Here is a 57,671-nt window from a genome sequence, read left to right on the forward strand (position 1 = left end):
CCGTCCCGGCTGACGTCAGACCTGTCGGGGGGGGGGGGGGGGGGGGGCCGCCGGGGGGGGGGGGGCGGGGGCCCCCCCCCCGCGACGACGGTGCGGCAGGAGGCCGTCCGGCTCCCGCCGCCGAACCCGTCAGACCAGCGAGGTGTCCAGGTCCTCGGCCTTGAGGATCGTCAGGTCGTCGTCGATCGCCGACACGTCGGCCGCGAGCCGGGACGCCTGCCGGTCGGTCATCGCCTCGAAGACCCGGCGCGCGGTGCGGCCGTTGCCGAAGGTGCCGTCCTTCGGGATGGCCTCGAAGTACTCCAGCAGCACGGTGACGGCGTCGTCCTCGAGCTTGTAGTCGTGCTTGCGGCACTGCGATTCGACGATGGTGACGAGCTCTTCCGGCGAGTAGTTCGCGAACTCGATGGTGCGGCTGAACCGGGATTCCATGCCGGGGTTGGCGCTGAGGAATTCGCGCATCTCGTTGGAGTACCCGGCGGCGATCACCACGACGTCGTCGCGGTGGTCCTCCATCAGCTTCACCAGGGTGTCGATGGCTTCGCGGCCGAAGTCGGGTCCGCTGCCGCCCCGGCCGGAGCTGAGCGTGTAGGCCTCGTCGATGAACAGCACGCCGCCGAGCGCGGTGTTGAACGCCTCGGTGGTCTTGATCGCGGTACCGCCGATGATCTGCGCGACGAGGTCGGCCCGCGCCACCTCGATGAGGTGCCCGGAGCGCAGCACGCCGAGTTCGGCGAGGACCTGGCCGTAGAGCCGGGCGACGGTGGTCTTGCCGGTGCCGGGGGCGCCGGCGAAGACGAGGTGGCGGGCCATCGGCGGCGCGGACAGCCCGGCGTCGACGCGGCGCTGCGCCATCTTGTTCAGGTTGACCAGCGAGGTCACTTCCCGCTTCACGCCGTCGAGGCCGACGAGCCGGTTGAGCTCGCCGAGCGGGTCGGAGCCGCTGGGCGCGCGGTCCCGCGCGGGCTGAGCCTGCTGGTCGGCGGACTGCTGGTCGGTGGTGGCCGCCGCGGAGCTGCCGTAGGCGTCCTGCGCACCGTTGCCGCCGCTGATCAGGTTCTCGACGGTGATCTTCGCACTGGGCTTGAGCTGCCGGACGCCGCTGCCGCGGTTGTCGCGGACGGTGCAGCCGGACAGCGCCACGGTCTCCTCGGTTTCGAGGTGGACGCCGTCGGAGGCGCTGCCGGTGAACTCGGAGTCGGTGACGGATCCGGAGGCGCCGTCGGCGAAGTGGCAGCCGACCTTGCCGCTGCCGTGCACCCGGCACTTGGTCAGCGACAGGTCCGCGCCCGGGCCGGCGTGCACGCCGTACCCGGCGGATTCGGTGATGTCGCAGTTGGACAGCGACAGCGCGGCGCCCTTCACCTCGACGCCGGAGCCGCCCGCGCGGCGGATGCTGAGGCCGCTGATGGCGGGCCGCGCCTCGCCGGTGACCTCCAGGCCGGAGCCGCCGGTCTGGTCGACCTCGATGTTCTCCAGCCGGCCGCGCGCCCCGGTGTCCACGGCGATCGCGGCGCCGTCGCTGCCGACGACGCGGAGCCTGCGGAAGAACGGGTCGGAGCCGTCGTCGACGCGGACGCCGCCGGTGCAGGCGGAGACGTCGGTCTGGTCGAACTCGGGGACGCTGCGCTCGGTCACGCCGATGCCGATTCCGTCCACATCGGACACCTCGCAGCGGCTGATCTCGCCGGAGGCCCGGCCCGCGAAGTGCAGGCCGCGGCCGCGGGCGCCCTGGACGCGGCAGCCGCGCATGATCGGCGAGCAGGATTCGGCGACGTAGATGCCCTCGGCGCCGGCGCGCTCCACCCGGCACTCCTCCAGCTGCACGGACTCGGAGCTGGCGAGGTAGAAGCCGATCCCCTTGCTGTCCACCACGTTCAGCCGGGTCGCGGTGAGCTGCGCGTGCTGCTCCACGGCGATCGCGGGCTTCGACGTGCCCGCGACGGTGGTGTCCTCGACGGTGATCCGGCCCCGGCCGTTGAGGCAGATCCCGTTGCCCGCGGCTTCGCGCACCGCGCAGGCGCGCACCGTCAGCCCACCGCCGTCGGCGACGACGACCGCGGAAGTGCCCAGTTCCAGCAGTTCGCAGGAGTCCAGCACACCGCCCTGCTTGGAGGTGACCACGACTCCGGCGCCGACCTGGTTGCGCACCTTGCACTCGCGCATGAGCACGCTGCCGGTGTCCCGCGCGTAGATGGCGGCCCAGCCGCTGGCGCGGACCTCGCACTCGGTGAGGGTGAGCTGACCGGCGGTCGCGAGCACGGCCGGGTTCTCCCCGTCGATGGCGTCCACGGTGACGCCGGACAGCGCGGCGGAGTCGGCGGCCAGCGCGACCGCGACCCCCTTGTGCGCCACGATCCGGACGGTCCCGGGACCATCCTCGGCGGTGATGGTGATGGCCTTGGTCAGCACCAGGTTCTCGGTGTAGCGCCCCGGACCCACCACGATCACCGCACCCTCGGACGCGCTGTCGACGGCGTCTCCGATGCTCCGGTGCCCCTGGCCGGTGCCCTGGGTGACCATGATGACGTTCTGGCTCACGTTCCCGGTTCCTCCGTACTCACCGTGCGTGCGACCGATGCGTCCCCGCCGAGCAGCGGCTCCTGGCCGCTCCTGCGGCGTGGCGGCACCCGAGGCGATCCGGATCGCGGTGCGCTGCGAGCGCGTCCGCGATGACCGCGCGCCGGGTGGACCGGCGGTTCCGCGGCCCGCTGCGGCGATCCGATTCAGTCATAACCGCCGACCCGGTCGCCACGGCGGCTCTGGAGCCGGTGGGCCGCTGTTCCTGGGGACATCCTTCATGGGTGATCGCGGTGGGCGACACCCTGGTCACACGCTATCCGATCTCGGTTCGCAGCGGTCCGCGGGCGGCCTCGTCATCGTCGGCCGCGAGGTGCGCGCGGAGGGCGTCGGCGGACAGCCGCATCGACGCGGGCGAGTTCGGGTTCAGCAGCAGGTCGACGCCGCTCTCCGGCAGCGCTCCGGCGATCTCGGCGGCGTTCGTGCCGCGCCAGTCGGCGGCGTCGACCCGGTCGCGGTGGACCGGGGCGGTGACCACGAGCACCGAGGGCACGCCGTCCGGGGACCGGTCGAGGACGGCGACGCCGTCCTCGTCGAGCGCGATCTCCAGCGCGGTGTCCACCAGCACCGACAGCAGGGCATCCGCGCCGTAGTCCTCGCGGACCATGATGCGCAGCACCGCGTCCACCGGGTCGCTCGGCGATTCCGGGGTCAGCGGCTGGTAGGCGGGGTTCGCCTGGAAGCGTCCCCAGGAGCCGTCGATCCACATCGGCCAGCCGCCGAGCAGCACTTCCCGGGGCGGTTCGGCGTCCTCCTCCGCGGGCACCCACGCCGGGTCGGTGAGCATCATCCAGTCGGTCGGCGCGGTCTCCCGGTCCGGCACCGCCGCCGCACCGGCGGTGAGGTCCTGCTCCGGGGTCGGCTCGCTCATCTGGACTCCTCGGCGGGGTCGATCGGCCAGGCCAGCAGGCGCAGCTGCTCCCCGGCGGCGGTGGGCAGGCCGGCGCGCGCGGAGGCGCGCTGCTCGGCGGACGGTTCCCGGGCGGAGCGCACGAATCCGGCCACCAGGCGCAGCGAACCCGGGCTGCCCGGGTTGAACAGCACGTCGGTGCCCTCGGGGATCAGGTCCGCGAGGCCGTCCACCCCGGTCCGCCACCAGGAGCCGATCTGCTCCGAGCCGAGCCGGTAGTGCGGCGAGGTCGCCACCAGCAGGCAGGGCACGTCGTCGGGCGAGCGCACCACGAGCGGCCCGCCGCCGCGGCCCAGCGCCACCTCCAGCTCGCTGTCGTGCAGCAGCAGCCGCAGCTGGTCCGGTTCGGCCCGGCGCGCGGTGAGCATCCGGAACAGCCCGTCGAGCGGATCGGCGGGCGCGTCGGGATCGGTGGGCGCGTAGCCCGGGTTGGGCCGGAACCTGCCGAGCCCGCCGTCCTCGGCCGCCGGCCACAGGCCCATGATCGCTTCGACCGGAGGTTCGGTCTCCGCCGCCGACGGCGCCCAGCCCGGGTCCATCAGCAGGTAGAAGCGGGACTCGCCGGTGTCCGGCATGCCGCGGTCTCCTCACTCCCCGCCGGGGGTGCGTTCTGCGGGTTGATCAGGATTCGAAGAGGTGCCGCAGCGCGCGGTGAGTGCGCACCGCGTCCAGCGGCTCGGGCAGACCGCCCGCGCGGCGGATGTGCTCCAGGAAGCGCTCGTCGGGGGCGAGCCCGTGCTCCTCCAGGTAGTAGGTGACCGCCTCCGGCCACAGCCAGACGCCGTCGCCGCGGTAGCTGGTCGGCACGACCTGCCCGCGGTCCGGGTCGACCACGTCGTCCATCGCGGCGCCGGTGCTCAGCAGCAGTTCCCCCGCGCGCAGGTAGGCCAGCGCCTCTTCGCGGTCCTCGGCTTCGAGCACCGGGTGGTCGCGGTCGAACTCGGGGCCGCGGTCGGGGTCGACGCGGTCGAAGACCCGCGCTATCCGGAGCTCCACCGGTTCGTCCACGGCCCAGGACAGGGTGCCGCGCCCGCGGGCGGCGCGCTGGTAGGCGGGCACGTCCCGCGGGCCCACGACCTCGATCCGCGGCACGTCGGGGTGGTCGGCGAGCGCGCGGTGCAGTTCGCCGCTGAGCCGCGGCAGGTCGCCGTCCTCGTCGGTGGTGACCACGTGCACCGGCAGCGGCGAGCCCTCGCCGCGGAACGGACGGCGCCACGCGGTCCAGAGGCCGCGGGCGGACGGGTTCCGGGACAGCACCGCGCTGAGCGCGGCGGTCGCGTCCGCGGTCCGCTCCGGCGCCTCGTCGGCGTCGAACAGCCACACCGCGGGCGGGGTCTCGTCGGCGATGGGGATGCCGGTGAACACGGCGGAAGCGGCGTCGTCGACGAGCTCGCTGAGCAGACCGGCCTGGGCGATCGTCACCGAGACCTTGTCCTCCGCGAGCCGTTCGCACACCGATCCGGCGACCCGGCCGACGACTCCGGTGGACAGCACTTCCCGCATCGATGCGAGGAAGTCGTCCGGCACCCGTCCCGCCAAGTGCAGCAACAGGTCGTGCATCCGATCGGCAGTGGACACCCCGCGCACCTCCCTCTCCCTCGGACGATCGTCCCACGACCGCGCCCGACGCCGGCCCTCGACCCGGCCGGGGTTTCCGGGGTGCGGTCAAACCCTCACGAACCGGCGGTGCCCGGTTCCTCCGGTTCCGCGGCCAGCGCCCGGCGGAGCTCGTCGGCGCCGAGCCGCACCGAGGCCTCCCCGCCCGGGTTGAACAGCACGTCGACGCCTTCCGCCGGCAGCAGCGCGGCGAGCCGCTCCACGTCCATCTCCTGCCAGGACTCGACGGTGAGCCGGTGCGACTGCGCCAGCGAGGTCACCACCAGCACCGACGGCACGCCGTCGGGGGCGCGGGTGACGATCGCCGAACCGTCCTCGTCCAGCGCGAGGCAGATCAGCGCGCCGGGCAGCGAGGCGACGAAGTCGTCCGCGGTGCCCTCCCCGCGGGCGGCGAGGCGCAGCTGCGCGTCCAGCGGGTCGGTCGGCAGCTCCGGGCTCGACGGGCGGTAGGCGTGGTTCGGGGCGAACCGCTCGGTGACGCCGCCGTCGCTGACGTACCAGGCGCCGACGATCGCCTCCTCCGGCACCGGGTCATCCGGGTTCTCGGGGGCGTAGTTCGGGTCGACGAGCATCGCCCAGTGCTCGCCGGTGTCCTCCCGCGCGGCCTCGGCGCTGTCGGTGTCCGCCACGGCGGGGTCCTCTCGGTTCGTGGTCACGGTCGGGTCGTCAGGGCCGGTCGGCTCGTCACGGGCGGTCGGCTCGGCGCGGCCGGGCGGCCCGTCACGGGCGGGCGAACGGGGACCGCGCGGTCGGCGCGGGTTCGGCGACGACCTCCTTGAGCGCGGCCGCGACCACCCGCATCGACGCCGGGGCGCCCGGGTTCAGCAGCACGTCCACGCCCTCCGCGGGCAACGAGGCGGCCAGGTCGGCGGCGCTGATCTCCTGCCAGCTCGGCACGTCCAGCGGCCGGGCGTGCACCGGGGACGTCGCCACCAGCACCGAGGGCACGCCGTCCGGCGACGGCGCCACGATCGCGGCGCCCCGGCCGTCGAGGGCGATGCCGAACATCGCGTCCCGCATCGTCTCGATCGCGGCCCGTTCCGACTGCTCCCCGCGCACCACCAGTTGCACGGCGGCGTCGACCGGATCGGTCGGCGAGTCCTCGCGCGAGGGCAGGTAGTCCGGGTTCGGCTGGAACGGGCCGACGGAGCCGTCGGCCTCGAGCACCCAGGCGCCCACCACGGCTTCCGCCGGGGCCGGTTCGTCCTCCGGCTCGGGCTGCCAGGCCGGGTCGACCAGCAGCACCCACTGGCGGTCCGCGTCGTCCCGCGGGGTCTCGTCGCGCATCAGGAGTCCTTCGATCGGGGCCGCCCCGCGACCCACCCTATCCGTGCCGTTCCCGGTCGGGCCCGCGCCGGGCCCGCTCCCCTAGCTCCCGGCACCGCGCTTCTTCGCGATGTTCTGCATCCGGCTCTTGAAGGTGTTCTCCGGCATGAGCAGGAACTGCGCGACCGAGTTGGCGGAGATCTTCTTCTCGCCCTCGTTGACCATGGCGTGCAGCACGTCCTCGAACGCCTCGGTGAACTTCACCTTCTTCGAGTCCAGCTTCTTCGGGTCGCGGCCTTCGTTCGCCGCGGCCCGCTTCTCGGCTTCCCACATGGCGCGGAACTCGGCGGGCATGGCGGCCGCCAGCCGGGCCTCCGCGCCCTCGATGTTCTCGACGCGGTAGGCCAGCTTGCGGGTGGAGCCGCCGATCTTGCCCAGCTGCTTGTCCATCGCGATCGTGGTCATCCGGAGGCGTTCGGAGATGCGCGGCTTGAGTTCCGGGGTCGCGTCGATCAGCTCCTTGATCTTGTGGCGCAGCTCGTCGGGGAACTCCAGGGTGAACTTGCCACCGCGCGGTGGGCGGGCCTCGACCTCGCGCCAGAACGCCTCGCCCGCCGCGGCCTGCAGCTGGGGGGCCACGACGGCGTCGAAGTGCGCCTGCTCGCGCTGCTTGCGGACCGCGCCGGGCTCCTTCACCTCGGGTGCTTCGGCCCCCGGCCGGTTGCCGATCCGCAGGTGCCGGGTGTGCGCGACCAGGTCGGTGATCGGCGCGTCGTCCTCCGCCTCGCTGTTGGAGGCGGTGTCGACCATGCCCTGGATGTCGGAGTCCGGCGGGAACTCCAGCACCGGTTCGCCCTGGGCGTCCCGGGTCTTCTCCGGCACCGTGTAGCGCTGCTGCTCGCCGCCCTCCGCGCCCAGCTCGACGCCCCGCAGGCCGGGCGCGGATCCGGCCGGCGCGGGCCTGGTGTGCTTCGGCGCGGACATGTACATGACGCGGTTCGGATCGCCCAGGTCGTCCCGCAGGTGCTCGCCCAGCTCCGGCCCCTTCGACTCGTCGTACCCGGCGAGGTGGCGCACCCCGGTCTCCAGGGACTCCCGGTAGTAGTGGTTGCCGCGGTCGTTGAACCGCAGGTCCAGCCCGACCTTGTCCCGGAAGTAGCGCAGCAGCGACAGGCACGGGTCGCACGGGCGCTTCGTGCCGCGGAGGTGGGTGGGGCCGCCCTGGGTCTCCGCGGTGATCCCCGCGTTCTGCAACAGCTGGAGCAGCTTCTGCTCGGCGTGCATCTTGCCCGCGCCGTCGCCGTCGTACACCAGGTACGCGTAGCCGGCGTACTCGGCGTCGTCGGAGAGCAGCTTCGCCAGGTATTCGCGGTAGGCCGGATCGTTCGCCTTGTCGTTGGAGATGTCGACCAGGCGGATGTGCGAGGCCTGGCGCAGCGCCTGCAGCGTCTCGTTGTCCCGCTTGAACACCTCATTCCCGGAGCCGTCCACGTCCATCGCCTGCTCGTCCGGGGTGAGACCCTCCCGCACCTTCAGCATGGCCTGCCGGTCGCGGCGCCGGCGCTCGATCTCGCGCATCGCCTTGCCGCCGGGCTGCTGCTCGGAGTCGTCCACCCCGTCGAGGGTCCGGCGGCGCTTGCCGCCGCCGTCGGGGACGCCGGAGGCGCGCTTGCCGGGGCCCTTCTTCGGCGGCACGGCCGGGGGTGCCTCGCCGTCGCTGTCGGCACCGGCGCGGCCGGGTTCGCCGAAGTCCTGCTGCACCAGCCGTTGCAGGGCGTCGCTGTCACCCAGGTCCGAGGCGCGGTCGGTGCCGCTGAGCTCGCTCAGCACGTCGTGCAGCCGGAACACGGACCGGTTGTAGTTGCTGGCGAAGACCAGGTGCCCGTTGTGCAGCATCGTCTGGAGCTCCTGCTCGGCGACCGCCGCCGGGACCTTCTGCCCGTCCGCGACCGGCTCGGCGTCGCCCGTCCGCTCGCGGCGCTCCGCGGCGACGACCGCGTTGTACATCTGGCGGTCGAGGTGCCGCAGGCTCTGCCCGGTGCGGTCCCCCTCGTAGCTGCGGGCGTAGCGGACCACCACGTCGTGGGTGACGCGGCCCCACTGCTTCTTGTTCTGCTTGCAGGTGCACTTCTTGGCCAGCCGGTCGACCTCCGCGATGATCGCCTCCCGGCTCGGCCGCGGGCCGCGGGACGGGCCGGGGCCGCCGTCCTCGCCGAAGGACGTCGAGTGCTCGGCGGCGGGACCGCGGGCGTCGCCCGGGCGGTAGCCGATCATGGTCGCCAGCTCGGCCGCGGTGTAGCGGGTGCCCTCGTGCAGCACCGGGGTCTCGGCGCCGTCCTCGATCCGGCTGCTGACCCAGCCCTGGTTGTCGACGACCGACACGATCGGCTTGTTCCCGGTGACCGTCAGGTCCAGCACGTCGCGGGCTGCGATGACCTCGTTGCGCACCGACATCGAACGCAGCTCCCGCACCGCGGAGGAGAAGGTGCTGCCGCCGTCGCCGCCCGCCTTGCACACGGTCAGCAGGTACGGGCTGTGCGGGTTCGCCCGGCGCATGTCCCGGAACTCGGGCGTCTGCGCGAGGGTGCGGATGTAGTCCGCACCGCTGACCCGGACCTTGTGCTCGACGCCGTTCCGGTGCACCAGCACGCCGACGTGGTGCTCGCTGCCGTGCCCGCCGAGCATGTTCGGGCCCGCGTCCACGACCTTCCGCTGACCGGTCGCCGGGTCGGTGACCTCGATCTTCGTCGGGGTCCACGGGGAGTCGACGAGCCGCTGCAGCGGATCGGAGGTGCCGAGCCTGCGCCGCCCGGACGCGGAGGTCTTGGCGAACTCCTCGCCCGGCCGGGTGCGGGCGACCTGCCGCGTCGAGTCGGCCTGCTCGGCGAGCAGCTTGAACGGGTTCACCCCGTGCCTCGCGGAGCGGTCCGCGCCGGTGAAGTCGACCGCGGTGGTGCGGGCGCCGCCGTCGTCGCCGGTGCGGTAGCCGGCGCGGTGCACCTCGTGCGGGAGGAATTCGAACGGCTCGCCGTTCAGGTCCACGCCGCGGATCGGGGCGTCGGCGTCCGGGATGTGCTCGCTGCGCGGCAGTTCCGACTCGAAGAACGCGATGTTCTCCACGTTGCCCGCCGAGAACCGGCCGTGGGTGCTGCTGGTGCCGTCAGCCCGCGTCGTGGTGAACCCGGCGTTGCCGGCGGCGCCGAGCCGCCCGTCCGGCAGCTGCCCCAGCTTGCCCCCGGTGGAGATGACGGAGCTCTCGAAGCCCTGCCGGGAGAGCCCCGCGACGACCTCGGCCGGGGCCACGTCGTCGGCGAGCAGCGCGAGGTGCGCGCCCCGGTTCAGGAACTCGTTCGCGGCGGGGATCTGCCCGATCACCGCGGCCAGCGCGTCCCCGCGCAGGAACGCGTGCCTGCCGCCGACCAGCGGGACCCGGAAGCCGCGGTCGGTGTTCGCGGCCTCGGCGTAGAACTTCGCGCCCTTCGGCAGCGCGCTCTCGTGGCCGGGCCGCTTCTCGTGCCCGGCGGCCTGCTCGACGGTCTCGCCCGGCATGGTGGCCACGACCCGGTCCGCGTCGCCGTCGAGCCGGAACTCCGGCCGCCCGAACGCGACGCCGAGCCCGGAGTCGCCGGCGGTGCGGTGGTAGCCGATCTGGTCGATCGGCAGCGTCAACGGTCTGCCCTGCTCGTCCTGCGCCCGCACCGACACATTCGGGTTCAGGTACTCGGTGCTCAGCGGCACCGGCCCGGTGCCGCGGTGGTTGTGCCCGCCGCTGGAGATCTTCGAGCGGAACGGCAGCGTCTCCAGCTCTTCGTCGGAGTACCGGGTGTGCGGGTAGGAGTTGTGCACGACCTGGCCGTCGGAGGCGACGTAGGCGGACACCCAGCCCTTGTTGTTATCGACGCCGATGGTGGCGCCTTTTCGGTCACCGTCCTCCAGCTTGATCATGCTGATGGTGTCGGCGCCGGTGAAGAAGCGGTTCGGCATGGTGAACCGCCTCGCCATCTCCATCATCTTCGGCAGTACCTTGGCGCCCTCGGCCCCGGCCTCGCAGACGGTTACCGCGAACTCCACGCCGGGGTTGGCGGCGTAGAGGTCTTGGAACTCCTTCTGCTGCACCAGCATGTAGATGAACGAGCTGCCGGGCAGCCACATCTCCAGCTGCTGGTCGCCCCGCTTGATGTGCATGGTCATCTCTTCGGCGTTGCCGTGCGAGCTCAGCAGCGCCGGGCCGGTCCGGATGCTCTTGGCCTTGCCGGTGGTCACGTCCAGGACGTTCTGGCGCTCCAGCTTCCACGGCAGCGCCGCGAGCCGAGCCGTCGGGTCGTGCTCCGGGGACAGCTTCGGCAGCCGGCGCACGAGCTTATCGGTGATGCCCTCACCGGGGCGGGTGCGCACGACGCGGGTGAAGCCGTCGAGGGCGTCGGCGATCGCCGCGTCTGTCCGGACGTCGTGCTTCTTGCCGACGAACGACAGGCCGTTGACGCGCCACACACCGCCGGCCCGCGTGGTGAACGCCTTCGGCCGCGCCTCGCTCGGCGTGATCCAGTACTCCTTCCAGTTCTTGTCCGTGACCTTGATGGCCTTGTCGTGATCCGGGATGAACTCCGCGTTCGGCAGGTAGCGCTCGAAGAACTCGATGTTGCGGACGTTGCCCTTCGAGTACACGAACTTCGAGCTGCCGCTGCCTGCGCCGTAGCGGCTCCAGCCCTCGTTGCCCGCGACGCCGAACCGACCGTCGGCGAGCTGGGTGACGTCGCCGCGCGGGCGCAGCACCTCGCCGTGGAAGCCCTCCTCCCGCAGCTGGTCCAGCACGCCGCTCACCTTGGCCCGCGGCGAGCTCAGCAGCACCACCGACATCGGGACCGGGTCGCCCGCCGAGTTCTGCTCCCGCTGCAACGTGCGGAACGAGTTGACCCGGGCCACGATCGCGCCCAGCGTCTCAGGGCTGACCGTCACCGCCCGGCCGTCGCGGAGCCGGATCCGGTAGCCGTCGCCGTCGCGCGCGACGTCCACGAAGAACGCGTTGCCGTCCAGCTGGGCGTCCCCGGGCCGCTTGGTGCGCGCCGCCGCGCTGACCACGCTCTCCCCCGGCAGGGTCTGCACGAACTTGTCGGAGGACTCGGTGAGCGCGTATCCGGTGCGGCGGAACGAGATGCCTTCGCTGTAGTCGCCGGTCGACGGCATGATCTCGTAGTCGATCTGGCTCAGCGGGATGCCGAGCTTACGGCCGCGGTCGTCCCGGCCGAAGATCTTCGACCGTGGACTGCTGAAGTCCGAGGCGATCGGGACGGTGGTGCCCGGCGTGGCGTCGTGGTCGTAGCCGCTGGACTCCGGGTAGTACGTGCCGCTGCCGTAGCCCTGCGGGTACTGGTAGTGGCTGCCCGGCCCGTAGCCCTGCGGGTAGGAGTTGTCCGCGAAGCGCATCGAGACGTCGAGGTCGGCGTCGGACGCGCGCCGCTCGCCCGGGAGGTGCTCCTCGGCGTCGAAGAACTCCTCGGAGTCGGAGTCGCGGCCCGCGCGCTCGTCGGTGTCGCGCCCTGCGGACTCGTCGGCGTCGCGATCCGCGGGCCGGTCGGCGTCCAGCCGCGCAGCGTCCTCGGACGCGGGGCGGCGCGGGGCGGGCTCGTCGGAGCCGCGCGGTGCCGGACCGTCCTCGGCGTCGAAGAACTCGTCCGCGTCGGAGGTCGATCCGTCGTCGTCCTTCTTCGGCGGTTCCAGGCCCATCGCGCGCAGGCCGTTCTCGTCGGTGCGCACGTAGACGGTGTCGTGCGCGGTGCGCGGCGTCGTCCACTCCGCGGGCGCCTCGCCGCGGTACTCGGGGGCGAGGGTCCACTTCGTGCGGGCCTCGACCAGGTACACCTCGCCGTCGGAGAGCGTGATGTCCTCGGTCTTCTTCCCGCTGAGGTTCGCGGCGTCGGTGCGCTGCCAGCTCATGGCGGGCCCGCGGCCGAACACCTCGCCCATCTCGGTGAGCGCGGTGCCCGGTTCCCAGGTCGACCCCGGGTTCGGCCGCGGGAACAGGGTGAGTGGTGCCGAGACCATTGCGGTGTTCCACATCGGCCCCGCGGTGCGCTCGTCGCCCGCCGAACCGCGGGTCACCTCGGTCTTGTTGATCTCCAGGCCTTCCAGCGGGGTGTAGCCGGCGCGCGTGACCCGCGCCTGCTGCAGCTCGGCGTGGAAGGTCAGCGCGCTCAGCGGGTGCCGCTGGCCGACGGCGGTCCAGTGCCGCGCGTCGTGGTCGAGGCCCTCGATCCGGTAGCCCGCTTCCCCCAGCGCCGCGGGCAGGTGCGCCGACAGCGCCGACGCGTTCGCCCCGCTGTTGATGGCCTGCCGAGCCGAGGTGGCCTCCGCGGGCACGGCGGGCGGAGTGCTCACGTGCTCACCCACCGGGACGCCGTCCACCACGTCGCGGACCAGCCCGGCGACATGACGCGCGCCGACTCGCGAGTAGTGCGCGTCCGGGAAGCCCGTCACCGGCTGGGATTCGCGCTCGCCCGGCTTGCTCTCGCCCTCCGGGTGGTAGCTGGACACCGCGTCCGGGATCGGGTCGAGCCGCACGGTCGTGGTCTGCACGCCCGGCAGCGCCCAGTCCACCAGGCCGCCGGTGAGCGAGCGGGCCGCGTGGTTGGCGTGCGAGGTCTTGCGCACCTCCAGCTCCAGCTCGATCGGGTGGCTGAACCGGGCGATGTCGCCGTTGGTGAACTGCGAGGTGGTGCGCTCGCTCACCGACTCCTCGGTGCGCTGCACCGTCGTCGCCAGCGAACCCGTGGTCTGCGCGCCGGTGCCGACCGACCGCGCGATCTGCTGGTTCGTGTAGATCGGGCTGCGCAGCGAGAAGTTCGCGTTGTGCGAGCGGCTGGACGAGGAGCTGGAGCCGGTCGTCGTGGTGACCTTCGTCTGGTGGTTGTCCGACCAGCCCTCGTCGGTGCCGTCGAAGCGGCCCTCGCCGATCCGGGCGCGCAGCGCCAGCGTCACCCGGGACGACCCCAGCGGGCCGTCCACCGAGGTGGACCACTCCTTGCCGAGGCCCACCAGGTCCGGCAGCAGCTGCGCCACGCCGCGCGGAGAGACCTCGCCGAGCACCTGCTGGGCCAGCTCCTCCGCCGCGACCCGGTGCCCGGCGCCGTAGACGACGTGCCGCACGCCGTCGGCGATGCCCGAGGTGAGGAAGCGGGTGAAGCGGGCCAGGTCGGTCCGCGGCACCACGTCCGGGTCGACCTTGAGCAGCGCGTCCTTGATCTGGGCGACGAGGCGTTCGGTGACCTCGGGGCGCACGCTCGGGGAGGCGTGGCCGTCGAGGGTGATCGCGGGGGCCGTGCGGGGCTCGGCGGCGGCCTCGGAGTTCTCCTCGGCGTTCTCCTCGGTGCGCGCCTGCTCGCCCTCGGTCCGGGCCGGGTCGCCCTCCGTGCGGGCCTGGTCGTCCTCGGTCCGGGCGGCGGTGCCGTCCTCGGCGGTCGTGCCGTCCGCCGCGTCCTCGCGGGTCGCGTCCCCGTCCTCGCGGGTCGCGTCCCCGTCCCGGCGGGACGCGGCGTTCGCGCGGGCGTCGGCCTTCGCCTGCTCGTGCCCGGCGTCCCAGCCCTCCGGCAGCCCGATCTGGTCGATCTCCGCCGCGGGCACCCACACCTGCACCGCGTTCCGCCGGTGCGCCTCGTAGTGCTGCCACTCGCCGACGCCGCGACCGTCGTACGGGCCGACACCGGTGTGGTCGACGTTCCGGGCCGACAGCAGCGTCGTCGCGTCGTAGGTGACCAGGTACGCCGGTCCGACGTAGGTGGTCGTGGTGGTGTGCTCGTGCTCCTGCTTGAACGACTCGCCCTCGACGTCGTAGCGCGAGTAGCCGTAGCCGGGCTGCGGCAGCAGGTAGAACTTCTTGATCGGCGCCACGCTGATCCGGCCGTTGCCGAACGTGTAGTCGTTGCGGGTGCGGTCCGCGCCGTGCCCGGTGGAGCCGGTGGTGTTGGTGATGAACGTCAACGTCATCTTCGTCGGCGGACCGGACACCGTCGGATTGCTCAGCTCCGAATGCATCGCGACGTCGCCGATCCGGTCGCGGAAGCCGAAGAACTCGCCTTCGGCGTGGCGGTGCACCGGCGTGCGGTAGGTCCCGGTCGTGACCCGGTCCAGGTTCACCGCGATCGCGTCCTCGCCGACGAACGCGTGCACCTGCTGCTCGGCCACCCGCGCGCCGGACGGGCTCTCGCCGAGCAGGTCGCCGTTGATGCGGTCGGCGCGACCGCCGGGCAGGTCCAGCCCGTGCAGCGCGTGGTGGTCCGGCAGCGCGGCGGGCGTCCAGCCCACGGGCCGCTGCGGGCGGTCGTGCTCGACCCGGCGGAACCCGCCGCCGCCCTCGGTGCTCGTGCGGGGCTCGGTGCCGGCCCCCGGCTCGGTGGTGCCGCCGGGCTCGGTGATCGCGCCGGACTCGCGGTCGGGGCCGGGATCGGTGAGCCGGGTGCGGCCGCTGCGATAGGTGGTGGCTTCGCCGCCGCGGACGGTGAAGGTCTCCGACACGCCCTTGCCGTGCAGGGACACCAGGTAGTCGACCTCGCGCGGGTGCGAGCTGAACTTCTCGCCCGCCCAGCCGAAGCCGCGCCCCTGCCCGCTGGAGGAGGTCAGGGTGCGCTGCTCGCCGCCGAAGGAGCGGTTGTAGCCGCCGGTGAACTCGACGGTCCGGTTGATCCGCGAGGAGCCGATCCCCGCGCGCACCCCGGAGCTGCCGCCCGCGGTCGTGGCGCCGCGCACCGTCTCCGAGTGGTCGATGCGGCCCTTCTCCTGGAGCTCGCCGCGCAGCGTGGCGTCGCCCCAGCCGGAACCGTCGGCGGCCCGGTCGGTGTCGGGGGTGTAGCGGCGGGCCGCGCTGCTGCCGTCCGCGTCCTCGCTCGCGCGCCCGGCGGGGGCGTCCACGTCGGTGACGGTGATCGTCGGGATCTCCGGGGCACCGTCCCGCTCGGCCGGGTCCGCGGTCGTCCCGTCCCGGTCCGCGGGCCCGTCGAGCTCGGAGCCGGTCTCCGCGACCTCGGCGGCGGGGTCGACGGCGCGGACCACGACGCGGACGAAGTCCTCCGGGATCCCGGTGCGCGCGCCGTCGCCGCGACCGAGCAGGAAGGACATCCCGTCGCCGTTGAGCTGCGGTGAGTGCGCCAGCAGCCCGCGCGGCGACAGGAAGTACGACAGCGCCACCTCGTTGCCGGACACGCGCACGTTCCGGCTCGTGCCCGCGAAGTCGCGCACCACGTCCGCCGGGAGCCGGTCCCGGACGGACTCGCGCAGCCGGTCGGCGTGCGGGAAGTGCGTCTCGGCTGCTCCGAGCACCTTGTGCGGGGAGAACGCCGCCGCGTTCGCGTCGTCGGGGTGCCCGGCGTCCTCCTCGGCGTCCTTCGCGGTCGCCGGGTCGTCGGCGAGCGTCCACGTCGTCGCGCCCTCCGGCACGTGGTGGGTGGCCGCCAGCACCTGTCCGTCGTCGAACCGGACGGTGATGTCGTAGTCGAGGTCGCTGGCGACGCCGTGCAGCCTGCCGCTGCCGAACCAGGTGGTCGCCGCGGTGTTCTCCACGGTCCGCACCGACGAGCGGTCCAGCCCGCTGGAGCGGAACGCGCGCCCGTCGAAGCGCAGGTCCAGCCGGTCCCCGTGCACGTAGCTCGGCTGGTGCGTGCTCGGGTTGTCGAACAGGCTCCAGCTGAAGCCGAGGCCGAGACCGGCGTTCACGTTGAACGGCTGGGTGGAGGCGGTGGTCTGCGTGGCCTCGTGCTTGTAGCCGCGGCCCTGCTCGGTGAGCATCGTCCCGGTGGGCTCCGCGGGCGCCTCCTCCGGCGCGGTGCGGAAGGAGTCCGCGGAACCGGTGCTGTGCTGGGACGCGGTCTCCGGGGCCGGCTGCAGCGGGGCGGCGAACCCGCGCCCGGCGCCTTGGCGCATCCGGATCTCCACCTGCGCGGTGCGGCGGCGACCGGCGCTGTTGTGCGTCTCCAGCGCCTTCGTCAGCGTCGTGCCGTCCAGCACGTCGTTGCCCAGGTGCGAGAGGTTCTTGCCGCCGCTGAGCTCCAGCAGGTCGTTGCGCACCGGCGAGTTGATCGTGCCCGGCGCGTCCCGCCAGTCCGGGTGCCCGCCCACCAGCTCGCCGAGCACGTCGAACAGCGCCGGGTCGCCGCGCACGAAGGTGGCGCGCGGGCCGCCGTTCGCCTTCGCCTCCGCCGGGTCCAGCTCGGTGAAGATCTCCGGCATGCTCAGCTTCGCGCCGCCGGGCCGGCTGCCGGTCAGCTCCGAGATCTCGTCCGGGTACCGCACCACGACGTCGTGGAAGAGGTCGTGGGTGCTGCCGGACCAGGTGTTCGGCGGGGTGTAGCTGGTGCTGTGCTCCAGCTCGGTGGTGTCGGCGTGCTGCCAGGAGGACGTCGGGGTCGCGCCGCGGAAGCCGACCGTCGGGTCGAGGGAGCGGACCGGGTGCTCGGTGCCCAGCGGCACGGACAGGAAGTGGGTGAACCCGCCGTCGCGGGGCGGCGCCGAGGCCCCGCTGCCGGAGGTCTTCCCGTAGGCGCCGCCCGCGACGACGTCGGTGCCGTGCGCGAAGTCCTGCTTGCCCTCGGTCGGCACGCCCGTCGCGTCCGGCGCGGTGTCGTCGCCCGCCCGGAGCCGCACGTGGACCTCGACGGCGTCCGCGCCGTGCCCGGAGCGCAGCCGCACGCCCTCGTGGGTGAGCGTCTTGAAGTCGTCCTTCAGCGCGATGTCGGAGAGCCCGTCGAGCAGCCGCTCGACGCGGTCCGCGGGCACGCCCGAGCCCACCAGCTCGGCCCGCACGTCGCGGCGCACCGCGGTGCCGTCGATCGAGTCGGCGATGACCGCGTTGTGCCGCAGCAGGTCCGCCACCAGCTGGGTGCGCTCGGTGCGCGGGCCCTGCACCGGGGCGGTGCCGTCCACGTCGATCACGGCGTCGCCGGTGCGACCGGCGCCGGTCGCCGCGTCGCGCGCGGGCGCGGCCGGGCGCTCGGTCCCGCCGAGGTCGCGCGGCAGCTCGCCGATCGGCGCCGGGTCGGATTCCGCGGCGGCGCGCAGGTGCGCCCGCGCGGGCGGGGTGAGCGGGGCCGCGTCGGCCGGGTCGGTGCGCGGCGTGCTCCGCGCGGTCTCCCCCGTGAGCTCCGCGGTCGGGCGCGCGGATTCTTCGGCGGAGGCCCGGATCGGGCCCCGCTCGGCGCTGGTGGTCGTCGCGGGGGCCGGCTCGGCCGGGGTGTTCTCCGGCTCGGTCCGCGCGTTCACCGGCTCCGTCCGAGCGTTCTCCGCGTCGGGACGAGCGTTCTCGGACTCGACGCGGGTGGTCTCCGCCTCGGGACGCGCCGTTCCCGGCTCGACGCGGGCGTTCTCCGGCTCCGGCCGGGGCGGGTCCGCGTCGGTGCCGGTGGCCGCGTCGGCCGGTTCGGTGCGGGACTCCTGCGCGGGATCGGTGCGCGTCGAACCGGTGTCGTCCCGGTCGGAGCGCGCGGCCTCCGGCTCCGGACCGGCGGGCCGGTCCGGCTCGGACCCGGTCTCGTCCCGCTCCGCCGCGGGCGGGCCGTCGGCGTCGTCGGAGTCCTCCGGGTCCCGGGCCGGCGGTTCGCCGTCGGTGCCCTCGTCGGGCCCGTCGTCGTCGCGCGGCGTGCCGCCGTCGTCGGTGGACGTGCCGTCGTCCTCGTCGGGCAGCAGGCGCGGGGACACCGAGATCGAACGGCGGTCGGCCAGCTCGGCGAACTCGTCCACCCGCATGGTCGTCGAGCTGTCGTACTTCGGGTCGTGGACCACGAAGACCGGGGCACCGTCCTGGTCGGCGGCGCGGAGGAACAGCGCGTGCCCCGGGGTGTAGACCACGACGCCCGCGCGCTCGGCGACGCGCTGCCAGAGGGCGTGCCCGCCCTCCGGCGTCGCGAACACCTCGGGCAGCGGCACGAGCCGGTCCGGCCGCACCGACTGCGCGCCGTTCCCGCCGAACGGCGACGCGTCCGGTTCGAGGCCGAACCGGGTGCGCAGCGCCTCGGTGTAGACCAGCCCGTCGACGCCCTGCATCCGGCGGAACGGCCGGTCGAAACCGCGCGGGAGGGCGAGCAGCGTGCTCAGCGCCCAGCGTCCCGGGAGGATCTGGTCGGTGAGCACCGGCGGCTTCTCCCGCAGCGAAGCCCCGGAGAGCTTCTGCATCGTCCGCGACCAGCGCTCGGTCAGCGCCGTCCACTCCGCGCGGCCACCGCCCTCGCGCACCAGCTTGAGGCCGTCGGCGCGCAGTTCGTCGAAGACCGCCTGGGACTGCTCGACCCGGCTGCGCACCATGTCCTCGTAGGTGCGGCCGAACGCGTTCTCCCAGCTCTCGCGCCGCGCCTTCGGCACTCGGCCGAGGTTGTGCAGCACGACGTCCGCGGCACCCCTACCGACCTGGAGCAACCCGGCCAGCGTCGGCACCGAGGCCCGCACCTCGGAGTTGATCGCCGCGCTCATGCAGGTGTTCAGGAACAGCTGCCGCTCGTTGCCGGTGGCGCCGAACCAGGAGTTCAGCAGCGCCTCCGGGTTCGCCAGCAGCACGCTGAACAACGGCTCGGCCAGCGTCGCCTGCCGCGCGGGCGAGTTCAGCGCGAGCAGGCCGAGCCGGGCCAGCCGGGCGGGCATCGGCTCGTCGGCGCGGTAGCCGATCTCGGTGAGCTCCTGGCCCGCGGTGCGCAGCGGGTCGAGGCGGAAGCGCAGCGCCTGCTCGGCGTCGACGAGCAGCTGGTCCAGCCGGGACGGGGTGATCGCGCGCAGCGGGAACCGCTCGGTCCCGCCGCGGGGGAGCTCGGCGGTGCGCACCGGCACGGTCGTGGCGGCCAGCACCGCGTCCGCGACCAGCGAGCGCAGCTCCTGGCGGCGGGCCTCGTCGGGCAGCGCGTCGATCCGGGCGCCGAGCCTGCCCAGCAGGTCCGGGGTGCCGGGGTTGAGCGCGTGCCGCTCCAGCGCGGCGGGATCGCCGAACGAGGTCAGTTCGGCGGTCCGATCCCGCAGCTGCTGCTCGGGCAGCGCGAGCTCCGGCGGCACCGCCCGCTGGTAGCCGTCGCGGACGTCCTCCTCCGCGGTGCGGGCGGGTTCGGCGTCCGGTTCGGTGCGCGCGACGTCCCCGTCGAGGCGGGTGAACGGCGAGACCTCGCGGGACTGCGGGTCGCCGAGGTCCCGGGCCCGCCCGCGGTTCTCGTCGAAGAGGTTCTCGGCGGCGGCCTCCAGGTCGGCGCGCACCTGCGCGTCGGTCCACGCCCGCGGCGACTCGGCGGACGGCCCCCAGGCCGACACGGGGTCGGAGCTGAAGGTCCGCCCGGACCGCGCCGCGTCGTCCTCCGGGCCGAGGTAGCGCTCGGCGAGCGCGGCCATGTCGGCGGCGAAGTCGGCGCCCGCCTGCGGGATGTCCGGCAGGTCGGCGTGCACCTCGGCGGGCGGTTCGCCGGGGGCGAACCGGATCAGCGGCTCGTGGCCCGGGTCGTGGCCCCGGTTGATCGTGTCGAAGATCGTCGCTTCGTAAGTGGCGCGGCGCGGGTTCCAGTAGCGGTGCGCCCCGTGCTGCACACCCATGTTGCGGGCGACCAGCTCGCGCACCATCTCGTGGTAGCGGCCCTCCGGCAGCACCCGCCCGTCCTCGGCGGAGCGGATGTTGAACACGTCGTGGTCGCCGGCCACCGGCACGCTCCGGCCGCTGGACGCGCCGCCCTCGTCCAGGCCGGAGTTGGTGCGCACCACGCCGTCCTCGACCCAGTACTGCTTGGCGAGGTCCTTCATGGTGGAGAACAGCTCGCGGTACTCGGTGAGGCGCTGCCGCGCGCGCTCCCGCAGGCCCGGGGCCTCCGCCTCGGTCAGGTCCTCGGGCAGCTTCGGTTCGAAGAAGCCGACGGCGCCCAGGCCGTGCTCGGGGGCGCCGAGCCGGACGTCCTGGCGGTTGATCGTCTTCGCCTTGATCTCCAGCGGCTTCGGGTAGGCGCCCTCCTTGAGCAGCCGCACCGAATCCGGGTTCGTCGGGCGCACGTCGACGACCAGCCCGTGCTCCTCGACGAACTCCTGGAACAGGCGCTGGTTCTCGGTGGTGATGCCGTAGGCCCGCTCGATCGCCGCGTCGGTGAGGTCGGGCGTCGGGTGCGACGGGCGGGACCAGTCCTGGCTGATGCTGCGCGGCACCGTGGACCGCGAGCGCGCCGACGGTGCCAGCCGCTCGCGGTCGCGGCCCCGCGGCTCGTCATCGGGGCGGGAACCGTCGCGGGAGCTCTCGTCACCGCGGGAGAGCGCGTCGCCGTCGTCCCGCGAGCTCTCGCCGTTCCGCGAGCTTTCGGTGTCCTCGACCTCCACGCGCGGCACGCCGACCGGCTCGGCATCGCCGTCCACCAGGCGGGCCGCCGGGTCCGGTTCGAGCCAGATCTCGACCCGGGTCGGGCCGTCACCGTTCACGAAGTGCGGGGTGTCGCCCATCCCCAGCGCGCCCCGGCGCAGCCGCTCCGCGCCCGGCCGCCCGTACTGCGCCAGCCGCAGCGAACGGTCCACTTCGGACATCATCGCGGAGAAGTCCTGCGCGGAGCGGAGGCCGAGCTCACCGGTCACGCGGTAGCGAGCGACCACCGGGGTACCCGCGTCGTGCGCCCGCACGACCTCCCTGGCCAGCGAGTACAGCTTCGCGCGCTGCGCGGGCGGCAGCTGCTCGCCGGCGCGGGGCAGCTCCAGCCGCTGGTCCGGGGCGGTGCCGCTGAGGCCGGGGTCGTGGCGGGCGGCGGCCAGCTCGGCGTCGTAGTGCTGCTTCGCCTGCCACCACGCGGCTTCCGCGGCCTGCTCGGCCTCGGTGGCGGTGCGGAAGGCGAACTCCTCCTCGGCGCGGGCGCCCAAGTCGCCGTCCCGCACGTCCGGGCCGAACGGGTCGGCGGCACGGCGGGCGGCGCGGGCCTCGGCCCACTCGCGGTCGCGGGCGGCGAAGTCCTCCGCGGCGCGCACCAGCGACTCGGGCAGCCGGTCGGTGCGGTCCGCGCGGCGCAGCACGTAGCCGTCGCCCGGGGCGAACTCGGCGTCGACGACGGCGGTCCGCTTGGTGGTGAGCGCGGAGGTCGGTTCGGCGACGAAGCGGAACTCGGCACCGTGCGCCCAGGTGCTGGTGAGCGCGCTCCGGTCCGGGCGCGCGCCGGGCGCGGGCAGCTCGGCGCCACCGGTCGACCCGGCGCCCTGCTGCTCGTGCTCCGCACCGGCGGCCCCCAGCGGCTCCATCGCCAGCGCCCAGTCGCCGGTGGCGCCGAACGGGGTGCGGCCGTCGGCGTAGGTCGCCGAGTGCGGGGCCTGCGGCACGCCGGCCGCCACGATCGGCACCGCCGCGACCACGTTGCCGTTGCCGGTGGCCACCTCGGTGTGCGTGGAGCCGGTGGAGGTCGTGCTGCCGCCCAGCTGGATGCGGCCGCTGGCGCCGACCAGCTCGCCATCGCCCGGCACCTTCGGGTGCACGGTGAGCCGCACGCCCAGCTCCGGCGGCAGGTCCAGCGGCACGCCCTCCGCGGAATCCCGGTGGGCGTCCAGCAGAGCGGCGAGCCTGCTCGGGGTGAGCTCGGCGCGCAGCAGCGTCCGGACGTGCGGGTCCACGTCGGCGCGGGCGCCCGCCAGCGCCTGCTCGGCGGCGTCGACCAGGCCCGCGGTGTCGCCGTCGAAGTCGATCACGCGGTACTGCGCGGGGTCGGTGGGCAGCGCCTCCGGGTTCCCGGCGTCGCGCCACTCGGACAGCGCCTCCGGGGTGGCGTCGGCGGCGGTGCGCGCGGTGACCTCCGGCTTGCGGGGACCGCCCGCGGGGGCGACCCGGGCGTCCTCGACGGCGCTGTGCGTGGTGATGGTGCGGGTGTCCGGCGCGGCGGCGACGCGCTCGCCGTGCCGCTCGATGCGCACGTCGAACAGCACCTCCGCCCGGTGCTCGGCCAGCGCGCCGCGCACCGACTCGCTGTGCTGGTGCTGAGTGACCTCGTCCTGCTTGGAGTCCCGGGTCTGCTTGAGCCACTCCAGGACGTGGATGCCGCCGAAGCCGAAGTTGCCGTACGGCGCGCCGTGCTTCGCGTTCGGGTCCGCCTCGGCCGAGTGCAGCGCCGACTCGTTCTGGAACATGCCCGCGGGCGCCATCATCGTCATCGCTTCGACGAGGACCCGGCTGAACTTGCGGGCGACGCTGGTGGTGAACGAGGACGAGGTGGCCTTGGACAGCTCGCCGTGCTTGATGCCGGTCAGCTCCGGCTCGCCGAGCAGCGAGGCGTCCACCCGCAGCTCGTAGGTCTCGCCGCTGACCCGGAACTCCCGCCGGATCAGCGAGGTCACACCGCCGTTGGCCAGGTCCTCCAGCGAGGCCTGCAGCTGCGAGAGCGCCCGCTCCACTTCGCGGTGGTTGTCGTGCGGCGTCTCCACCGAGGAGGCGGGCAGCAACCGGTCCGCGTTCTCCTGGCCGATGGTGCGCACCAGCTGCTCGTACAACGGATCGATGCGGTCGACGAGGTCGATCGCCTCGGTGACGCCGCCCGCCCAGCGGGGCGCACCGACCCGCGCGCCGTCCGGCACGGCGCTGGTGCGGCCCGGGTCGGCGGAGCGGTCCGGCGGCGGGAGCTCCGGCGGGTCCTGCTCGGCCTGTTCGGCGGCGCGGCGCGCGTCCTCCTCGGCCTGCTTAATCCGGATCTCGTGCAGCTGCTCGTCGGTGACCAGCACCCGCACCGCGCCGGGCAGCTCGAAGCGCTCGGCGGCCGTGCCCACCGGCTTCGGCTTCCGGAGGCGCCAGCGGTCCAGGTTGCCGCGCCGGATGGCCTCGGCGGCGACCGTCGTCTCGATCTTCGCGTTGATCAGGTGCATCCGGCGCGGTTCCTGCGCCAGCGCGCGCTCCGCGGAGACCTCGGTGCGGTGGCCGGTCTTCTTGCTGAAGCTGCCCATCCACAGGCTCAGCTCGTGCATGAACAGGCCGACGCCGTGCGCGGACGTGCCCGGCGTGTGGTTCGAGGTCTCGCTGAACGTGATCATCGCGGGCTCGACGGCGTTGCCACCGGACCAGGTGCCGGTGACGTCCTGGCCGGAGGTGGTCGCCCCCGTCGTGGACTGCTTCGGCTGCTGCCACTGGGTTTCCACGACCTCGGGGTCGCGCAGCATGTAGGACACGGCCGCGGCGGCCTCGACGTCGGAGCGCCTGCGGTGCCAGCGGAATCCGGTCAGCTTGGTGCGGCGGCTGAACGCGCGCGGGTCGCCGCGCAGCGCCTCCACCGAGATCGCCTGGTCGATCAGGCCCGAGTTGTCGCCGTCGGCGAAGTGCCAGATCGGGTCGTTGGACGCCTTCGCCAGCATCGACCGCACCGAGTCGCGCACGTGCTCCAGGCCGTGGAACGCCACGACCTGCAGCCCGTCCAGCTTGCGGGAGGCGCCGCGGCGCAGCTCCGCGCTGCGGTTGATCGAGACGTCGGCCAGCTCGGTCCGGTTCTCCGGGGCGACCTCCAGCCGCAGCGGACCGTGCGAGGCGGGCAGCTCCACCACCACGTCCACCGTCACGGTGCCGGGCTCGCGGCCCTCGGCCGCCGCCGACTCGTCGACGATCCGCAGGTCGTGCAGCTCGGGGGTGTCCAGGCCGCGGGAGCCGAAGGTCACGCCGCGCACCAGCTCGTTCGCCCGGGACCAGTGCTGGCCGGTGGTGGTCAGCTTCACCGTCGCCGCGTAGCGCTGCATCGGCTCCGGACGCACGTTGCCCGACCCGTCGAGGGTGCCGCCGCGGACGCCGCCGGTAGAGCTGTCGGCGCGCTGCCCCAGCTCGGTGCCCGTGGTGCGGGAGTAGCCGCCCTTGTGCTGGGTCGTGATCATCCCCGTGCCGTGCAGCGCCGTGTACAGCCGGGCGACGACGCCGCCGCCGAGCGACCAGCTGCGCGACTTGGCGTGCGAACCGGACTCGGACTCGGTGAGCGCCACCGAGGTGGGCGTGCCCTCGGCGGGCCCGAGCGGGCGGAGTTCGCCCTGCAGCTCCGCCTTCACCTGGAACGAGGCGCGGTAGTCGTTGCCGCGGCCCGGTTCCGGCTGCAGGTCCAGGTGCAGCGGGCGGTCGGCGACCATGTCCGGCGCCCGGCGCACCAGCTGCTCCGGCGAGACGGCCTCGTGGATCTGCTCGCCGCGGGCCAGCTTGCGCTCGCCCTTGCCGTCGATGCCGTGCGAGAGCTTCGGGTCGTCGAACTCGGTGACGAAGGACGTGTCCCGCCACTTCCACCGGTGGTGGCCGGGCAGCTCCGCCGCCGAGTCCCGCATGATCCTGCTGAGCAGTTCGCTCGCGGCGTTGTGGTCCAGCGCGGCGGACGCCGCCGCGTCGGCGACCTCCTGCCTGCCGACCGGTGCGGTCGTGGTGCCGTCCGCGGTGATGCCCGCCGCGCCCGCGTCCTCCGGGCGGGCCAGCTGGTGGGCCTCGACGGCCTCGGCGAACGTGATCGGCGAGTCGCCGGGCTTGCGGACCTGCAGGTCGTAGACGGTGCGGTAGCGCACCACGTCGCCGGTGTGCGAGCTGCCCTGCTCGGATCCGGTGCTGCGGCCGTACTCCTGGGTGCGGCCGTGCCCGCCGCCGAGCGCCACGTTGACGCCGGCCGCGGCCGAGACCACGCCGACGTCGTAGCCGGGGCCCGCGGTGAGCGAACCGCTGCCGTCCCGGGCGGTGGCGTTGGCGCTGCTGGTGCTGGAGCCCTCGGTGCGGACCTCCGCGTAGTGCGCGCCCTCGATGGTCTGCTCGTAGGCGACCTTGCGGGCGACCAATCGCATCTGCACCGCGCGGGTGTGGCCAGGCAGCAGCCGCTTCAGCGGGTTGCCGCCGGGCAGCAGCGCGTCGGACTGGATCCAGCCGCGGCCCTTCGCCGCCTGCTCCGGGGTCACGGCCATCTCCGGCAGCCGCTGCTTCACGTTCGCGGAGCCGAGGAAGGAGCGCAGCGTGTTCTGCCCGTCCTCGCTCAGCTTCCCGAGGTGCGCGGCGACCTGCTCGAAGATCCCGTCGTCGCGACCGAAGCGCCGCGCCAACCGCTTGCCCCGGTAGCGGCCGCGGGCCTGACCGCGGACGTCGGCGTTCTCCACCACCGACGGCGGCAGCGCTTCCGGCACCGCCACCTCGCGGCCCTCGCCGCCGAGGCCGACCGGGACGCTGAGCTCCACGGCCACCGGGTCCGCGCCCGGCGTCCTGCCGACGAACGTGGTGGGCAAGGTCGGGTCACCCGCCGAATCGAGGCGGTTGATCGTGAACGTGGCGGGGACGCGCTGCGCCGTCATGCCGCGGTAGCCGGACGCGCCGTCGGCGACCGTCTCCGGCAGCGCCACCGTCATCCGGGTGCTCTGCGAGTTCTCCCGCGAGTTCGACCGGGAGAAACCGACGTCGGTCGGCACGTTCACCGCACCGATGACGAACATGCCAGGGACCGTCGGCACGAAGAAGAACCAGCGCGACATCGGGGTTCGGCCGGTGCTGGTGGCCGCCTTCGAGCCGGTGGACCCGCCGGTGCTCGCCGCGTTCGAGCTCGCCGCAGCCTCGGCGGGGGTCCGGCCCGACCAGTCCAGATCGGCGGTGATGCGGAACCGCTCCTTGCCGACGGACACGACCCGGCCGTCACCGAGGAAGGAACCGAACTCGTTGCGCACGGCGTGGCCGAGCGCGTCGATCTCGCTCTTCTTCGGCGTGCCGCCGACGGACTTGGTCACCGCCCTGACGACCTGGTCGGCGCCTTCGGTGCGGCTGAGTTGCACGCCCGCGCCGAGGCCGCGGCCGCGGGACAGGTAGCTCGGCAGCCGCAGCCGCTTGCGGCGCTCGGGGGCGGCCGCGGCGGCGTCCTCGCGGGCGGCCTCCTCGCGGTTCTGGTCGGACTCGTCGCGGGACCGGTCGGACTCGTCGCGGACCTGCTCGGCGTCGGTGCCGCGGTCGGCCGCGTCGGCGTCGGCCGAGCGGTCCGCGGACTCGCCGTCCAGCTCAGCGGAGCGGTCCGCGGCGTCCTGCTCGGTGCGGGCGGACCCGGCGGCCCCGTCCTGCTCGGTCCCGTCCTGCTCGGTCCCGCGCTGCTCGGTGCCGCCGGAGACCTCGTCGTCGCGTTCGGCGGAGCTCTCCGCGCCCCGCTCCGGCTCGGCGTCGAGGTGCGTGCTCGGCCGGGAGTCGGCGGAGCGGTCGCGAGTGGTGCCGGAGGGTCCGGCCTCGGCGTGCTCGGGGATCGCGGAGGGCAGCGCCTCCAGCGGGCCCGCGCCGAACCGGCCGCCGCCGATCAGGCCCTCGGTGCGGTGGGTGCCGAGCTCGTCCGCGAGCTCCCGGGCCAGCGCGGTCGCCGCGTCCGGGCCCTTCTCCTGCAGCTCGCGGGCGACGAGGGTGGTGACGTCGTCCATCAGCGCGCGCATCCGCGCCTCGGCGGGCTTCGGGGAGTCCAGCACGACCGGGACCTGGTGCAGCGGCTGCACGATCCCGCGGGCCTCGACGAACAGCTCCTCGAAGGCCCGCTCGGTCATCTTGCCCAGCGCGTCCTGCGCCCGCTGCGCCCGCTCCCGCACCTCGGCCCGCGGGTCCGGGCCCTCGTCGGGTTCGGTGATGTCGGTGCGGGCGTCGTCGAAGTCGCGCTCGGACGACCGGTCGCTGCCGGACTCGGAGCCGGAATCCGAGTCGGAGTCGGTCCGCGACTCCGTGTCCACATCGGACTCGTCGCGGGCGGCGCCGTCCTCGGACCCGGCCGCCTCGTCCGCGTCGGGCTCGGCGCGGGGCGCGGCCGCCGGTTCCACCGGTTCCGGCTCGGCGGGGAACAGGAAGTCGTCCAGCGCGGTCCGCGGCTCAGCGCGTTCCGCGGGTGCGGCGTCCCGCTCCGACATCGGGGACGGCATCGGGTCGGGGGTGGGGATCGCGTCCGGGGTCGGCGCGGGCTGCGGCGTCGGGCTCGGGTCCGGGGTGCGCTGCCCGGTCGCGCCGTCCTCGGTGGTCCCCGCCTGCTCGGCGGGTTCCTCGATCCGCGGGACCGCGATCGGCTCCGGCGGGGTCAGGCCCATCCTCAGCAGCCCGGCGCGGTCGGTGTGCACGTAGACCCGGTCGCGGGCGTGCCGCGGCTCGCCCCAGCCCTCGGGCGCGCCCGCCCGGTACCGCGGCGTGAGGGTCCAATTCGCCATCGCGTTGACCAGGAAGGTCTCGCCCGCCGAGCGCTGCTCGGACTGGGCGTCCTTGAACTTGCCGTCGGCGGCCGAGGTGCGCTGCCACGAGTAGCTCGGGCCGGGCAGCGAGACCTGCGGCGACTGCCGGTAGTTCGCCCCGGACGCGTCCACGGCCTGCCGCGGGTCGGCCAGCGAGTCCAGCCCGACGCGGCCGGTGAAGCCGACGCCCGGGCCCTCCTTGTGCTGCTCCTTGATCGCGGTGGTCTGCGAGTCCTTCGTGGTGAGCCCGGCGTCGTCCCCGGTCGGCACCACGTGCGCGTCGTCCAGCTCCGCGGTGAGCAGCACCGATTCCAGCGGGTGCGGGGTGTTCTCGGCGGCGTGGCCGTCGTGGTCGAGACCGCCGATGCGGTAGCCGTCCGCGCGCATCGCCGCGGGCAGGTGCGCGGACAGCGCGCTGGTGGTGGTCCCGGTGAGCAGGCCGTGCCGGGTCCAGGTGGCGCGTTCCGGCACCGGCGGCGCCGCGTCCGGATCGGCGCCCGGGGTTCCGTCCAGCACGTCCCGCACGACCCGGTGCACGTCGTCGGAGTTCGCGACGACGTGGCTGACCTCGGGGAGCTCGTCGATCCGCCCCGGCTGGTGCTCGCCGAACCCGAGCTCGCCGACCGGGACGCGAGTGCGGACCGCGTCGCGCAGCGTCGGCAGCACCAGGGTCTCGCCGGTGCTCGCCGGGGCGCCCCGGTCCGCGAGGCCGCCGGTGAGGGTGTTCGGGGTGCGGTTGGCGTGCGCGGTCTTGCGCACCTCCAGCCGCAGGTCCAGGTCGTGCCCGAACGTCGCGAAGTCGCTCTTGGCCGAGTAGGTGCGGGTGTTGTCGCTGCTGTGCGTCTCGACGTGCTTGTCGCTGGACTTCGAGGTCAGCCCGACCTGGCCGAGCAGCGCGCCGCGGCGGTGCTGCTCCTCGCCGCCGCCGCGCAGCAGCACCATCGGCTGGGCCTTGCGCTGGTGCCCGGTCTTGCCGGTCTCGGTGGTCGAGGAGGTCGTCTTCGTCTCGTGCTTCTCGCTCCACCCGGATTCGACGCCGTCGAACCTCCCGGGGCCCTGCTCGCCCTTCAGCGTCAACGAGACGTCGACGGTGCCGAGCGGGCCGGGGACGGAGGCGGTCCAGTGCTTGCCGGGGCCGCGCAGGTCGGACAGCAGCGCCTGCAAGCCGCTCGGGGCGACGTCGCGGGCGCTCTGCCGGTACACGTCCTGTCCGGCGAGGCGTTCGGCGTCGCCGAGGGCCAGCGAGGTGAGGTAGTCGCCGAACTGCCGCAGCGCGCTGCGCGGCACGTCCTGCTGCGGCACCGCGGCGAGCACGTCCTTGATCCCGCTGAGCAGGTGCGCGGTGACCTCGGGGCGGACCGTGGCGGTGGTGTGGCCGTCGGCGTCGATGCCGGGCGGGGCGTTTACGGCGCCGCCTGCCGGTTCCGGCTCGGGGCCGAGGCCGTACCTGGCGAGGTCCGCGACGGGCACCCAGAGCTGCGCCGAGCCCGTGCGGTGCGCTTCGAGGTGCACGGCCGCGTCCGGCCGGTCCGGATCGCCGCCGCTGAGCAGTGCGGTGGTGTCGTACTCGACCAGCTGGGCCGGGCCCTTGTAGGTGGTCGTGGTGGTGCGCTCGAACTCCTGGGCCTCGGACCGCCCGTGCGAACCGGATTCCGCCTCGCCCGCGCTGAGCACCGGCGTCGCGGACGAGGAGGCGCCGGAGCCGGGGTTGCCGATGCGGGCGCGGCCGGTCCAGCCGCCGCCGGTGAAGGTCTCGGTGCCGTGCCCGGTGCTACCGGTGACCTTGCGGGTGAAGGTCAGCTCGACCTGCTGCACCGGGCCGTTCGGCCGCGCGTTGCTGAGCGCGAGGTGCAGCTTGAGGTCGCCGATGCGCTGCTCGGTGGGCCGCAGCGCGCCCTGCTCGTAGCGGTGCACCGAACCCTCGTAGGCGCCGGTGACCACGGCGTCGAAGTTGACCGCGACCTCCTCCGGCGAGACGAAGGAGTGCGCCTGGTGCGCGGCGATGACCTTGTTGTCGCCGAAGCCGCCGAACACGTCCTCGGTGATCCGGTACCCGTCGATCTCGGGCAGCTGGAGGCCGTGCAGCACGAAGTTCTCGGGCAGCTCGGCGGGCTCCCAGCCCTCCGGCCTGCGCGGCGCGTCGTGCTCGACCCGCTGGTACCGGGCGGCGGGCTCGGGCTCGCCGGTGCGCGCGGCCGGGTCGAGCAGCCCGCCCGCGTAGGTGGTGGCCCGGCCGCCCTCGACGATCCGCTCGGCGAGCACGCCTTCCGCGCCGTGCACGGTGATCCGGTAGTCGATGAGCTCGGGGTGCGCGACGACGTCGCCGGACTTCCAGCCCCGCCCGCGACCCAGCCCGCTCGCGGTGGTGAGGGTGGCCCGCTCGGTGTCCGACTTGTCGTTGCGCTGCAGGTTGAGGTCGAGCCCGCCGAACCGGCCGAGCGACGGCGCCCGCCCGCGCAGGCCACCGCCGGCGCCGAGGGTGCGGCCGGACTTGGCGGCGGTCTCGTGCTGCACACCGGTGCTGCCGGTGAGCTCGCCACCGAGGCCGGCGCCGGGCACGGTCGTCGGCGAGCCCGGGGCGTCCGGCGTCGTCGGCGAGCTCAGCGACGACCGCTGGAAGGTGCCGTAGCCGGTGTCGGCGCGCGGCACCGTCTCCACCAGCACGCCCACCAGGTCGTCCGGGGCGCCGGAGACCGCGTGCCGGGCGCGGGTGAGCACGAAGGACGTGCCGGACCCGTTGAGCGCGGCGGACCGGCTGCTGAACCCGCTCTCCGACACGGCGTCGGCGAGCACGGCGGCGTTCTCGGTGGCGTGCGCTTCGGCGGTGCCCGCCGAGTCCTCGGGCGGCAGCACGCCCTCGGGCAGCATCTCGCGCAGCGCGGCGGCGACGCCTTCGACGTTCGGGTAGCGGGTCTCGGCGGCGCCGAGGACGTGCTGCGGCGGGAACGGGTCGCCGCCGATGAACTCGGGCGCGGTGCCGTCCGGGCTCTCCCCGCGCCAGGCGGTGGCACCGGCGGGCACGTCCACCGAACCGTCCTCGACGACGCCGTCGTCGAAGCGGATCCGCAGGTCGTAGGTGAGGTCGGCGGTCCCGACGTGCAGCGCGCCCTTGCGCTCCCAGGCCAGCTCGGTGCGCAGGTCGTCGTTGCGGGTGACGCCGTGCTCCTCGTGCGAGGTGAGCTTGCCCTGCACCGCGCCGCGCACGTCGATGCTGTTGCCCGCGTCGTCGCCCCAGACGTTCTGGGTGAGCCGGACGCGGCCGCCGAGGTCCACCGGCTGCTCGACGGTGCGCTCGGCGGCGTGGCCGTCCTTGCGCCCGGACTTGGTGGCGATCTTGCCGTCGAGGTCGCCGTCGGTGACGTGCTCGCGGTTCGCCCCGCGGCGGGCCTTGAGCTCCACGGTGGCGGTGCGGTCGCGGCCGGCGGCGCCGACGGTCCGCAGCTGCTCGACGAGGGTGCCGCCGGAGAGCAGGTCCACGCCGCGACGGCTCAGCGAGGTGCTGCTGACCAGCCCGCGCAGGGTGCCGCGCAGCGCGGAACCGATCTCGTCGGCCTTGCCCGCCCAGTCCGGGTGCCGGTGCACCAGCTCGCGGGCCTGCTCGAACAGCGCGCGGTCGCCGCGCAGGCGGGTGGAGTCGCCGGGGCGCGGGGCGCCGAAGTCGGCGGTGCCGTCGGCGTCCTCGGTGGGCCGCAGGCCGTGCAGCGAGTTCGGGGTGCTGACCGTGACCGCGCCCGGCGTCGAGCCGCTGACCCGCACCGCGGCGTGGCCGTTGCGCAGCACGGTGGCGGTGTGCGCCATGTCGTGCAGGCTGCGGATCCGCTTGCCGCCCGGTTCCACGTTGGAGCCGTGCTGGAACTCGGAGCTGTCAGTGCTGCTCCAGCTGCGCTGCGGGGTGAGGCCCTTCAGGCTCAGCGCCGTCTGCATCGACGTCCCGGGCAGCCACGGCAGCGGGATGCTGCCGCGGTGGGCGTAGCCGTCGTCGCGGATCGACGGCGAGTCCGAGGAGTTCTTGACCTTGCCGAAGCCGCCGGAGGCGTTGTCGAGCTTGTTCTCCTTGCCCTTCTTCGCGGGGGCGGTGGTCGGCGGGGCCGGCTCTCCCCCGGTGCTGTCGTCGTCGAGCCGGGCGCGCACGAGGACTTCGACGGCGTCCTCGCCGATGCCGGAGGAGACCACGAGGCCTTCGCCGTGCAGCGCGGTGAAGCCGTTCTTCAGCTCGGTGTCGGACAGGCCGTGCAGCACCTGGTCGGCGCGTTCCGGCGGCACCGCGGCCTGCAGCATGGCCGAGCGCACGTCGGCGCGGATCGCGGTGCCGTCGAGCTGCTCGGCGCGGACCGCGTTGCGCGGCAGCAGTTCCTGGACCTGGTGGGTCCGCTCCAGCAGCGGCTCGGTCTCCGGCGCGGCGGTCGCGTCGGGCAGCGGGTAGCCCGGCTCGTCGACGGGGCGCGGCCGGTCCGGGATGGGGATGGTGAGGTCGCCGGTGGCGCCGGACGGGCGGCTGCCGTTCCCCGACTCGTCCCCGGATTCGGGCTCGGTGTTGGGCTCGGTGAGCGAACCGGCGTCGGACATCGCGGTGTCGCCGGGGCCGTCGACGAGGGCCTGCACCTGGTCCAGCGCGCCCTGGCCGAGTTCGCGGCGGATCACCTGGTCCAGGTCCTCGCCGGTGGCGCGGTGGAACTCGGCGCGGACCGCGTCCAGCCCGTCCTGGTTGCGGGAGAGCTCGGCGAACTCCTCCAGCAGCGACATCTGCCTGGTCGGCCGGTAGCGCGGGGCGGGGGCCTCGTCGAGGCCCTTCGGCAGCGGCCGCGGGCGCTGGTGCTCGGCCTCGGTCCGCGACAGCAGCCGCTCGGCCTGCTGCGCCAGCCGCACCGGGCCGGGCTGCAGCATGTCGGGCCGCACGCCCAGGTCGAAGCCGACCTGCTCGACGCGCCAGGCGTTGCGCGGCAGGAACAGCCGCTGCCTGCCGGTCATCAGCCCGTCGTCGTCGACGTACGAGTTGAACCGCCGGTGCGGTTCGCCGGTCATCGGGTCGATCGGCAGCTTCTGGTCGTCGAGGCTGAAGATCCGCCGCTCGTCCTTCGGCAGCGCGCGCAGATCGCCGGTCTTGCCGTTCTTCAGCGCGTGCATGTAGTTCAGCGGGAGGCCCAAGTGCGCGCCGATCCGCGTGTTGATCAGGGACGGCCCGTCGGTGACCTCCCACAGCTCCGCGGTCGGCTCGGCGTCGCGCTCCGGGTGCAGTTCCCGGCTCAGGTGCGCCGATCGCCGATCGTCGACGAACTGCAGGTCCACGAAGTACCGGGCCTCGCGGTTCATCCGGCTCGGGTGGAACCCGTTCTCGACGCCCTTGACCGCCTTCTCCCGGAACTCGTCGAGCTCGGCGCGGACCTCGTCCAGCTTCTCCTGCGCCTCCTCGGCCTCCCGGCGGCGCACCTCGGCGATGTCGCGGGACTTCTCTGCCTGCTCGCGGGCCTCCACCACCTCCGGCGGCGGGGTGTCGGAGTCGTCGTCCATCAGGTGCGCTTCGAGCTCGTCGGCGTCGGCCCGGTCGAGCTCGGCGATGTCCCTGGCCTCGTCGGCCTCGCGGCGGAAGCTGTCCGCGCGGTCCTGGTGCTGCTCCAGCAGCGGGTCGGTGTCCAGGTGGACCTTGACGGTGTAGACCGGCAGCTCCTTGCCGCGGAAGTCGCGGGTGCCGCTCATCTCGAACTTCGGCCGCGCCCGGTACTCGTCGGGAAGTCCCCAGAAGTGCCCGACCTCGTGCGCGACGCCGCTGCCGTCGTCCTTGACGTCCCAGTTGAGCTGGTCCATCGCGGCCTTGTCGGACAGCACCACGGTGCGGTGGGCCTGCGCCGGGTCGTCGACGAACTCGAGCCTGCCGTGGAACTGGTCGCCGCCGGGTAGCCGGAAGCCGGTGTTGTGGATCTCGTCGACGGAGCGCAGCGCGCGCTCCTTGAGGTCCTCGATGCGCTGCTGCTGGGTGGCGAGCTCCCGGGCGGCGGCGTCGGCCTTGGCGCGCTGCCGCTCCGCCCGCTTCTGCGCGGCGTCGGCCTGCGCCCGCGCCGAGCGGACCTCGGGGTCGTGCGGGGAGCCGCTGAGCTCCAGCAGGGTGGCGGCGTTGTCCAGCGTGCTCGCGCGCTGCTCGGCGCGGTCGGCGAGCCGCGAGCGCCGTCCGGCGGCCTCCCGGTGCGGGGCGAGCAGGGCGTCCGCGTTCAGGTACGCCTTGAAGGTGCGGTGCTGCAGGGTCCGGCCGGGGCTGACCTCGATGCGCTGCACGTCGTAGACGATGTCGCCGGTCAGGTACTCGGCGTCGAGCGCCAGCGTCGGGCGGGCGTCGCTCGGCAGCGCCGTGCTCGCGGTGCTCGGGTCGGGCTTGGTGACCGTGCTGCTCAGCTGCAGGTCGAGCGACTCGGAGTCCACCGTCGCGTCCGGGATCGGCCGGAGCAGGTGCTGCCACTCGGCCGGTTCCAGCTTGTTCCACAGCGGGTCGAACCAGGAGGCGTGCTGCACCTCGGTGTGCCGCCACTCGGACGAGGTGGCGGGCGGTTCGACGCCGTCCTGCCAATGCTTCCCGTACAGCTCGGTCTCGATGCTGGTGACCAGCACCGTGTTCTCGTCGCGCAGCGCGCTCTTGGCACCGATCCGCACGCCCAGGCTGCTGAGGGTGTGCCGCTGGGCGCCGCGGACCTCGGCGTCGAGCACGTTCGCGGCGCGCCACAGCGCGGTGCGGAGGCGGTCCCGCGCTCCGTCGGCCTGCTGCGTGGTGTCGCGGACGGCGGCGCCGAGGGCGTCCAGCGCGGCGCGGGTCTCGCCCTGCGGCAGCTGGTCGCGCAGCGGGCCGACGGCGTCCGCGAGCTCGTGCAGCGGCAGCGACGATTCGCGGGCGACGCGGACCGCTTCCAGGGCAGCGGTCAGCTCCGCGACGGGCCGTTCCGGTTGCAGCGCTTCCAGCTGCGCTTCCAGCGACCGGTGCAGGCCGTCGAGCACCTCCTGGGTGCGCTGCGCGCTCACCTCGGGGCCGTGCGCCTCGGTGTGCCAGCCGTGCACCCGGATCTCGAAGGGCGCGCGCTCGCCGCGCGCGACCTCCAGCAGTTCGGTGGCCAGCGAGCGCGCGGTCTCGTCCCGCAGCTCCAGCGCGGCGTCCTGCGGCAGCCGGGCCGGGTCGGCGTCGTCGAAGTGGCCGACCCACTCGACCATCTCCTCCGGCGGCTCGGACTCGACGGAGGCCATCGGCTGGTCCGGGTCGAGGTCCATCGCCGCGGCCGGGGTCGGCGCGTCGCCGTAGCCGGGAGTGGGCGCGTAGCCCGGAGTCGGCGCGTGCTGCGGCGTGCCGCCCCACGGCTCGGTGTCCGGCACGGACGCGGTGTCCGGGAGCGAATCGGCGTCGTTCCAGCCCGGGGTGGGGGCGTCGCCGCTCCAGCCCGGAGTGGGCGCGTTCCCGGTCCAGCCCGGGGTGGGCGCCGACTCGTAGACCGGGGAGTCGACGTCCATGTCGTCGGGGCTCGCGGCCGGGCGCGTGCGCCGGGTGGTCTCCGCCAGCGGTTCGGTGATCCGCCCCGGCTCGGGGCGCGCCGGCAGGTCGCCGTCGTGGCCGAACCGGGCGAGCGCCTCCCCCAGATCGGCGAGTCCGCTGGGGTGCGCGCCCTCGTGATCGTGCTTGGTCCAGCCTGCCGGGTCGGGCTGGATGCGCACGGTTCCGTCGTCGCCGACCACCGGGTGTCCGGCGATGAGCCGACCGTCCGGCAGATGCAGTACCTGCGCGTCGGTCGTGATGATGCCGAAGTCGGTCGCTTCCACCAAGTCCGGCAACCAACCGAGCCTGCCGCCACCCGACACGGCCAGGACCCCGGGCACGTCCTGCCCGTAGTTGCGGTTGGTGGCCGATTCGATGAACGCCGCGGGCTCCAGCACCCCGCCGTCCCAGAGCGCGATCCGGTGGTCGTCCGGGCGCACCGAGGCGATCAGCACGTCCACGTCCCGGTACTCCGGCGAGAGGTTGCGGGCCTGGGCGACCGCGGAGCGCACCGAGCTGCCGGGAGCCGGGTAGAGCAACCCGCCCTGCGGGATTCCGACCGTCTGGAGCCGGTGCTCGGTGTCGTTGCTGCCGGTGTTCACCCATTCCCGGGTAGCGGCGAACAGCTGCACCACCTGCTCGCGGGCGTCCGGGCTCAGCGGCAGCACCGCCAGCAAGTCCGCGAGCTCGGGCAGCCCGGCAGGGGCGCGGCCCAGCAGGTTCGGCTCGGTCATGAGCGCGTCCAGCACCCGGTCGATGCTCGAGTCCTTAGCGGCCAGCAGCATGGCCGCGCTGAGCTCGGCGTGCACCTGGGTCTCCCCGGTGTCGAGGGTTCCCGCCCAGAACCGGAACTCGTGCCGGTCCGAGTCCGCACCGGTGATGTGCCGGAAGCTCAAGCCCTCGGCCTTGTCCCGGTTGAGCCCGCCTGCCTCGCTCGCGGTGGTGACCTGGGACGGGTCGGCGGGCAGCGGGCCGGGGCCGACCATGGTCAGCAGCCGCTGCTTGGCGCTGCCCGGGTGGTTGCCCAGGCGGTAGAGCACCGACTCGAAGCCCTTCTGGATCCGTGCCAGCCGGACGTGCTCGGACGGGGTCAACTGCTGCGGGAAGCTGACGTTGACGTGCCCGCCGGTGTTCGCGGCGGACGCCTCGTGCCGCTGCAGCAGTCCCGTCAGCTCGGCGATGTCTCGCCAGGTGTCCCGTTCGACGCCGGGGCGCAGGATCGGCGAGACCAGCTCGAAGCCCTGCACGTGCGCGGTCTCCTCGACCAGCGCCCACTTGCCGGCATCGCGCGCCTGCCCGACCCGCTCGTCCTCCGGATCGAGCAACGGGCGTTCGGTCTGCTCCGGAGGCAGGAAACCGGTTTGCCGGAGTTCGCTGGCGAGACCGGTCAGCTGGGCTTGGAATCCCGGGTCGGCGTTGCTCGCGCGCTTGCTGGACCACTGCGACAGGTAGGCGGACTCGCTGCCCGCCTCCTGCAGGCCCTCCACCGTGTTCTGGTACTGCATCTCCAGCTCGAAGCCGAACCGGACGTCGGGCCGGGAGCTGGCCCCGCCGGGAACGCCATCCACGTGGAAGGTGATCGGGTTGAGGCCGTTGTCGGCGTCGAGGCGCGCCCGCTCGTAGCCGCCGCGCAGCTCGTCGGCGACGACCCGGCGGATCTGCTGCACGGCCTGCTCGGCCCGGTCGGCGGCGGCGCGCAGCCCGTGCAGCGGGACCCCGCTCAGCGACGGCGCATCGGCGGCGCGCACGACCTGGGCGAACCGCTCCAGCTGGTCGCCGGTGAAGCGGTGCGCGCTGGTGCTCAGGTGCCTGCGCATCAGGTGGGCGGCGGCGCGCAGCCGCGCGGCCGGGCCCTGGCTCTCGGCGAGGCGCGGTTCCTGGAACTCCGGCGAGTGCGCGGGGACCTCGCCGATGTGCTGGCCGAGCACCTCGGCGTGCCGGGTGCGCAGGCCCGCGTTGCCGGCCTCGTCCGGGACGCCCATCAGGCTGCCCGCGGTGTCCGGTTCGACGGGCAGGCCCAGCATGGAGCCGATGGCGCGCAGCCGGTTCGGGTCGCCGAACGTCCACGAGGTCTGGTCGCCGCGGCCGGCGGCGTCCAGCGTCACCGAGTGGTGTGGTTCCTCGCCGGGGCCCGCTCGCAGCACCCGCACCCGGAGCACGTCGCCGTTGGGCAGCACCAGGTTCGGCCGGTTGAACCGCCGGTCCACGTCGTGCACCATCCGCGCCCAGTCCGCGTCGGCCGCGGTGCGCGGCAGCGAGCTCTGCTGCCGGATGCGCACGGTGGCCTCGCTGACCAGCACGCCGTCGGAGGACACCGCGCGGCGCACCTCGAACGCGGAGCGCTGCACCACGTCGGTGTCGGGCTGCTCGCGGATGCGGCCGCGCTGCTGCACCGGCGCGGAGTCGAGCCGGGCGCGCAGGTCCGGCGAGATGCCGGAGCGCTCGGTGCCGGATTCGAGCAGGCGCGGGTCGAACCGCGGGTCCGGCGGCGGGGCCGTGGCCGGGGCGGACGGCTGCCGGTCCTGCCCGGTGCCCTCGGCGGGCTCGCGCTGCGGCGCGTCGGTCCGGGCGTCGGCCATCTCCACGTCGCCGTGGTCGCCGAGCATCCGCAGCAGCTCGGGGTCCGCAGGCGGCAGGTCGCCGAGCGCGGCGAACGGGTCGCCCGCGGCGAAGGTGCCGTGCGAGGCGGCGGTGAAGTCCGGGCCCGGCATCTGGTCGCCCTGCGGCGGGTTCCCGGCGCCGTCGGTGGCCGGGTTCGCGAGTCCGATGCCGTCCAGGTTCCCGAGGTCGCCCCAGGTCGCGGGATCGCCCAGGGCGCCCCAGTCGACCGGGTTAGCCGGGTCGACCGGATTCGCCGGGTCACCCGGGTTAGCCGAGTCGACCGGGTTCGCCAGGTCGACCAGCGCGTTCACGTCGAAGTCGCCGAGGTTCCCGAAGTCGATCGCGTTCACGTCGAGCGCGGCGAACAGGTCCGGGTTCGCAGTGGTCCCGTCGCCGATGTTCCCGGTGGTGAACGGGTCGGTGCCCAGCGGGTCGGTGGTGAACGGGTCGAACACCCCGCCCGTGCCGGTGCCGGTCCCGTCCAGGTTCCCGAACAGGTCGAGATCGCCGAGCCCGTCGAGGTCCAGTTCCGGCAGCGGTTCCGCGGCGAGGAAGTCCTCGAAGTCGAGGACCTCCTGCGAGTAGCCGCTCAGGTAGCGCTCGGCGCGGTTCGCGTCGGCCTCGGGCAGCGCCGACTTGATCCGCTCGTCCAACGAGGTCTCGCCGTCCCGGCCGAACCGCTCCCGCACCGCGTCGATGCCCGCCTGGTTGCCGACCAGGTCGCGCAGCTCGCCCAGCACCAGGTCCGGCTGCACCTCGGGCCCGCCGAGCAGGAATTCGAGGCGCCGCGCGACGCGCTCCGGGCCGGGCTGCACCACGTCGGGGCGCATGCCGGACGCCCGCGCGATCTGCTCGATGCGCCACAGGTGGCGGGGCAGCAGCTCGCCGACCTGCTGGCCCATCAGGCCGCCGTCGTCGATGTAGGCGTTGCGGCGCGGGTGCCGTACCCCGGTGGCGGTGTCGATGGGCAGCGGCGGGTCGGCGCGGTTGACGACGCGCCGCTCGTCGCGCGGGAGCTGTCGCAGCTCGGCGGCGTCGCCGGAGCGCAGCGCGGACACGAAGTCCGGGGTGAGCCCGAGGTGCGCGGCGACGTGCTCGGCGGCGGCCGCGGCGTCGTCGGAGCTGCCCCAGTGCTCGGTGTCCGTGGTGGCGACGTCGGCGGCGTCGCTGACCTTCAGCTTCTTGTGCGCGTAGAACGGCTCGTCGACGAAGGAGACCTCGACGCCGTACCGCGCCTTCGGGTGCATCCGGCTCGGGTCGAACAGCTCGCGGACGCCCCGGGTGGCGCGTTCCTTGAGCTCGGCGAGATCCTGGGCGACCTCGTCCACCCGCTGCCGCGCGCGGTCGGCTTCGGCGCGCAGCCGCCGCGCGTTCTCCCGGGAGCTCTCGGCCTGGCGCTGCAGCGCGGCGGCGTCGTACATCGGAGCACCGTGCTCGTCGCGCGCCGCGGGCATCGTTCGCGCGTTGAACTCGTCGGCGGCGGCGGTGAACTCCGCGCCGTCGGCCTTCTTCTCCGCCTCTTCCGCGATCTTGGTGCGGTGTTCGGCGAGGTGCGCCTCGTCCAGGTGCAGCCGGATCTGGTAGTCCCGGATCTGCTCGCCGCCGAAGTCCCTGGTCCCCCGGTCGTAGCCGTTCAGGTCGGCGTACTCGTCGGGCAGGCCGTAGGAGTGGAACCACTCGTGCTCGCCGATCTTGCCCGTCATGTCGATGTCCCAGAGCAACTGGTTCGCCCGGACCTTCTCGCCGACCCGCACCACCTGGTGCGCGGCGGACGGATCGGTGGCGAACTCGATGCGAGCGTGGAACTGGTCGCCGGACACGGCCATCCGGCGGCCCTGCAACGGGTTCTCGGCGACCTGGGCGCGGACCCGGTCCTTGAGCGCTTCGACGCGCGCTTCCTGGCGGGCGAGCTCGGCGGTGGACGCGTCCGCCTTCCGCTGCAGCCCGTCGACCTCCAGCTGGGTGAAGTCCGCGGTGGCCCGGGCGGACGCGGCCTCCTCCGGCTGGTTCGCCGCCTCGTGGATCTCGACCATCAGCCGGTCGCTCTTGAGGACCTCCTGCTTCGCCTCCAGCAGCTCCCGGTCGCGGTTCGCGGCTTCGCGGGCCGGAGCGAGGAACGAGTCGGTGTCCAGGTACGGGCGGTAGGTGAGCTCCTGCACGAACCGGCCGGGCCGGACCTCGATGCGCTGGAAGTCGTAGGTGATCTGCGTGGTCACCGTTTTCGGGCCGAACGCGAACGCGGCGCCGTCCAGGGACGCGGCCCGCGGCGCGACCGTCGCCGCCATGGTGCCGATGGCGTCCTCGGTGCGCACCGTGCCGTCCGGGATGGGCCGCCGCAGGTGCTCCCAGTCGGAGGGTTCGAACCTGCCCCAGTGCGGGTCGAACCAGCTGGCGCGGGTGACTTCGGCGCGCCGCCAGGCCGGGTCCTCGACGGACGGTTCGGAGTCGGCCTTCCACGGCTTCGCGTAGTCGGTGACCGGCGCGGTCGTCACCCCCGCCGAGTCCAGCAGCGAGTACTCGCGCTCGACCACGAGCGGGACGTTCAGGTCGTGCAGCGCGCGCCGCTGCTCGGCGGGCACGTCCGGCTGGGCGGCCGCCAGCTCCGCTTCCAGGGCGGCGGTGAGCCGGGAGACGACCTCGTCGCTGCGCCGCGCGTTGGTGGCCGGGTTCTCGTCGACGCTGTGCGAGACGACGTGGATCTCGAACGGTTCGCGCTTCCCGGCGGCCACTTCCAGGAGTTCGGCGGCCAGGGTGCGGGCGGTGTCGCCGTGCAGTTCGCGGACGGCCTCCGGCGGGAGCGCGCCGTCGCCGGAGGACTCCAGCAGCGTCGACCAGCGGCTGACGGGCTCGACGCGCGCGTCGTCGACCAGGGCGTCGAGGCCCGGAAGCCAGGCGTTGACGTCGTCCGTCGGCGGCAGCGTCCCGAAGTCGCCGAACTCGCCCCAGTTCGTCCCGAACGGGTCGTCCTGCGCGAACTGCTCCCAGAACTGCTCGCCGAACGAGTCGGGGAAACCACCGTCGAACAGGTCGCCCTGCGGGGCCGGGGCGGGACGCGCCGTGCTCTGGACCGGGTTGCCGGACGCGTGCTGCCGGTAGTGGTCCCAGTCGATCTCGCCTTCGGCGTCCTCGTCGGAGCGGGAACCGTCCGAGGCGTCGTCCATGTCGACGTCGGAGTCGGCGTTCCGGTCGGAAACGAAGTCGGGGTCGGTCTCGCCGTCGGCGTCCTCGTCGCCGCGCGAGCCCTCGGACGCGTCGTCGGACATGTCGATGTCGGAGTCCTCGTCGCGGTTCGAGGCGAACTCCGGGTCGAGCTCGCCCTCGGCGTCCCGCGCGGTCTCCAGCGCCGTCGCCAGGTCGGACTCGCCGGTGGCGTAGGAGTGGCCTTCCTCCAGCACGACCCAGCCGCGCGGATCCGGCTCGAACCGGATGGTGCCGTCCCGGTCGCGGACGACCTCGCGGACCGCGAGCAGCCTGCCGTCGGGGGTCAGCGCCACCTTCGAGGCCGCGTAGACGGTGTTGTCCACGACGAGGTCGCTGACCCAGTCGGATTCCACGTCCTCCGCGAACGGGTCCGGACCCTCGTGCGTCACGTCCGGGTCCGGCTGCAGCACCCCGGAGACGGCCAGCGCGATCGGGTTCTCGCCGCCGATGCCACGTTCCTTCAGCGAGGAGACGAACCCGGTGCCGTCCACCGGTTCGCCGTCCCACAGCTGCACCAGGTCCGGGTTGTCCGGGGCGAGGGTCGCCAGCACCAGGTCGGTGTCCGGCAGGTTCGGCAGCCGCCGCGCCACCTGCACGGCGGAAGCCACGGAGTTGCGCGGGTTCGGGAAGTACAGCCCGCCGCCGGGCAGCGTGATGCTCTGCGCGCGGTCGTAGCTGTCGTTCGTCCCGTCCAGGGTCCACGGTTCGGTGTGCGCGAACAGCTGGACGGCCTGCGCCTCGGATTCGGGGCTCAGCGGCAGCAGTTCCAGCAGTTCCTGCAGCTGCGCCAGGTCCGCCTTGCCGTGGTTGAGCAGCGCGGGCCTGGACATCAGCTCGTCGAGGCGCGCGTGGATCGTCGGGTCCTGCGCGGCGGCGACCATCGCGGCGGTGAGTTCCGCGCGCACCTGCCACTCGGCTTCGTCGAGGCTGCCCGCCCAGAACCGCATCTCCACGCGGTCGCTCGCCGAGCCCTCGATGTTGCGGAAGTTGACCGCGTCGTACTTCGCCTGCCGCTGCGCGCCCTGGTTGAGCACGTGCAGGTCGCCGACCGCGGAGACCGAGGCCGGGTCCACCGGCAGCGGGTTCGGGCCCACGTAGTCCAGGCTGCGGTCGCCGCTGCCGTCGGTGTGGTTGCCGAGGCGGAACAGCACCGATTCGAAGCCCTTGGTCAGCTGCGCCAGCCGCACGTACTGCTGCGGGGTGAGGTGCTCGGCGAAGCTCAGGTTGACGTGGCCGCCGGTGCCCCCGGCGTTGCCGCCGTGGTCCCTGACCAGCCCGAGCACGTCGGCGAGCCCGGGCCAGACGGCCGCGTCGTCGCCGGGCCGCAGGATCGGCGAGATCAGCTCGACGCCGGCGGGGAAGGACGCCTCGTCGGCCATCGCCCAGCCGTGGGCGTCGTTGGCCCGCTTGACGATGTCGCCGCCCTGCTTGGGCAGCGGGAACCCGGTGCCGTCCTGCTGGGTGTGGCCGCCGTCCTTGAGGTCGGTGAACAGCTCGCGCACGCCGTTCTCGAAACCGGCTTCGGGGAGGCTGAACTCGACCTCGAAACCGAGCTTCACCCCGGGTCGCGAGGTCACGCCGCCGGGCACGCCGCCTTCGTGGAAGACGATCGGCGATCCGCCCTCGTCGGCGCGGGCCTTCGCCTCCTCGTGCAGCCGTTCCAGCCGCGCGGTGCGCTCGGCGCGGACCTCGCCGAGCAGGACGCGGGCGTCCACGTCGAAGGCCCGCAGTTCGTCCGGGGTGGCGCGCGGCAGGTCGTCGCTGCGCAGCGCCTGCTGCCAGCTCGCGAGTCGTTCCCTGGCCTGGTCGAACCGCGGTTCGCCGACCGGGGCGGCGTCGAGGTTGCGCTGCAGCGAGCCGAGGGTGCGCTGCGCCTGGTCCACCAGCGGGGCGATCTCCGGCGGCAGGGCCGGTGCCGGGTCGTCGCCCATGACGAGGCCGCGGTCACCGCCGGCGTGCTGGTCGGCCGCGTGGCCCGGCCCGTCCTGCGGCTGGTCGAGCCCCAGCTTGCGCTGCATCACCTGGATGGCTTCGCCGAGGTCCGCGCGGCCCGTCTGGTCCGGCGGGGTCATCGAGTCGCCGATGTAGTCGCCGTGCATGACCCAGCCCCGCGGGTCCGGCGCCACCAGCACCCGGCCGTCCGGGCCCTGCGTGAACACGCCCGCGACGAGCCTGCCGTCGGGCAGCCACAGCACGTTGGCGGCGGTCAGCACGGCCTCGTTCTGGAAGTTCTCCGGCTCGAAGAGGTCCCGGAACCACGGCGCCTGGTCGACGCCCGAGATGGCCAGCACGATGCCGTGGCGAGCACCGAAGTGCCGCGAGGCGATCGTCTCGATCAGCTCCGGCCCGGAGAGGAACTGGCCGTTCCACAGCATCAGCCCCCGGCCGTGCGGATCGAGTTCGCCCAGCACGAGGTCGACGTCGGGGTAGGGCTGCTGGTCACGGGCCGCCCGGACCGCGGCCTCGATGGAGTGCCGCGGGGTCGGGAACATCAGCCCGCCATCGGGCGTGCTGACGGTGACGATCCGCTGGTGGGAGTCGTTCTCGCCGGTGTGCCGCCAGGGGTCGTTGAGCGCGAACAGCTCGACGGCCTGCCGCTGCGACTCCGGGCTCATCGGCAGCAGTTCCAGGAACTCCACCAGGTCCGGCAGCGCGGCACCGGTGTTCCGGCCGACGAGCTTGGGGGCGTTCTGGAGCGCGTCGAGCCGCGGCTGGATCGACGGGTCCTTCGCCGCCGCCAGCATCGCGGCGCTGAGCTCCACGTGCGCCTGCCACACGCTGGCCTTCGTGCTGCCCGACCAGAACCGGAACTCCACCCGGTCCGCCGGACCGCCCTCGACGTGCTTGAAGTTGATCGCGTCGTAGCGGTCCCGGCTGAGCGACCTGACCTGCTCCGGCGTGGTGATCTTCGCCGGGTCGGCGGGGATCGGGTTCGGGCCGACCATGTGCAGCGCGCGCTGTCCGCCACCCGGGTAGTTGCCCAGCCGGTAGAGCACCGCTTCGAAGCTCTTCGCGAGCTGGGCGAGCCGCACGTGCTCGCGCGGGGTCAGTGGTTCGTCGAAGCTCAGGTTGACGTGGCCGCCGGTGCTGTCGGCGTTGCCGTCGACCGCTTCGACATCGCGCAGGATCGAGTCGAGCTGGGCCCACATCTCCGGCTGCCGGTCCTGCCGCAGGATCGGCGAGACGAGCTCGGCGCCGTAGTCGTGGGCGGTCTCCTGCACCAGCGCCCACCTGCCCCGGTCGTGCAGCTCGCGGACGATCTTCGCGTTCGGGTCGGGCAGCACCTCCAGCACGTTCGACTCCAGCTCCTCGCTCTCGCTGGAGGACCAGCGCGACGAGTCGCTGTCGGAGTCCGGGCTCATCGGTTCCGGCCGCGCTTCGCTGACGGGCTCCGCGACGACCGGATGCCACTCGGAGTGCCCCGCCTCCTGCAACCGGGCGCCGAGTCCGGTGACCTTGGCGGTGGCGCCGTCGTTGTCGGTGCCGAGGAACTTGAACTCGACTTCCAGCCCGACCTTGACCCCGGGCCGGGAGCTCACGCCGCCCGGCACGCCGTCGCGGTGGAAGACCGGTTCGCGGGCGCCGTCGGCGCGGGCCTGCTCGGCGCCGCGGAAGATCTCGCCGATGTTCCGGACGCGCGCGTCGCGGACCTGCGCGGCCAGTTCGCGCGCGGAGCTCTCGAAAACGCGCAGCGCGGTGTCGGACAGGGCGTTGAGCGATTCCAGCGAGTTCGTCCACCCGGTGACCTGCTGCCGCGCCTCGGGCATCGCCTCCGGCGGCAGCGCGTTCAGGTTCCGCCGGACGTCGGCGACCAGACCCACCAGCGGGTCGAGCCTGCCTCGGGCGTCGTCGAGCATCCGGACGCTGCGCTCGCCGTCCGGGGCGGCGGTGCCGGTGGCGTCCTGGTCGCCGGAGGTGTGGACGCTCTCCGGGTCGCCGAGGCGGGAGACGTCCTGCGAGCCGAGCAGCCGCGTGCGGCCGCCCTCGAAGATCTCCGGCCTGCCGTGCGGGACGTACTGCTGTCCGACATGGTCGGACAGCAGCGAGTGCAGCCCGGCGCCGACGGAGGGCTCGGCCTCGCCGAGGCGGCAGCTCAGCCACAGCAGGTTCGTGTTCTGCGTCCACTCCGGACCGGGACGGCCCGTGCTGAGCAGCAGCCTGCTCATCTGGTCCGGGTCCAGGCGGTGCAGCTCGCCGCTCTTGTCCCGGACGGTGAAGCGGCCGTCGCTGAAGTGCGGGGCCGCCACGTAGTTGTCGCCGCCGGCGGGCGCGCCGTAGAGCCGCGCCGCGTTCTCCCCCGCGCCGGACTCGAAGGCGTGCCGCATGATCTCGGCTTCCGCGTCGCTGCGCGGGAACCCGACGCCGATCACCTCGCCGTCCTTGCCCCCGAGCAGCGGCACGAAGTCCACGTCGGCGAAGGTGAGGTCCTTGCCGCGACCGGCCGCGGGGCCCTCGGCGCGGTCGCCGCCGCCCATCTCCATGCCGGATCCGGCGTCGGAGTCCGCGTTCGGGTCGTAGCGGCCGTCGTTGTAGAGCACGTCGACGGCCGAGGTCATCTCGGACGCGCCGGTGGACCAGGTCTCCCGGCCGCGGTGGTGCACCGTCCACCCGGCGGGGTCGGGCTGGAAGGTCAGCGTGCCGTCCGGGCCGGGCACCATCCGACCGGCGTGCAGGCCGCCGTCCGGGGTGCGGACCACCCCGCTCTCGGTGGCCAGCACCGGGTGCGTGGACTCCTCGACCAGCGCGGCCAGCACCGGGGAGTGCCCGGCACCGGACGCGGCGAACACGACGGGCTGCTCCATGCCGATGCCGCGGCGGGTGGCGATGCCCTCGACGAAGGCTTCGGGGGTGGCGGTGCCGCCGCCCCACAGCGCGACGTGCGAGCCGTCCGGCGTCAGGTCGGCCACGACCAGGCCCGCCCCGTCCGGCAGCACGACGTCGCGGGCGGCGGAGACGGCGTCCGGCGTCGCGGTGCGCGGGCCGGGGAAGTACATCCCGCCGCCGCCGAGGCTGATCGACTCCGAGCGCAGGACCGGGTCGTTGGTGCCGGTGTTGCGCCACGGCTCGGTCGCGGCGAACAGCTGCACCGCCTGCCGCTGCGATTCCTCGCTCATCGGCAGCATTTCCAGCAGGTTCAGCAGGTCCGGCAGCTCCGCGGACCCGCGGCCCAGCAGCTGCGGGTCGGCCATCAGCCGGTCCAGCCGCGGCTGGATCGACGGGTCCTGGGCGGCGGCCAGCATCGCGGCGCTCAGCTCGGTGCGGACCTGCCAGTACGCCGGATCGGTGCTGCCGGACCAGAGGCGGAACTCCACGCGGTCCTGCGGCGTGTCCTCCACGTGCAGGAAGTTGATCGCATCCTCGCGGCCCCAGTTGAGCTCCTGGACGTCGGCGAAGGTGAGCTCCGCACTCGGGCGCGCCGGCAGCGGGTTCGGGCCGACCTCGTGGGTCTCGCGGTGCGCGCCGCCGCCCGGGTAGTTGCCGAGCCGGTACAGCACCGCCTCGTGCGCCTTCATCAGCTGTGCGAGCCGGTGGTACTCGGCGGGCGTCATCGGCCGGTCGAAGCTCAGGTTCACGTGCCCGCCGGTGCGGCCGGCGTCGCCCTGCGCCTGGTTGACGGTGTCGAGCAGCGCACCGAGCTCGGTCCAGGCGGTGCCGCCCGGTTCGCCGGTTCGCAGGATCGGCGACACCAGTTCGACGGCCTGCTCGTCCGACGGTTCTTCGGCCAGCGCCCACTTGCCCGCGTCGTTCGAGATTCCGGTTTCGCCCTTGTCCACCATGGACGGCGTGGCGAGCATTCCCTGCCGGTGCAGGGCGTCACCGAGGGCACCGACGCGGGCGTCGAAGTTCTCGCCGTGGAGCTGGAACTCGACCTCCAGCCCGACGCGCAGGTCCGGCCGCGCGGAGGCGCCGCCGCTGATGCCCTCCGGGTGGAACTGGACCGGCGAGGCCCCGGACTGCGCGATCGCCTGCGCCTGCTGGAGCTGCTGGGCGAGGCCGCGGGCCCGCACGCCGCGGATGTTCTGCAGCAGCTGCTCGGCCTGACCGACCCGCTCGCGCAACCGGTCCAGGTCGACCTGGGAGAACGTCTGGGCGTCCAGACCCTGCGCCCAGGCAGCGGCCCGCTGGCGCAGCTGCGGGAGCACCCCGTTCGGCAGCGCTTCCGGTGGCAGCACGGCGAGGTGGCGCTGCAGCTGCGGAACGGCGCCTTGTAGCCGGTCGACCAGCTGGGCGCGCTCGTCGACGTGCGGCGCGCCGAGGTCCGGCATCGCCACGTCCTCGTCACCCATGACGAGGGCGCGCTCCCCGTCGTGCGCGGGGGCACCGTCCTCCCGCGCGGTCGCACCGTCCGCCGAACCGTTCGGCCGCCGGGATCCCTCCGCGGAGACCGAAGCGACGGCGGCGTCGAGGTCGGCGTGCCCGGTGGGCCGGGTGGTCCCGCCCTTCTCGTGCAGCACCCAGCCGTCCGCGGCCGGGCGGTGGCGCACCACGCCGTCCTGGTCCACGACCTGGTCCACGGCCCGCAGCCCGCCGTCCGGCCCCTGCACCACGGTCGCGTCGGTGGTGAGCACCGGGACGTCGATCCGGTTCACCAGCTGCGGCAGCCAGCCGCCCTTGCCGCCGCCCGCGCCGAGCGCGAACACCGAGGGGCCGCCACCACCGAGCCGCCGGAGCCTGCTCTCGACGAGGTCGCCGAACTCCTTCGGCGGCAGGGCTCCGCCGTCCCACAGCTTCACCCCGGCGCCGCCCGGCGCCTGCTCGGCGACGACCAGGTCCGCGCCGTCGGGGACGGTGGTCCGCCGCGCGGTGGAGACGGCGTCGGCGATCGAGGTGCCGGGCGTCGGGAACCGGAGCCCGCCGTGGGGAGTGCCGATGGTCTGGGCACGCACCCGGACGTCGTTGGTGCCCGTGTCGTGCCACGGTTCGGTCGCGGCGAACAGCTGCACCGCCTGCTGCTGCGCGGCCTCGCTCATCGGCAGCAGTTCCAGCAGGTTCAGCAGGTCCGGCAGTTCCGCCGAGCCGCGGCCGAGCAGCTGCGGCTCCGCCATCAGCTCGTCCAGCCGGGCGTGGATCGAGGGGTCCTTCGCCGCGGCCAGCATCGACAGGCTCAGCTCGGTGCGCACCTGCCAGAGCGCCGGATCGGTGCTGCCCGCCCAGAACCGGAACTCGACCCGGTCGCCGGGGCCGCCGTCGACGTTGCGGTAGCTGACCGCTTCCTCGCGCTCCTGGTTGAGGCGGCGGACGTCGGCGTAGCCGAGGTCGGCGCGCGGATCGATCGGCAGCGGGTTCGGCCCGACCTGGAAGGTGTTGCGGTGCCCCACGTCGCCGGGGTGGTTCCCGAGCCGGTACAGCGTGGACTCGAAGGCCTTGGTGAGCTGCGCCAGCCGCACGTACTCGGACGGGGTGAGCACCTGGTCGCGGAAGCTGACGTTGATGTGCCCGCCGGTGCCCGCGCCCGCTTCGCCGTCGTGGTCCCGGACGGTCTCCAGCATGTCCTGCAGGTCCGCCCACGGCATGCCGTCCTCGCCGGTGCGGATGATCGGCGACACCAGTTCGACGCCGTGGTCCAGGTCGGGCTCCTCGACCATCGCCCACTTGTCCGCGGCGTGCGCTTCGAAGGTGTCGGTCTTGCCGCCCACGCGGGGGTCGTGCAGCACGCCCTGCTCGAGCAGCGAGGCGCCGAGCTCACCGGCCCTGCGGTCGGGGTCGGCGCCGGGCAACCGCACCTCGACCTCGAAGCCGACCTGCGCGTCGGGCCGGGCGGACTGGCCGCCCTCGACGCCGAACAGGTGGAACTCGACGGGGGATCCGCCGTCGCGGGCGGTCTCGCGGGCCTGCTCGAACTGCTGGGTCAGGTGGGTGACGCGCTGGGTGCGGGCGTTGTGCAGCAGCGCGGACGCCTCGTTCAGCCGGGACCGCAGCTGGGCCGCGTCGGCGGCGGCGAAGGTGCCCCCGCGCGCGGCGTCGATCCACAGCTCGGCGCGCTCGCGCAGCCGCGGCGCCGCGTCGGCGGGCAGCGCGTCGACGTGCCGCCGGACCTGTTCGACGGTGTCGTTCAGCGCGGAGGCCAGCTCGGCGCGCTCGCGGCTCGGTGCGGCGACGTCGTCGCCGCCCATGATGACGCTGCGCTCCGGGCGTCGCTGGAACAGGCCGTCATCGGACTCGGAGTCGGAGTCGTCGTCCCGGCGGGACGGGCCATCCGCGCCCTCCCGGCGCGGCGGCCTCGCGAACAGACCGTCATCGGACTCGGAATCGGAATCCTCGTCCCGGCGGGACGGACCACCGGTATCCTCACCCGCCCGCGGACGCACCGCGAACATCCCGTCATCCGAGTCCGAATCCGAATCGCGACGATCTCGGCTCGGCTCGCCCCACTGTGGTTCGGCGAAGGACGGAGCCTGGTCGCGCGGAGCGTTCAGGAAATCCTGGCGGGTCAGCAGCGCGTCGGAGTTGCGCCGGGCGAAGTCGAGCAGTGACGCCAGCCGATCCGTGCGGGGGCCGGTGGGGATGTCCACCTCGTCCGCGAGCTGCAACAGCGCTTCCGCACCGGGCCGGGGCTGGAAGGGTTCGGGTTCGGCGAGCCGGTCCAGCTCCGTGACGAGGCGCAGGTCGCCCTGGTCCGGCCGGCTCAGTCCGTAGAGGTCGCTCGCCCGCGATGCCAGTTCGGCATCGGTGGCGTGCCAGCCCAGCTCAGCCCGGGCGACCAGGTCGGCAGGCGAACCGTCGCGGACCACTGCCGGGGTGAGGAACTCGGCGAGCCACTGCTGGTGCCCGGTCTCGGACAGCACGAACAGGTCGCGAGCCGCCTGCGGGATCGGCACTTCGGTGAACCCGTTTCGGTCCCAGCTGGTCGTGGTGATGGAGCGGACCTGCTCGGCCAGCTCCGGCCGCTCCGCGATGAACCGCAGCGCGCTGGTCAGCACCAGCTCCGGGTCCGCGTGCTTGCTCAGGGCGGGTGTGAGGCGGCTCAGCCGCAGGTCGCCTTCCCGATTGTTCAAGTCCCGCACCAGGGTCTGCACGACCTTGCGGGTCAAGTCGGCGGTGGCCTCCGGACCGTCCAGTAGGGCGGCGGGGCGTTCGGGGCCGCCGAGCCAGCTCTCCGCGGACATGACCTGGACCGCGCGGATCCGCGGAAGGCCGAGACCGCTCTGGTAACCGAGCCGGTGGCTGAACTCAGCCAATACGTCGGGGCCGGTGCGCATCATCAGCGAGTTCCGGCGCGGCCGCATTCGATCGGTGTCGAAGAACTCCTTGGGGGTGTGGGTGTTGCGCTGACCGTAGAGCTCCTCCTGCGTACGGCCGAGAAGCTCGCCGATGTGGTCCAGCATCACGTCCGCGGCAGGGTGCCTGCGCGGCATCCCGTAGGCGGCGTTGTCCATCATGTTGGACGAGGCGGACAACCACGCCCAACCCTCGGACGTGTTGATCAGCTCCTCCGCCTCGACGAGATCCCGGACGTGGTTGTCACCGTCGGTGTAGAAGCCGCCGAGCTCGCGTAGCAGCGCGATCCGGGCGATGTCGCTCTTCGCTGCCCAGCCCGGTCCGGACATCCGGAGACCTTCGCCGTTGAAGTAGCTGTGCAGCGGCAGCGGATTGCCTTCGTGGAAGAACTCATCGAAGTTGATCAGCCGGATGTCGTTGTCCCGCGCCCATTCGAGCATCTCGCGAGTACCGGCGTGCGGATCCGGGGAGCCGTCGGTGGGCGGCTCCGCGTTGCGGGCCGCGTCGAATTGGGCTCGCGGAATGTCGGTCCACAGCACCGAAGTCCCGTCATAGCGGGATGCGGCCGAACCGAAGTTCTCGTGCACCTCAGCCGACCGGGTACCGGCCTGAACCGGGCTGCCCATCCAGATCGTGTGCAGGATCTTCGGCAGTTCCAGGGTCTCCGGCAGCAGTGGCAGGTCGGAACCGGGTGCCCAGTCTCCGCGCTGCTGCGCGGTGCGGTGGTCCACGAGCACCTGATCCGCTCGGCCGGTCAGGCCGTCGGCCGTGATCCGGGACGGAGCATCGTGGGCGAGGTCCATCGCGTCCAGCAGCGACGGGAGCTTCGCCGAGTCCAGTGCCGGGATGTCCAGGCCCAGCAGGAAATCAGGTGTTGCGGCCGGGCTCAACAGCCCGAACAGGTCCGCACCGAGCAGCGGTGCCGGCTCGGCAGGGGCGTCGACCACCGAGTCGTTCAGGTCGGCCACGATTCGCGCTACCGCGGCCGGATCGTCCGCGGCGCTCCGCCGCCCGGAGCCCGGCGTCGCGCCCGCGTCGTGTGGTGCGCCCGCGCCGTCCTGGTCCGGCACGGCGAAGTGGTCGTCGACGCCGGTGTGCGGCGAGCCCTCCTCGCCCATGATGAGGCCCGTGCGCGCGTGCTCGGGCTGCGCGGGCCGGGTGACCTGGGCGATCGCGTGCCCGAGGTCGAACTGCCCGGTAGGCCGGGAGCCCTGCGGCCGGTGCTCCACCCAGCCGACCGGGTCCGGGCCCGGCCGCATCCTGCCGTCCGCGCCGACCTGCATGGACGCCGCGACCAGGTGGCCCTCCGGGCCGAGCAGCGGGTTGCCCGCGGTCAGCACCGGCTTGCCGAGCTGACCGAAGTGGTGCACCAGCTCGGGGAACCACGGCGCGTCGGCGACACCGGAGATCGCCATCGCGACCGCGTTCCGGTCCCCCATCCGCCGGTGGCTCATCGTGTCGATGAGGTCCCTGCCGGCGAGGGTCTCCCCGTTCCACAGCTTCAGGTCGCCGGTGTCCGGGTCCAGGGTGCCCATCACCAGGTCGGTGTCCGGGTGCGGCTGCACGGTCCGCGCCACCTTGACGGCGGAGTCGATGGTGTTGCCGTCGTGCGGGAAGAACAGCCCGCCGTCGGGCAGGCCCACCGTCTGCGAGCGCCAGTGGATGTCGTTGCCGCCGGTGTCCTCCCACGCGTCGGTGAGCGCGAACAGGTGCACCGCCTGTTCCTGCGCGGCCGGGCTCAGCGGCAGCACTTCCAGCAGGTTCATCAGGTCCGGCAGCGCGGAACCACCGCCGACGCCGAGCAGCTCCGGTTCCCGCATCATCTCGTCGAGCCGGGTCTGGATCGACGGGTCCTTCGCGGCCGCCAGCATCGCGGCGCTGAGCTCCACGTGCGCCTGCCACACGCTCGCCTTCGTGCTGCCCGACCAGAACCGGAACTCCACCCGGTCCGCCGGACCGCCGGTGACGTGCCGGAAGCTGACCGCGTCGTACTTGTCCCGGCTCAGCGAGCGGACGTCCGACGGGCTGGTGACCTTGGAGGCGTCCGGCGGGATCGGGTTCGGGCCGACCATGTGCAGCGCGCGCTGGTTCGGGCCCATCGGGTAGTTGCCGAGCCGGTACATCACGGACTCGAACGACTTGGTCAGCTGCGCCAGCCGGTGGTACTCGCGGGCGGTGAGCGGCTGGTCGAAGCTGATGTTGACGTGGCCGCCGGTGCTGTCGGCGGTGCCGCCGTGCTCCCGCACCGAGTCGAGCACCGCGTCGACGTCCCACCACATGTCCGGCTGCTGGTCCAGCCGCAGGATCGGCGAGATGACCTCGACGCCGTTCTCGTGGGCGACCTCGTCGACCATCGCCCACTTGCCACGGGAGTGCAGCTCCGCCGACGGCACCCGGTCGGGGGTGAGCAGCGGGGTATCCGGGCTCCACTCCAAGAAGCCGCCCGCGTTGAGGTCCATGCCGAGGTCGGTGACCTTGGCGCCGAACAGCGCGCGGTCCGCCTCGGGGATCTGGAACTCCAGCTCCAGCCCCACCTTCACGCCGGGACGCGAGCTGATGCCGCCGGGCACGCCGTTCTCGTGGAACGGGGGTTCCTCGACACCGTCGGCGATCCGGTCCGAGGCGATGTCGTGCTGCTCCAGCAGCTGCTGGTAGCGGGTCTCGCGGATCTCGCCCGCGAGGTCCCGCGCGGTCTCGTCGAAGGAGCGCAGCGCGTCCGGGCCCAGCGAGGTGACCTGGCCGTCCGACCACGCCTGGCGCCAGGCGGCGACCTGGGCGCGGGCCTCCGGCAGCGCGTCCGGCGGCAGCGCCGCCAGGTGGCGCTGCGCGGCGGCCACCGAGTCCCGCGCGGAGCCGAGCAGCCTGCGCTGCTCCAGGTCGGCGGGCGGCACGTTGTCGCCCATCTCCAGGCCGCGGGCCGGGGTGGTGCCCGCGTCGTCGTAGTTCGGCAGGTGCGCCTCGTCCGCGTCCCCGAGACGGGTGATCTCCGCGGTGCCGCGCAGGTTGATGCCGCCGGTCTCCAGCAGCTCCGGTTTGCCGCTGGGCGCGTACTGCTCCCCGACCTGGCCGGACAGCAGCGAGTGCAGCCCCTGGCCGACGCCGGAGTGCTCCGGCGAACCGAGGTTGCAGCTCAGCCACAGCAGGTTCGTACTCTGCGTCCATTGTGGACCGGGCCGACCGGCGCTGAGCAGCAGCTTGCTCATCTGCTCGTGGTCGAGGCGGTGCAGCACGCCGTCGCGGTCCCGGACGGTGAAGCGGCCGTCCTTGAAGTGCGGCGCCACGAAGTAGTTCTTGCCGTCGGCGGGCGCGCCGTACAGCTGCGCGGCCCGGGGCCCGGCACCCCCTTCGAAGGCACCGCGCATGGTCTCGGCTTCGACGTCGGAGCGGGGGAAGCCGACGCCGATCACCTCGCCGTCCTTGCCCCCGAGCAGCGGCACGAAGTCCACGTCGGCGAAGGTGAGGTCCTTGCCGGTCCCCCGCGGCAGCGCCTCGTCCAGCGGGTGCCCGCCCATCTCCACCGCGTCCGGGCTCGGGTGGCCCGGGTTCTCGATGCGGGTGGGCAGCCCGACTTCGCCGTAGCGGACGTACGGGTCGTCGTGGTCGACGTTGAGCAGCTCGTGGACGTGGTCGGGCAGCTCGTGGTTGTTGGGCCGCCCGTAGTCGTGGCGGGCGAAGGTGACGCCCTCGATCATCGGCCCGAAGGTCGGGTGCTCGGCCAGGAAGGTGATCGCCGAGTTCCAGATCAGGTCCGGGTCGGGGTGGGTCTCGACCACGTCGCCGACCTCGGTGATCAGCAGCTCGCCGGGCCGGTTGTGCAGGCCGCGCACCAGGGTCTGGACGACGTTCTCGGTGAACCGCTGGGTCGACGCCGCGTCCCACACCCGCGGGAGGGGCGGGGGCGCCGGGTACATCCAGGTGCCGGTGCTCTGCACCATGACGTTCTTGAGCCCGGGCAGGTCCAGCACGTCCTGATGCCCGAGGGACGCGGCGAATTCCTCCAGGTTGCCGGGGCCGGTGCGCTCCCAGATCGAGTTGCGCCGCATCGCGACCCGCGAGTCGTCGAAGGCCTCCGGGGCGGCGTTGCGCAGCCTGCCGTCCACCACGTCGGCGTACGGCTTCTCGTACTTGCCGATCATGGTGTCGAGGTAGGCGCGCATCGCCGGGTGGTGGCGCGCGGCCGCGACCGCCGAGTTGCTGAAGATCTCGCGCTCGGTGTCGACGTGGAGCGCGTAGCCTTCCCGGCCGTCGAGGACCACGTCGAACAGGCTGCTCACGTCGGCCAGCGCGTTGTCGCCGTCCAGATAGGCGCCGCCGAACTCGTGCACCAGCGCCGGGCGCAGGATGTCGCTCGCGCCCGCGCTGCCTGCCGGGGTCATCTTGGCCCGCTCGTTCGCGGTGAACTCGTGGCCGAGCAACGGGTTCTCCGCGTTGGACACCTCGTCCAGGTTGAGCAACCGGACGTTGTGCTGCCGCGCCCAGCCGAGCATGTCGCGGACCGGCGCCAGCGGATGGTCCCGGCGCATCGGGCCGGTGTGCGCGGCGGCCTGCTCGAACTGGGAGCGCGGCACGTCCGTCCACAGCACCGTCTCCAGCTGACCGGTGTGCTCCCGGGCGAAGTTCCCGATGTTCTCCCGGTGGAAGCCGTGCCGCCCCTCACCGGAGAGCGGGCCGCCCAGCCAGACGTGGTGCATCAGCCGCGGCATCTCCAGCGTCTCCGGCAGCGGCACCGGAGGTCGCGGCGCCCACCGGGCCCGCTGCACCGGCGACCGGTGCGAGCTGACCACCGAGCGCGGGTCGGCGACCAGCGCGTCGGGCGCCATCTCGGCGTGCGTCGGCCTGCCCTGCGGGCGCGCCATGTCGAGCGACCGGAACATGCTGATGAGGCGGTCCGCGGGCAGGTTGGAGTAGTCGTGCCCGGCGAGGAAGTCGGGGGCCGGTTCGGGGGCGCGCCGCCCGAACACGTCCGGACCGAGCAGTTCGGTGCGCGGTTCCGGCTCGCGGCCGCTGCGGGAGTGCTCGGCGGCGGCGTCGTTGAGCGCGTCGACCATCGCGCGGTGCGGGGCGACCGGCTCGCCGCCCATCTGCACCGAGCGCTCGGGGGCCGGGCGCGACGAGCCGTCCTGGTCGGTGGGGGGCGCCCCGTCCGAGTCGGTGGAGCGGCTGGGCAGCGAGTCCAGTTCGACCTCGCCGAGCGGGCCGACCTCGTCCAGGGTGCCGAGGTTGTGCGCGGCGTCCTGCTGCGCGATGTCCCGCTCGGAGAAGCCCAGCATCCGGCGCCACTGCTGGGCTTCCGGGTCGTGGGCGAAGTCGAAGCTGTCCTGGGTGCCGCTGCGGTCGCGACCGCGGCGGGGCGGGGCCTCGCCGTCGCGGGTCGTGCCGTCGGTGCGGCGGTTCGAGTCCTCGGTGCGGTTCGAGTCCTCGCCGCGGTTCGACTCCTCGCCCGGGTTCGCATCGTCCCCGCGGTTCGCGCCGTCCCCGCGCCGGCCGGAGTTCTCCCCCGGCGGCGTCGTGGTGTCCGCGGGCGGTCCGGACAGGTCGTCACCGCCGCGCGTGCGGTTCGGCGCCAGGTCGCTGAGCTCGATCTCCTCCGGGATGCGCGGCAGCGCGGGCCCGTGCGGGCGCGAGGAGCTCGGCAGCCCGTAGTTGATGACCTCTTCCCAGCCGCTGAGCAGGTCGTCCGCGACCGAGGCGCGGCGGATCGGGGGCAGCCGGTACTTCGCCGCGGAGTCGGCGGCCAGCTCGGCGCGGTCCTGCACGGCCTGCCGCGCGCTGCGGCGGGCGTCCTCGCGGGTGCGCGCGTCGCGCTCGTGCTCGGCCTGGGTCAGCTGGTCCCAGGTGCGCTTGGCCTTCGAGTACTCGGACCGGGCGTGGGACTCGGCCTCCTGCGCCTTGGCCAGCTCGTCGGACCCCTCGGACCGGCTCGGGCCCGCGACGCCGTCGGCTTCTTCCCGCGCGCCCTTGAGCGCCTTGTCCGCCTTCGACCACTCCTCGCCCTTGGTGGCGAGGTCCTTGGTGGCCTGGATCAGGTCCGGGGAGATCGCGTGCCCGGTGCGCGCGGTCGCGTCGTCGTCCCACAGCCGGGAGACGAAGGCGTCGCGGAAGCCGACGGTGCGGCCGCCGACCTTCGGTTCGCCGAACGTGAGCGGCCCGGGGTTCTCGCGGGCGACGACGTGGAACTCCAGGCCGCTCAGCAGCGCCCTGGTGACGGTCTCCTCGTTGTGGATGATCTTGTCGGAGGTCGGCATCCGCGCCGCGTCCTCCGAGTGCAGCTCCCCGCTCTGCAGCAGCTTGGCGGGGTCGCGGGAGGACAGCGCCACCAGGTCGCGCGCCGCGTAGCCGGAGTTCTGGCCGAACGCGTAGGGGCTCTTGTCCGCGGGCTGCGTGTTGCCGCCCCAGCCCCACGGCTCGGTGGTGCGCAGTTCCGTGGTGTGCCCGGACTCGACCTCGGAGGTCCGCTCGTCCTTGGGCTTGGTCTTGCCCTCGAACTTCACCGAGCCGCTGGTGCTGGCGAACTTCGGGGTCTCCGGGACGCGGGCGTGGAACTCCAGCGTCCGGTTCAGGTCCGGCATGGGCACCGTGAAGGTGCCGTCGAGCTGGTCGGGCAGCCTCGACCGCAGCTGCGCCACGGTGATCGCGGTGGCCAGCGCGGTGTCGACGTCGCGCGGCACCTCGGCCTTCGAGTCCAGCAGCGCGCCGCGACCGGCCTCGACGAGCTCGTCGATGTCGCCGAAGAAGTGCTCTCCCCAGTGCGCGTCGGCGCTGGGGAGGGTGAACTTGCCCTCGCCGCGCCAGGAGTTCAACGCGTCCGGGGTCATCTGGTCGGCGGTGAGCTTGCCGCGATGGGTGGTCTGCCCGTAGCGGCTGCCGTCCGGCGGCGGCAGCGCCTCCTCGGCCAGCTTGGTCACCGTCACCGGGCGGTCCACGGTGATCGCGTGCGTGGCCGGGCCGTCGCCGTGCGCGACCTGGAGGTTCAGCCGCAGCCGGCCGCCGTGCTCGGCGACGGGGCCGCTGGTCTCCGCCGACCGCTCGTGCCCGACCTCGTCCTTGTTCGTCAGCTGCTGGGTCCGGTTGCCCCAGCGCGCCTGCGGGGTGACGCCGACGCCCGCCGCGCCGAGCCCGGTGTGCTCGGTCTGCCTGGCCTGCTGGTCGGTCGGCGGGATCTCGGTGCCGCGCACGCCGAGCCGGCCGGCGAACATCGTGGTCAGCAGCGTCCGGCCGCTGGTGCGGACCTTCTCCAGCGCGGTGCTGGCGAGGTTGGTGACCTTGAGCTTCTCGACGTGCCGGATCGAACCGGGGCCGTGGTCGGGCTGGAAGTCCGCTTCCAGGTTGAACCGGTAGGTGTTGCCCTTGAAGCGGCGCTCGTAGCGCAGCGCGGTCCGCTCCCCACCGTTGAGCGCCTGCTCCACCGAGTTGTTGATGTCGGTGAGCATCGCCTGCAGCGAAGCGTGGTTGTTGCGCGGGTTGCCCGCGGAGGTGCTCGGCAGCAGTGCCTCGGCGACGTCCTCGCCGAGCTTGCTGCTCAAGCTCTCCCGGATCTCGCCGATCTGGTTCGCCAGGTCGACCGGGTCGATGATGCCGCCGAGGCCGAAGGACGGCCGCACGGTGCGGGTCGGGTCCAGGGTCGGCGGCAGCGGCAGCGAGGCGTCCGGGCGGGAC

Annotated in this window: 7 protein-coding genes (1 of these 7 running past the window's edge); all 7 read right to left on the reverse strand. The window is 73.7% G+C overall.

Annotated features, from left to right (window positions below; genetic code table 11):
- Positions 1–129 precede the first annotated feature (129 nt).
- Positions 130–2,541: a right-handed parallel beta-helix repeat-containing protein gene (locus tag LCD31_RS03420; protein WP_224955959.1), complete on the reverse strand. Its 2,412-nt coding sequence runs from the start codon at positions 2,539–2,541 to the stop codon at positions 130–132.
- Positions 2,542–2,836: 295 nt separating this feature from the next.
- Positions 2,837–3,451, reverse strand: coding sequence for a type VII secretion system-associated protein (locus LCD31_RS03425; RefSeq protein ID WP_224955960.1), 615 nt, complete (start codon positions 3,449–3,451; stop codon positions 2,837–2,839).
- The gene (locus tag LCD31_RS03430; protein ID WP_224955961.1) at positions 3,448–4,065 is read right to left on the reverse strand and encodes a type VII secretion system-associated protein; all 618 of its coding nucleotides are present in this window, start codon (positions 4,063–4,065) and stop codon (positions 3,448–3,450) included. The genes LCD31_RS03425 and LCD31_RS03430 overlap by 4 nt, the downstream gene beginning before the upstream one ends.
- Positions 4,066–4,111: 46 nt before the next feature.
- Positions 4,112–5,068, reverse strand: a complete 957-nt coding sequence (locus tag LCD31_RS03435) for a hypothetical protein (protein ID WP_224955962.1) — start codon at positions 5,066–5,068, stop codon at positions 4,112–4,114.
- Positions 5,069–5,163: 95 nt separating this feature from the next.
- Positions 5,164–5,763, reverse strand: a complete 600-nt coding sequence (locus LCD31_RS03440) for a type VII secretion system-associated protein (RefSeq protein WP_224955963.1) — start codon at positions 5,761–5,763, stop codon at positions 5,164–5,166.
- A gap of 64 nt (positions 5,764–5,827) precedes the next feature.
- Entirely contained in the window at positions 5,828–6,394 is a 567-nt protein-coding gene (locus tag LCD31_RS03445; protein WP_224955964.1) for a type VII secretion system-associated protein, read from the reverse strand.
- A gap of 81 nt (positions 6,395–6,475) precedes the next feature.
- On the reverse strand, positions 6,476–57,671 hold the 3' portion of the coding sequence (locus tag LCD31_RS03450) for a hypothetical protein (RefSeq protein ID WP_224955965.1). The gene runs 8,402 nt beyond the window's last position; only the last 51,196 of its 59,598 coding nucleotides appear in the window; its start codon lies off the right edge, out of view; the stop codon is at positions 6,476–6,478.

The sequence above is a fragment of the Saccharopolyspora sp. 6M genome (assembly GCF_020176775.1).
Taxonomy (GTDB): domain Bacteria; phylum Actinomycetota; class Actinomycetes; order Mycobacteriales; family Pseudonocardiaceae; genus Saccharopolyspora_C; species Saccharopolyspora_C gregorii.

Coding starts and splice junctions, on each gene's coding strand:
- LCD31_RS03425 (WP_224955960.1), bottom strand. CDS start 3,451: ATGAGCGAGCCGACCCCGGAGCAGGACCTCACCGCCGGTGCGGCGGCG.
- LCD31_RS03430 (WP_224955961.1), bottom strand. CDS start 4,065: ATGCCGGACACCGGCGAGTCCCGCTTCTACCTGCTGATGGACCCGGGC.
- LCD31_RS03445 (WP_224955964.1), bottom strand. CDS start 6,394: ATGCGCGACGAGACCCCGCGGGACGACGCGGACCGCCAGTGGGTGCTG.